This is a genomic window from Nocardia abscessus, assembly GCF_015477775.1.
GTDB lineage: Bacteria > Actinomycetota > Actinomycetes > Mycobacteriales > Mycobacteriaceae > Nocardia > Nocardia abscessus_A.
The window spans coordinates 57,672-113,770 of the sequence record NZ_JADLQO010000006.1 but is presented as its reverse complement, the minus strand read 5'-3'; the positions used below and the strand labels follow the sequence as shown (position 1 = coordinate 113,770).

The window sequence follows — 56,099 nt, the reverse complement described above, 5'->3', positions numbered from 1 at the left end:
GGTGACCGAACCCTCTGGGACGGCCTGGATCTCAGCGTCGCCCGGGGTGAATTCGTCGCGGTGCTCGGACCGAACGGATCGGGCAAGACCTCGCTGCTGAAGGTGTTGCTCGGCCAGCTCGCCTTGAGTTCCGGGACGGCTCGGATCGCGGGCTCGCCCGCGCGCACCGGCAATCACGACATCGGTTACGTGCCGCAGCAGAAGACGATCGACGCCGGGGTGCAGTTGCGCGGTGTCGACCTCGTCGGGCTCGGCGTCGACGGGCATCGCTGGGGGCTCGGCCTGCGCTCCCGGGCCGAACGCAAGCGCAAGGTGGCCGCGGCCGTCGCCGACGTCGGCGCGGAGCACTTCGCCTACGCGCCTTTGGAATCCATGTCCGGCGGCGAGCAGCAGCGCCTGCGGGTGGCGCAGGCGCTGGTCGGCGATCCGAAGGTGCTGCTGTGCGACGAGCCGCTGCTCAGCCTGGACCTGGCGAATCAGCGACTGGTCGCCGAGCTGATCGATCGCAGGCGGCGCACCCACGACACCGCGGTGCTCTTCGTGACGCACGAGATCAATCCGATTCTGCCCCTGGTCGATCGGGTGCTGTACCTGGTCGACGGCCAGTTCCGGATCGGGACGCCGCAGGAGGTGATGACCTCGGCGGTGCTCTCGGAGCTGTACCGCACCGAGGTGGACGTGCTGCGGGTCCGCGGGCGCCTGGTCGTCGTCGGCACCGGCGACACCATGGACGCGCTCGGCACTGCGGGCGGTCACTGCCACGGCCCGGCGGGCGACGAATTCGGCCAGGGTGTGTCCACTGCGGAGGGCGCCGGGACATCGGCCGAAGCCACGGCGGGCAGCGCGTCCTGCGCCCGCTCGGCAACGACCGATACTCCATCCGGCCACTCGCGGCCGGGCGACCCGGCGACCGATTCGGCATCGGCCGCCGCCCCGGCGGGCAACGGCGCCACCGCTGCCGAACGGGCGCCGGCAATCACCACACCGTCCCGGCACTCCGCTTCAGACCGGTCGCCGGATGCCGAGTTAACCAACAGCTACTCGAATTCGACCGGGCCAGCCAGCACCGACGACTCGGCTCGACAGGCATCAGGGGAGCCCGTCACCATCGCGGCGGCAGCCACCGATCCATCCTCGAGCGACCCGGACACAACCAGCGTGACAACCGGTCACTCCGCCTCGCCCGGAGTCGGAGAACCGACCCGGACCGACTCGACACCGGACGACGGCGGCCGCCCGGCCCCGCATGAGAGCGGAGTGCGCTCGTGACCGACAAGCTTTCCGGCGTCCTCGGCAAGATGCTGGACTTCGGCACCACGGCGAACCTGCTGTCCTACGGCTTCGTGCAGCAGGCGCTGCTCGCCGCGGCCCTGCTCGGACTGCTGTCCGGGGTGATCGGGCCGCTGATCATCAGCAGACAGATGTCCTTCGCCGTGCACGGCACCAGCGAACTGTCCCTGACCGGGGCCGCCGCCGCGCTGCTGGCCGGTGTCGGCGTCGGTCTCGGCGCCATCGCGGGGTCGGTGGTCGCGGCGGTGCTGTTCGGCCTGCTCGGTACCCGGGCGCGCGAGCGCGATTCGGTGATCGCGGTGGTGCTCTCGTTCGGGCTGGGTCTCTCGGTGCTGTTCCTGTGGCTGGGTCCCGACCGTGCGGGATCGAAGTTCTCCCTGCTGACCGGCCAGGTGGTGAGCGTCGGCAACAACGGCCTCGGCCTGCTCGCCGTCTGCACCGCCGGGGTGATCGCGGTGCTCGCGTTCGTCTACCGGCCGCTGCTGTTCGCCAGCTCCGATCCGGAGGTGGCGGTGGCGCGCGGGGTTCCGGTGCGCGCGCTGTCCATCGTGTTCGCCGTGCTGCTGGGCATCACGGCGGCGTTCGGGGTCCAGATCGTCGGGGCGCTGCTGGTCCTCGCCCTGCTGATCACCCCGGCGGCAGCGGCGGCGCAGCTCACCGCCGACCCGATCCGGGCGACCGTCCTCGCTGTGATGTTCGCCGAAGTCGCCGCGGTGGGTGGCATCCTGCTGTCGCTGGCGCCTGGCGTCCCCGTCTCGACCTTCGTCACCACCATCTCGTTCCTGATCTACCTCGCCTGCCGCCTGCTGGGCAGCCGGAACCGCAGGCTCGCGCGCGCCCGCTGAGGCCGCGCAGAGGCCCGCTGACACGGTCCTGCCGCAGCCCCTCCGGAAACAGCCGCGCGGCACTCCACAGCCCCCCTGCGGAGCCTCGAGGTGGTGATCCACCCGGCTCGCACCCCTCGGCCGCGATTCGCGACCTTCGCTGGGTCTCGTCGCCACCACGCCGAAACCCTCGATTGCGTCTCCGCGACGGCGGCTCCGCGTGCCGCATCAGGGAATGTCGCGGAAGGCCCGCGCGATCATGCGGGGATCTCCTCGTCCGGTTCGCCGGCCCCGAAGAACTCGCTCCCGATGATCGCAGCGATGCTCAGTGGCGATGACACCGCATCCGGCGATGATCGGTGCAGCTCAGAGCGCTACCATCGCATGAGCACCTCTCTGAGGGCAGCCGCCTTCAGTCTTTTCCGGCCGCTTTCGTATGCTCGACGCATCGCGCCCCCGAACGAATGGTGACCAACGATGATCGACTTCGCGATTCCCGCCGAACTCGTCGCCGAACGCGACCGAGTACGCCGTTTCGTCATCGACAAGATCGTCCCGTACGAGCGGGACCCGCGCCTGACCGCGCACGGCCCGACCGACGAGCTGCGGCAGGAACTCGTCGAACTCGCCCGCGCGGAGAAGCTGCTCACCGTGCAGGCGCCCGAATCGCTCGGCGGGCGCGGGCTGACCCACATCGAACAGGCCGTGATCTACGAGGCGGCGGGCTGGTCCACGCTCGGCCCGGTCGCGATGAACTGCGCGGCGCCCGACGAGGGCAACATGTTCCTGCTGTCCAAGGTGGCCGACCCCGACCAGGTGCGGCGCTACCTGGCCCCGGTGGTCGAGGGCGACCAGCGCTCGGTCTTCGCCATGACCGAGCCGGACGGAGCGGGTTCCGACCCGGCCCAGCTGTCCACCACGGCGAGCTTCGACGGTGAGCACTTCACCATCAACGGCCGTAAATGGCTGATCACCGGCGCCAACGGTGCGAAGACCTGGATCATCATGGCGCGCCTCGCCGCCAACCCGCACCTGCCCGAGGGCCCCACGCTGTTCCTCGCCGACGGCGACGAGCCCGGCATCGTCATCGAACGCACGATGAACACGATGGACCGCAACTACGTCGCCGGGCACGGCGTGGTCCGCTTCGACAACCTGGTCCTGCCCAGGGAGGCGCTGCTCGGCGAGGCGGGCCAAGCGCTGCGCTACGCCCAGCTCCGGCTCGCCCCGGCCCGCCTGACCCACTGCATGCGCTGGCTCGGCGCCGCCGAACGGGCCCAGAGCATCGCGATCGAGCACGCGCGCACCCGCACCGCGTTCGGCAAGCCGATCGGCGAACACGAGGGCGTTTCGTTCATGTTGGCGGACAACGAGATCGCGCTGCACCAGTGCAGGCTGACCATCTGGCACGCGTGCTGGCTGATGGACAACGGCGAAAAGGCGCGGCACGAGAGCTCGATCGCCAAGTCGTTCGTCTCCGAGGAGTTGTTCAAGGTCGCCGACCGGTGCGTGCAGGTGCTCGGCGGCATCGGCATCAGCGACGAGACGGTGGTCGAGATGATCTTCCGGGACATGCGCGCCTTCCGGCTCTACGACGGACCGACCGAGGTGCACAAGTACGCGATCGGGCGCAAGGTGCTGCGCGGATAGCAGAGGACTTTCGGCCCGAGGTCAGGTCCGCGTCCGTCGGCTAACATCCTGTGGCATGAGTTCGGAACTGCACGTCGACGTCTCCCGAGGCGTCGCCGTGCTCACGCTCAACCGGCCCGCGCAACAGAACGCCTTCACCCCCACGATGGCCGCCGAATTGGGCGCCGCGTTGCAGCGGTGCGATGCGGAAGACGCCATTCGTGCCGTGATCGTCACCGGCACCCCGCCCGCGTTCTGCGCGGGCGCGGACCTGTCCAATCGGGTAGGCGAGGTCAGCGCCACCATCGATCCGCCGCCGTGGCGGGTGCGCAAACCGGTGATCGCGGCGGTGAACGGCCACGCCGTCGGCATCGGCTTGGCGCTCGCTCTCCAGTGCGACCTGCGGTACATGGCGCGCGACGCGGTCTACGGGCTGAACCAGGTCCGCCGCGGCGTCCTGGCCGACGGCTACGCGCACTGGACGCTACCCAGGCTCGTCGGCATGGCCAACGCCGCCGACATCATGCTGACCGGGCGCACGTTCGACGGCGACGAGGCGAAGGCGATGGGCCTGGCCAACAGCTCGCTGCCCGGGAGCGAGGTGCTACCGACCGCGCTCGCCGTCGCGCACGACATCGCCAACGGCTCGGCTCCGCTACCGGTGGCGCTATCCAAGCGGCTGCTCTGGGAGGGGCTCGGAATGAGTCCCACGGTGGTCGGGCAGCTGGAAACCGAGCTGAACCAGCACGCGACCAAGAGCATCGATGGCGGCGAGGCCATGGCCGCGTTCCGGGACCGCAGGCAGCCCAGCTGGTCCGGCAGCGTCAGCACGGAATGGCCCGCCTGGGACGGCGCGGAGCGCGAACGGCCCAGTCTGGACTAGGGCGGCCGCCCAGGGCTCCGTGGACGGATCCCGCCCGAACTACGGCGCTACTGGGACTGCCCCGGACAGGGCCCGGCGCTGTGCACGAACCTCCGTCCCGCGGCGCCCGTCATCCAGCGGCCGAACGCTTTCGGGCCCACTCGGTCCGGCGGCGCTTCGCTTCTCAAGCGTTGCCGCCGAGCAGGATGAGCACGAACAGCACCGCGAAGATGATCATCAGGACGGTGCCGACGACGCCGAGGATGTAGCCGACCATCACCTGGGCGCGACCACTGTAAGCGCCGCCGGATTCCTCGATCTGGTCGAGCGCGCGCCGCCCCAGCGCCCACGCCACCGGCCCCAGCACCCCGCAGCAGAAGACGCTCACCGCGCCGAGGAACAACACCGCGGTCGCGTTCGGATGCTCGACCGTCTGACCGATGGGCTGATTGGGTATCACCACCAGCCGAATTCTACTGGGATGTGCCGCCTCTCCGGGTCTTTAGACCGTACGAGTCGGTGATGGCGAGATCCGCGGGCAGGTCATGCGATTGGTGATGCTCAGGTTTCGGGCGTATCCGCCGAGTACCGCATGACCTTACGAAATCTGTTGTCGCGCCGATTCCTTGGCCCTCGGAGGGTTCGCCGCACCGGCGAGACCTGCGTAGAGGCCGTCGGGCGACGATACCGACTGACGACGTTTCCTCAGGCGCGGCGTTGCCGGGCGATTTCGGAGAGCACGACACCGGCGGCCACCGACGCGTTCAACGATTCCACCGGGCCCGCCATCGGGATCGACAGGATCGCGTCACAGGACTCCCGGACCAGGCGGGAAAGCCCTTTGCCCTCCGAGCCGACCACGATCACGGTCGGCTCACGGCCGTCGAAGTCGTCCAGCGTGGTGTCGCCACCGGCGTCCAGACCGACGATCTGAACACCCTGAGACGCCCAATCCTTCAGCGTGCGAGTGAGATTCGTCGCGCGGGCGACCGGGAGCCGAGCGGCGGCGCCCGCGCTGGTGCGCCAGGCAACCGCTGTGACGCTCGCACTGCGCCGCTGCGGGATCAGCACGCCGTGACCGCCGAAGGCCGCCACGGAGCGGACCACCGCGCCGAGATTGCGCGGGTCGGAGATGTTGTCCAAGGCCACCAGCAGCGCGGGCTGCGCGGAACCGCGCGCCCGGTCGAGCAGGTCGTCCGGGTGGGCGTAGCGGTACGGCGGCACCTGCAGGGCGACGCCCTGGTGCAAGCCGTTGGCACTCATCCGGTCCAGGTCGGTGCGCGGAACCTCCAGGATGGAGATGCCCTTGTCGGCGGCGAGCCGCACGCTCTCGGTCAGCCGATCGTCGTTCTCGGTGCCCACCGCGACGTACAGCGCCGTCGCGGGCACACCCGCGCGCAGACACTCGACCACCGGATTGCGCCCGAGCACCAACTCCGGACCGTCGTCGGTCTTGCGCCCGGCGGGCCGGGACGCAGCGCCACGCCCGGTCGAACGGCCTTGCGCGGCCTTGGTTTTCGCGGACGCCCGCTTGGCCGCCGGATGCTTGGTCCGCATCTCGGCGGGCGGGGTCGCGCCACGGCCTTCCAGCCCGCGCCTGCGCTTGCCGCCGGAGCCGACCACGGCGCCCTTCTTGGTACCGCTCTTGCGGACCGCACCTCGGCGCTGCGAATTTCCTGCCATCAGTTGGCCTTTCCGGATTGCGGTTCGCCGAGCGCCCATTCGGGACCGTTGGCGGTGTCGGTGACCTCGATGCCCGCGGACTGCAGGCGGTCACGCACGCCGTCGGCGGTCGCCCAGTCCTTCGTGGCCCGTGCCTCCTGGCGGCGGTCGAGTTCCGCACGCACCAGCACGTCCAGAGCGCCGAGCGCGGCGGAGGAATCACTCGGGCTATACCAGTGCGGGTCGAGCGGATCGACGCCGAGGATGCCGAGCATGGCGCGCACCTGGCTCGCCAGATCGCGCGCGGAGTCGATCGCGCCGACCTCCAGCGCCTTGTTGCCCTCGTGCACCGCGCGGTGGATCTCCGCCAGCGCCTTCGGTACCGCCAGATCGTCGTCGAGGGCGGCGGCGAACGCGTCGGTCCACTTGCCCACCGGAATCTCACCGGCCCGGTCCACCACCCGATTCACGAACGCCTCGATGCGCTGGTAGGACTGCGCCGCGTCGTGCAACGCCTTCTCGGAGTACTCCAGCATCGAGCGGTAGTGCGCGCTGCCCAGGTAGAACCGCAGTTCGACGGCCCGCACCTGCTTCAGCACGTTCGGCACCGACAGCACGTTGCCCAGCGACTTGGACATCTTCTCCCCGCCCATGGTCACCCAGCCGTTGTGCAGCCAGTACCTGGCGAAGCCGTCACCGGCCGCCTTCGACTGGGCGATCTCGTTCTCGTGATGCGGGAACACCAGATCCATACCGCCGCAGTGGATGTCGAATTCCGCGCCGAGGTAGAACTCGGCCATCGCGGAGCACTCCAGGTGCCAGCCGGGGCGGCCGGGCCCCCACGGCGACGGCCAGGTCGGCTCGCCCGGCTTGGCCGCCTTCCACAGGGTGAAGTCGCGCGGGTCGCGTTTGCCCTCGCCCGCGCTCTCACCCTGGTGCACGTCATCGAGTTTGTGACCGGACAGCTTGCCGTAGTCGGGGTAGCTGACCACGTCGAAGTAGACGTTGCCCGCCGAGGCGTAGGCATGTCCGCGGTCGATCAGCCGCTGCATCATGTCGGCCATCTGGGTGATGTGCCCGGTGGCGCGGGGCTCCGCGGACGGCGGCAGCACACCGAGCTTCTCGTAGGCGCGGTCGAAGGCGCGCTCGTGCGTGGCGGCCCACTCCCACCACGGCCTGCCCGCCTCGGCGGCCTTGGTCAGGATCTTGTCCTCGATATCGGTGACGTTGCGGATGAACCAGACGTCGAAGTCGTGCGCCAGCAACCAGCGTCGCAGCACGTCGAACGCGACTCCGCTGCGCACATGGCCGATGTGCGGCTCGCCCTGCACGGTGGCGCCACAGAGGTACACCGAAGCACGGCCGGGGACCAAGGGCGCGAAATCGCGCACGGTCCGCGTGTCGGTGTCAAAGAGGCGCAGCGTCACGGCAGTCGATCCTAGCTGGTGTATAAGGTCGTTCACGGACCGGCTCGGGTCCGCCGGAGCAGGATCAACGACAGGCTTGCAGCAGGGCCGTCGCCACGGCGGCGACACCCTCGCCGCGACCGGTCAGCCCGAGGCCGTCGGTGGTGGTGCCGGACACCGACACGGGGGCGGCGAGCAGCTCCCCGAGCACCTGTTGCGCCTCGGCGCGCCGGGGCCCGATCTTGGGGCGATTGCCGATCACCTGCACTGCGGCGTTGACCACTTCGAAGCCCGCCTCGCCCAGCAGCCTGCGCACTTCCTTCAGCATGGCCGCGCCGGAGACACCCGCCCATTCCGGGCGTCCGGTGCCGAACACCGCGCCGACATCGCCGAGACCCGCCGCCGACAGCAGCGCGTCGCACAGCGCGTGCGCGGCGACGTCGCCGTCCGAGTGGCCTGCGCAGCCGTCGTCTCCGTCGAACAGGAGACCGGCCATCCAGCAGGGCCGGCCCGCTTCGATCGGATGGACGTCGCTGCCGATGCCGACGCGCATGGTCACCGCGTCACCGCCCGTGCGATGCCCGCGCCGTCCAGCACCGCGTCGGCGAGCCGGAGGTCGAGCGGAGTGGTGATCTTGAAGGCCAGCGGATCGCCGGGAATGGTGTGGACTCCGACGCCGAGCCGCTCGACCAGACCCGCGTCATCGGTCGCCTGGACGCCCTCGGTCGCGTAGGCGGAGCGCAGCAGCTCGGCCGCGAAACCCTGCGGCGTCTGAATGGCGCGCAACTGCGCACGGTCCGGGGTCCCGGTCACCACGCCCGCCGTGTCGACGGACTTGATCGTGTCGGCCACCGGAAGGCCGGGAACCACGGCGGGACGGCCCGCGCGCAGTTCCGCCGCGACCCGGGCGATGAGCTCGGGCGGCGTGAGGGCGCGGGCGGCGTCGTGCACCAGAAAATAGGCGGCGTCGGGCGCGGCGGCGATACCCGCTCGCACCGAGTCGATGCGTTCGGCGCCGCCGACGACCACCTGAACCGAATCCGAGGGCGGCAGCAGGGCAACGGCGCTGTCGACGAGTTCGGTGGGAACCATCACGATGATCCGGTCGACCGCGCCCGAGGCGATCAAGCCTTCGACGGCGAGCCGGAGCATGGGCGTGCCGCCGACCGTGACGAACGCCTTGGGTGTCGATTCACCCAGACGCACGCCACGGCCGGCGGCAGGCACCAGAGCAACGACGGGTCCGTCGGTGGAACGGACACCGTTGTCAGGTGTATTCACGGTCAGGAAGCCGCTGCGAGGACCTCATCGAGCAGGGTCTCAGCCTTGCCGTCATCGGTGCCTTCGGCCAGCGCGAGCTCACCGACAAGAATCTGCCGAGCCTTGGCGAGCATGCGCTTCTCGCCCGCGGACAGGCCGCGGTCCTGTTCCCGGCGCCACAGATCGCGGACGACCTCGGCCACCTTGTTCACATCGCCGGAAGCGAGCTTCTCGAGGTTGGCCTTGTAGCGGCGGGACCAGTTGGTCGGCTCCTCCGTATGCGGCGCGCGAAGCACCTGGAAGACCCGATCGAGACCCTCCTGACCCACGACGTCACGCACGCCGACGTATTCGGCGTTCTCCGCGGGAACCCGAACAGTGAGATCGCCTTGGGCGACCTTCAGGACCAGATACTCTTTTTGCTCACCCTTGATGGTGCGAGTCTCGATTGCTTCGATCAGCGCCGCTCCGTGGTGGGGGTAAACGACGGTGTCTCCGACCTTAAAAATCATGTGTCCCGTGCCCCTTTCGATGTTCACAGTTTAACATGCGACTCGATAACGGCGCGATCAACTGTGCAGGTCAGGGCCACAACGAGGCAACCCTGGGGCTTGACAGATGCCAGGCGGTGTGCATTACGTTGTGCCAGAACGAGTTATCTCCAGGCTCGGTCGGCGCCGTTCCCGTCCCGCGGCCCGGCACGCTCTCGGCAACCTTCGAAGCTCGACCGAACCGTTACCTACACGCGTGTGTCGGCACGGACGCACCGGTGCCCCCTCCCCCTCCGCCGCGCTCCGGAGCGCGGGCGCACGACGCCCCGGCAGCCCAGTTGGCACGGCCCCCGCGCCCGGCCTGCCGAGGGAACTACTACGCTGCCTAGTTACTACGCTCCCGCGCGGAGCAGAGCCCGGTCGACATGGAGGGACAACCCGTGACTGCCCTGAAAGCTGTGACCGCTCCGAAGGGGGCGCGACGTCGCATGGTGACGGTTGCCGCACTCGCCGCCGGAGCGGCGATTGTTCTGTCCGGCTGCGGCGCGGGCCAGATCTCGCAGACCGCGGACCAGGTCGCCGCCGTGAACGGCAATTACGCCGACGTCGGCCGCATCGCGCTGCGCAACGTGCACATCGTGTATCCGAACGAGGGCGCCGGGTACAACAATGCGAAGGGCGGCAAGGCGCTCATCGCGTTGTCCATCATCAACAACAGCGAGTCCGTCTCCGACGAGCTGACCAGCATCACCACCGACCTCGGCACCGTCAAGCTCACCCCGGCCTCCGGCAAGTCCGTCGTCGAACTCGCCCCGCAGCAGACCGTGGTCGCGGCGAGCCAGCCGGTCAAGCGCGAGGCCGCGCCGACCACCACCAGCGCGGCGCCGACCACGAGCGCGGGCGCGCCCACCACGGCCCCGCGTTCGGCCGCGCCCACCACCACGGCCGACTCGCACGGCGCGGGCGAGCACGGCGCCCAGCCCGCCGCCGACCCCGAGACCAAACCGATCCAGATCGAGATCACCGGCCTGACCAAGGACATCACCCCGGGCCTGACCTACAACATCTCGTTCAACTTCAAGCAGAACGGCACCGTCCAGGTCCAGGTCCCGGTCGACGCGGGCCTGCACACCGAGCGTCACGAGTCCGACAAGTCCGGCCCGGCCGAAGCCGAACACGGCAGCGGCCACGGCAGCGGCGGCCACTGAACCCCAGCCGACTCGCAGCGCCGTAACGCCGCGTACTCGAGGCCCGGATAGACCCTCACCCGGCAAGCCGACGGTGCAACGGCACAACTCCGGCCGCACGGTCACCGCCTTACGCGCCCCCACCGGCCCGACCACCGGTTCGAGCGAAGCGAGACCGAGCATGCGCCGTTCGCGGCCCGGCTCGATCCGAGCGGCCGTCGCCTCCGCGACGAAGTCGCAAGCGGCGGTCGCTCGGATGCGAGCCATAAGGGGGCCGCGAACACCCAGCGCCGCAGGCGCTGGCAAAACAAACCCTGTCGGGGTTGGTGCGTATGGTGCCCCTGTGGCAAAGACCAAGCCGACCTTCCGGTGCTCCGCCTGTTCGCACGAGGTCGCCAAATGGGTGGGCAAGTGCCCTGAGTGCGGGGCATGGGGAACGGTCGACGAGGTAGTCGTCGGGGCGGGTGCGGTCGGTTCCCCCGGGCGGAAGGCGATGTTGCCCAGCACCGCGGCCGCGCCGATTTCGCAGATCGACTCCAAGATCACCAAAGCGCGGCCGACCGGCGTCAGCGAGCTGGATCGGGTGCTCGGCGGCGGAGTGGTGCCCGGCTCGGTGGTGTTGCTGTCCGGCGAGCCGGGGGTGGGCAAGTCGACGCTGCTGCTCGAGGTCGCGCATCGCTGGGCCGCCCAGCGCGAGGAGAAGTCGCTGTACGTCACCGCGGAGGAGTCGGCGGGGCAGGTCCGGCTGCGCGCCGATCGCACCGGCGCGGTGCACGACCGGGTCTATCTGGCGGCGGAATCGGATCTGTCGATCGTGCTCGGGCATGTCGAGCAGGTACGGCCGACGCTTCTGGTGGTCGACTCGGTGCAGACCATGCACGCCCCGGAGGTGGACGGCGTGATCGGCGGCGTCACTCAGGTGCGCGAGGTCACCGCCGCGCTGACGTCGCTGGCCAAGGCGAGCGGGATCGCGGTGCTGCTGGTCGGGCACGTCACCAAGGACGGCAATGTCGCGGGCCCGCGCACGCTGGAGCATCTGGTCGACGTGGTGCTGCAGTTCGAGGGCGACAAGAATTCGACGCTGCGCATGGTGCGCGGCATCAAGAACCGCTTCGGCAGCGCCGACGAGGTGGGCTGCTTCGAGTTGCACGAGGACGGCATCGCCTGTGTGGACGACCCGTCCGGCCTGTTCCTGCATCACCGGACCGATTCGGTGCCCGGCACGGCGGTGACCGTCGCCATGGACGGCAAGCGACCGCTGGTCGGCGAGGTGCAGGGCCTGACCGTGAAGACGGAGATCCCGCAGCCGCGCCGCGCGGTGAGCGGTCTGGACTACAACCGGGTCGCCATGGTGCTGGCCGTCCTGCAGAGCCGCGGGCGGGTGTTCCTCGGCAAGAGCGACGTCTACGCCGCGACGGTCGGCGGCATGCGCCTGGTCGAGCCGTCCGCCGACCTGGCCATCGCGCTGGCCATCGCCAGCGCCGAGTCCGACGTGCCGATCCCGCCCGGCTGGGTGATCCTCGGCGAGGTCGGACTCGCGGGCGAGGTCCGCAAGGTGACCGGCCTCAACCGCCGACTGGCCGAAGCCGAACGCCTCGGCTTCACCACCGCCCTGGTGCCGCCCGGCCTCGCGCCGGTGCGCAGCACCATGAAGATCCACGAGGTCACCGACCTCCGCTCCGCCATCCGTATGGCGGGCCTGCGCAAACTACGCGCCGCGCCCGAAGAGGCCGTCGGCTGACCGCTGGATTCCCGGCCTACCTTTTCACCTCTCAGGCGAGATTGAACGGCTCGGCCATGCTCCGTACCGACCCGAGTTGCGCGATGACGCTGTAGGGCCCAGGCGGCACCTGGACGCGTTCGCCCGCGCAGTTGGGCTGGGACGTGGTGCCCGACCAGGTCACCGTGAAGGCCGCCTGCTCACCGCGACTCATCGTCCGGACGTCGGGTTGACCGTCGGGATAGCAGTCGGTGCTCGACCACAGCCGCCGCTGACCGTCGAGCGTATGCACCGAAACCTGTTGCAGGCCGGAGCCCATGTCGCGGGTGCAGGCCACCCCCGAGATGTTGGTGATGACGATCCCGAACACCGGCTGCTCGCCGGTCTTGTAGGTGGGCTGCTCCACGGTCACCTTGATCGCCAGCGACTGGTCCGGGCATGGGCCCGCCGCGGCGCTGGTGGCCGCCGCGGAGGACTTCGGCGCGCCGGACTCGCCCGAGGGCTTGGCCGCCGCGTCGACGGGCTTGGCAACGACCGAACTGGACCCGGTGGCTTCGGCGTCACCGGGCGAGTCGCCGCCGCGCGCGACCGCGAGCACGATCCAGATCACCAGCGCCAGCGCGACCACCAGGACTCCGATGGCGAACGCGCGGCGACGCCAATAGATCTCCGGTGGCAGCGGTCCATTCGGTTCCAGCACGACTCAACGGTAAGGGCACGCTCGTGCACATCGTCTCAGGGGCACGGCGTGTCGGCTGCCCGCACCCGTCGGCGACGAGTACATTCCGCCGACACGCTGGGCAAACCAGGGACGCGCCCCGGCTCAGGCCACCTCGCCGATATTGCCGACGACCCGGTGCAGCTGCACTTTGCCCTCGGCCAGTTTGTAGGTCACGCAGGCGATGGCGAGCTCACCGGTCGCGACCCGCTGCGAGATGATCATCGACCGCTGCATGAGCAGGCGGCTGGTCTCCACCACATGCCTGGCCTCCATCTCGTCGACAGTGGACAGGCCTTCGCGCCGTCCGATCAGAATGGACGGTGTGACCCGCTCGACCACACTGCGAATGAACCCGCCCGGGACCTCGCCGCCGTCCAGCGCGTCGATGGTGGCCTTCACGGCTCCGCAGCTGTCGTGCCCGAGCACTACGATGAGCGGCACGTTGAGCACCTGCACCCCGTATTCGATCGAGCCGAGGACCGAGCTGTCGACCACATGGCCCGCGGTACGCACCACGAACATGTCGCCGAGGCCCTGGTCGAAGATCAATTCGGCGGCGACCCTCGAGTCGCCGCATCCGAACAAGATCGCTTGCGGATGCTGGCCGCTGACGAGCTTCGCCCGGTCCGCGGCACCCTGGCTAGGATGCAGCAGCGCACCGCTGACGAAGCGCTCGTTGCCTTCACGCAAGGACTTCCAGGCACTGATCGGGTTGGAATCCGGCATACCGACCATTGTGCACAACGGATGCGTTACCAGCGAGTTCGGTTGGTTACAGGTGGGCAAATACCGCCTGGCGGCAGTAGGACGAGGATAGTGAGGGCAGTGCGGAACGGCGTGCCGATGGGCATCGACGCGGACACGTTGCTGAACTGGTACGGGGAGACCGCGCGCGATCTGCCCTGGCGGCGGCCCGGCGTCACCGCGTGGCAGATCCTGATGAGCGAGATCATGCTGCAGCAGACCCCGGTCGTGCGGGTGGAACCGATCTGGCGGGAGTGGGTGGCGCGCTGGCCGGTCCCCTCGGCGATGGCCGCCTCCTCGCAGGCCGAAGTGCTGCGTGCCTGGGGCAAGCTGGGCTATCCGCGCCGTGCGCTGCGGCTGCACGAGTGCGCCAGGGTGCTGGCGGCCGAGCACGGTGACGAAGTCCCGGCCGACGTGGAGGTGCTGCTCGGGCTGCCCGGCATCGGGGCCTACACCGCGCGCGCCGTCGCCTGTTTCGCGTACGGCCAACGAGTTCCGGTGGTGGACACCAACGTCCGCCGAGTGGTTGCCAGGGCCGTGCACGGCCGAGCGGAAGCGGGCAACCCTTCGTCGCGGGACCTCCCCGAAACCGAAGCGCTGCTCCCGCTCCAGGTCGACCGCGCCGCGGTGTTCTCCGCCGCCCTGATGGAACTCGGCGCGACCGTGTGCACCGCCCGCACCCCCGACTGTTCGCGCTGCCCGCTTCCGAGCTGCGCGTGGGTCACCGCGGGCCGGCCGGTGAGCGACGTGGTCCGGCGCACCCAGAAGTACGAGGGCACCGACCGCCAAGCGCGGGGCCGCCTGCTGGATGTCCTGCGCCACGCCACCGGGCCGGTGGAGCGGATGCGGCTGGATCTGGCCTGGACCCGCGACCCGGGCCAGCGCGACCGTGCCCTGGACTCGCTGCTGGTGGACGGCCTGATCGAACAGACGCCCGACGGCTTGTTCGCCCTGGCGGGCGAGGGCGGACATCCCGGGGAGAACGGCTGAGCCGGAACCGGCCCGCCGCCGGACGCGACGGCGGTTCGGTCGCGAGCCCGGCGGCCGAACTGCCTCGCCCCTACCTACCGAGCACGCGCCGCAGGAAGCGCTCGACCTCGGCTCGATAGCGCTCCGGTTGGTCGTCGTGCACGAGGTGGCCCGCGCCGGGCACCAGGACGTAGTCGGCGCCCGGATGCGCGGCGGCCATCTGCCGCATCTGACCCGGCGGGGTGATGCTGTGCTCGCCCTCCAGCAGCAGCGCGGGCACCCGCACCGCATGCCAGTGCCGCCAGAAGTCGCGCGTCCCCCACTCCTCGGAGATATCGCGGAAGGTGGCCACCGAGCCGTGCAGCCGGTATCCCTTCGGCCCGCGCTCGAAGGAGTTCAGGAAGTACCGCCCGGCGACCGGCCCGAAGAAGGAGAGCACGGCATCGTCGTCCGGAAACGGCTGCGGCCACGCCTCGATCATCGCCGCCCAGTGCGCGGCGGTGCGGCCGGTGAAGTCCGGCGCGATGTCCTCGATCACGAGCGCCCGGACCCGCTCGGGGTGGGTCGCGGCGAACACCCAGCCGTGCAGCCCGCCCATCGAATGTCCGATCACCACCATCGGCTCGCCGATCGCGGCGGTGGCCGTGGCGAGGTCGTCGACGAAGGCCTCGGTGGTCAATTCCGCGGGCGCCGGCCTGCCGTGGCCCGCGGCGTCGAAGGTGTAGACGTGGCCGTGCTCGCGCAGCCAGTCCAGCTGATCACGCCAGGTGCGCGCGCTGCCCATCAATCCGTGCAGCAGCAGGATCGGCGCGCCTGCTCCGCCTTCGTCGTGCAACATCGGTCCGACAATACGAGGCACCGAGCACCTGCTCGGCATCAGCCGCTAGCTTGGATGCATGGCTGTTGTGAAGATCAACGCGATCGAGGTTCCCGAGGGCGCGGGCCCCGAATTGGAGAAGCGGTTCGCCCACCGTGCGCACGCGGTCGAGGGCTCCCCCGGCTTCCTCGGCTTCCAGCTGCTCCGCCCGGTCGCCGGAGAGAACCGGTACTTCGTTGTCACCCAGTGGGATTCGGAAGAGTCCTTCGCGGCGTGGCGGGACGGGCCCGCGCGTGAGGCGCACGCGGGCGAGCGCCAGAAGCCGGTCTCGACGGGTGCGTCCCTGCTCGAGTTCGAGGTCGTACTCGACGTCGACGCGAAGCCCGCGAACTGAGTCGAGTACCCGCCGCCGGGTAGGTCCGCCTGCCCGGCGACTCGCCCGACGCCGTGGTACGCCCGTGCCGGACCTGGTTGACGCCGGAGGCGTGCGGGTGTCACAGTTCGAAGGACAAACGCGAGGGTGATGCGGTAATTCCGGTGAGATTCCGGAGCGGTCGCGCCACTGTGTTCCACGCACCGAGTCCGGTGCCGGAAAGCCAGACACCGGCACCGTCGCGCCACCACCCGACGGGACGCGCATCCCAAGGAGGACTCGAATGGCCATCGCGCATTCACCCAGCCGGGCGACCGATTCCCTGGCCACCGTGCTCGTCACGGTAGGTGTCGTTCTTCTCGCACTGCTCACGCTGTACCTGGTCGGCTTCGACCAGGGCGTCATCTCGCGCAGCGGGATGTACCTGCACGAGCTGATGCACGACGGACGCCATCTGCTGGGGCTTCCGTGCCACTGATCGGTTCGCTTCGCACACTGCTGCTGCGCGGCCTGCTGGCCGGCCTCGTCGCCGGGCTGCTGGCCGCCACAGTCGGTTACTTCGTCGGCGAACCCCAGGTGGACGCCGCCATCGCCATCGAGGAAGCGGGCTCCGCAGGCGAGCACACGCACGGCGAGCACGCCGCATCCCCGGGCGGGCATACCCACGGTGACGAGGAAGAACCGCTGGTGAGCCGCGGCGGCCAGAAGTTCGGGCAGTTCCTCGCGCTCGGGCTGGCCGGGCTCGCGCTCGGCGCCATCTACGCCTCGGTCGCGCATTTCGCGCGGCGCTACACCACGCTGCCCGGGCCACGCCTCGCGCTGACGCTGGGCGCGGCAGGATGGGCCGCGATCGTCGCGGTGCCGTTCTTCAAGTACCCGGCGAACCCACCCGCCGTGGGTGATCCGGACACCATCAACGAGCGCACCCTGCTGTGGCTGGCAGCCGTCGTGCTCGGTCTCGTGGCGGTCGGCGCGGCGGTGGCGGTGTTCACCGCGCTGCGCGCCCAACTTTCCACGTTCCGGCTGGCCGGTGGCGTCGCGGCGTTCGTTCTGGTCACCGCGCTCGGTTACATCCTGCTGCCCGGCGTGAACGAGGTGAGCGCGGACTTCCCGGCCACTCTGCTGTGGCAGTTCCGGGTGGCGTCCCTGGCCGAGACCGCGACACTGTGGGCCTGCCTGGCCCTCGGCTTCGCGGCGCTCACCGAGTTCGCCACGCGCACCGATACCCCGGTACGGGCGGCGGCTGCTACCGCCGGGTGATTCGCGTCGAGAAGAGCTGAGGCAGTGTCGGTCCCATGACCGGCACTGCCCTCTCCGTCTGGCCCGCACCGCTGCGTGTCCACCCCGCTGAACCACCTCGCGCCGTACGCGTCGCATTCATCGCTCTGGTCGTCGCTTTGCTCGCGGGGGCCGCCGAGGCGGTCGTGCGGGCCGCGCTCGCTTTCCCCGAAGCCGACCCGGCGAACCTCGCAGCCGGACTGGGTACGCGCGCGGCGATCTATCTTCTGGTGCTGGCCGTCGCGGTACGCCTGACCCACGGCGACCGCTGGGCTCGTCTGCTGATCACCGTCGGCATCGGCGTCGTCGGGCTGTTGTCACTGATCATCGAGCCACTGGCCACGGCTATGTCCGCCGAGGAACTGCGTGACCTATTCCGGGACGTGTCCGCGGCGTCCCTGCTGCTCGCCGCCCTCCGCGCAGTCCACGTCGTAGCCGTGCTGTTCGCCATCCCCGCTCTCTACACCCGCGCCGCCCGCCGTTACTTCCGCAAACGCCGAGGCCCAGCACCGCGCTTCGTGCCCCGCACCTATCGGGGTGCGGGGCACGAAGCGGGAAGGCGAATCAGGCGAGAGCCGCGTCGAGGCTGATGTGGTCGACGCCCGCGAGAGCCTTGCTGACCGGGCATCCCGCCTTGGCGGCCTCGGCGGCGGCCTGGAACGCCTCGGCGTCGATACCCGAGACGCGACCGCGGACGGTCAGTTCGATCCCGGTGATCCGGAAACCGCCCGCCGGATCGGGGCCGAGGGTCACGTCGGCGGTGACGTCGAGGCTCTCCGGGGTGCCGCCCGCGTTGCCGATCTGCGCCGAGAGCGCCATCGCGTAGCAGGAGGAGTGCGCGGCCGCGATCAGTTCCTCCGGGCTGGTGGTGCCGTCGGCCTCCGCGGCGGAACGCTTGGGGAACGACACGTCGTACTTACCGACCCCCGAACTGGCCAGTTCGACCTGACCCGACCCCTCCTGCAGGGTGCCGGTCCAAGCGGTACGCGCGGTACGTGTGGGCATCACGGTCCTTTCGCCGATGCTCGTTTGACGATTCAGCACGAACCTACCCCGGCCGACTCGCCCCGGCCCACCGGTTCGCCGATCACGTTCGCGGCGGCGCGCCGGCCACACGTACCGAGCGGCTCGGCGGTAAACCTCCCACGCGCCAGGCGAATCCGCGCCGTGGGAGGCGTCCGCTACTCCGGATTCGTGATCCTGGCCAGCACGATGCCGCCGAGGATCAACGCGAGCGCCAGCACCCGGCCCGCGCTGAGCGGATCCCGGTTGACGACGATCCCCAGGGTGATCGCGCCGAGCGCGCCGATGCCGGTGAACACCGCATAGGCGGTGCCGACCGGCAAGGTCTGCATGGCGCGGGACAGCAGGTACACGGCGGTGGCCCCCAGCACGAAGCAGACCAGAGTCGGGACCAGGCGGGTGAAGTTCTCGGTCGGCTTGATGCTCTGCGACCAGACGATCTCCACCAGACCGGCCACGACGAGGACTACCCAGCTCATCTCAGTACTCCCCGGCCAGAGCGCGAGCGGTGGCCAGAGCGTCGGCGTAGGAGGCGTCGTGCTCGGCACGCCGGTGCGCGAGCGCCGGGTCCTGGCGGGAATTGGCTAGTTCCGCGTGCACGAAAACGGTGTCGGACACGGCGAAATGGCCCGCGAAGAAGTCACGCAGGAAGCGCTCTTGGTAGTCGTAGGCCGCTTTGGGCGCGCCCGGCGAGTAAGCGCCGCCGCGGGCGCTCGTCACGACGAATCTCCGGTGCCCCAGCGTCATTCGCGGGAAGGTCACCTGGTCCAGCCAGGCCTTCAGCGCGGCCGGTACGGAGTAGTTGTACATCGGCGTGCCGATCAGGATCACGTCCGCCGCCAGCAGCTCCGTCAGCAGCGGCTCGACGATGCCCCACGCGGCGGCCTGCGCCGGGGTCCGGACCAGGCCGCCGAGCCGCTCCAGGTCCGTGCTCGGCAGGGTGAGCACGGCATCGCACAGCTCGGTCCACGCCTCTGCGATGAACGGCACCGGCTCGGCCGCGAGGTCACGGTAGCGGTATCCGCCTCCGGGATGCCGCGTGCGCCATGCGTCGGCGAAAGCGGCGCTCAATTCCCTGCTGATCGATCGGCGCCGAGCGCTGGCGTCGATGTGCAACAACGTGCTCATGATCAATCCTCCGACTAACTGGACATTGTGTCCGATTCATCCTCACTCGACGGTAGAGCACATGTGGACATGTTGTCCACTTATGCCGCGTTCGGTTACAGTCACGGCATGGAACCCCGATCCGACCTGCTCGCCGGTACCGGGCCGAGCCCGTCGGCGGCCCCGGCGGAACGCGCGGACGCGGCACGCAACCGGGCGAAGGTGCTCGCCGCCGCCGCGGAGCTGTTCGCCACCCGGGAACCCCGCACGGTGACGATGGACGACATCGCCAAGGCCGCGGGCGTCGGCCGCGGCACCCTGTATCGGCGTTATCCGGACACCACTTCGGTCGCGGTAGCCCTCTTGGACGAACACGAACGGGCGCTGCAGGAGAAACTGTTGTCCGGCCCGCCGCCCCTCGGCCCCGGCGCTGCGCCTGCACAGAGACTGGCGGCGTTCTACGCCGCGATGGTCGAATTGCTGGACGCGCACGCGCATCTGGTCCTCGGCGCCGAAACAGGCGGAGCGCGCTTCGCGACCGGTGCCTACGGGTTCTGGTACGCGCATGTGCGAGCGCTATTGGTGGCAGCCGGAATTCGTGAGCCGGACGCCATGGTCGATCCGCTGCTCGCACCGCTGGCGGCCGAGGTCTACCGGCAGCAACGCGAGCGCGGGCTGAGCTCCGAGCAAATCACCGGCGCACTCCGCTCGATCGCCGAAACCGTGCTCGGCGCCGGGTGAAACCGCGCCACGCCGGCGAAAACCGTCGATGAGCAGTGCTCACCAACGGTTTTCGATACCCCTGGTGATTCACACCAGATCGCGTCTGCGCATCAGCCAGATCGTGCCGCTCGCGAACACCACCAGGTAGGCCGCCAGCACGACCAGCGCTTCGGCTCGCGCGAGCACGTCCAGCACACCCGGCGTGGCGGGACCGTCCACCGTCCGCATCGCCCCCGCGAGCGACCCCGCCGCGGTCCCGGGCAGGCGATCGGTGATCGCCCGGATCGGCGCGTAGATTCCGGCGACGCCGCGCAGCAGGTTCTCCACCACCAGCACCCAGACCAGGCCGAGCCCCACAGCGAGCGCGGGGCCGCGCGCGATCGCGCCGAGCAGCGCGCCCGCCAGCGTCCACATGCCGAGAATCGCTGTGCCGGTCAGGATTCCGAGCAACGACCGGTCCGGTGCCGGTAGCGTGACCGCCTGCGACTGGGACGCCGCGATCAGCGCGGCGATCGAGACGTCCACGACGAATGCCGCGCACACCAGTCCCACCACCACGACCGCGAGGCCCACCACCACCGCGGCGACCGCCCGCACCCGGGATGGCCCCTGCGTGAACACCGTCTTCCAGGTCCCCCAGCCGTACCCGCTGCCGACGGTGAGTGCGCCGAGAATGAGCATCAGCGCGCCGCCGAACATGGCCATGCCCTGCGTGAAGACTTCGGGGACCGCGGCGGGCGACATCTGCCGCAGCAACGCCTCGCGCGGCAGTCCGTTGGACATTCGTCCCGATTCGCCGGAGGTGTAAGCCAGATAGTTGAACAAGTAGGCGAACGTGAGATTCAACAGAATCCACGTGCCGAGGATGATCCAGAACGCGGGCCACTTTCGCAACCGCAGCATTTCGGCTTTCGTGCTCGCGATCAGGTCGCGCAGTGCCATACCGTTCATCGCGCGGTCTCCCATTGCGTCATCTCGAAGAACACTTCCTCCAGGGACTTCTCGTCGACCCGCAGCTCCAGCAGGTCCGCGCCCGAGGCCACGACCGCACGCGCCACGGCGGGCGCGGTGACGGTGTCCGACTCGATCCGGATGCCGCTCCCGGTCAGCAGCGCCGAACGCGCACCGACCAGCCCGCGCACCGCGGGCAGGGCGACCTCGAGCGGCTCGGCCCGCACCACCAGCGACGAGCCCCCGCGCAACTGCGCGACCGTCGCTTCGGTGAGCAGCCTGCCCTGCGCGATCACGCCGACCCGATGGCAGATCTCCTGTACCTCGCCGAGCAGGTGGCTCGACAGCAGCACGGTGTGGCCCTCGGCGGCCAGAGCGGTGATCAGCTCCCGCATCTCGGCCATCCCGGCCGGGTCCAGGCCGTTGGTCGGCTCGTCCAGGACGAGCAGATCAGGACTGCCGAGCAGCGCTGCGCCCACGCCGAGCCGCTGTTTCATCCCCAGCGAGTACGTGCGGAACTTGTCGTCGGCACGGCCGACGAGCCCGACCCGCACGAGCGCCTCCTCGACCTCCGGCCGTCCGAGCCCCCGATACCGCGCGAGCACGCGCAGGTTGTCCCGGCCGGAGAGGTAGGGGTAGAAGCCAGGACCCTCGATGAGCACGCCGATCCGGCGAACCACCACGGGATCGCCCGGCCGACGCCCCGCGACTGTGGCGGTGCCTTCGCTCGGACGGATCAGCCCGGCCAGCATGCGCAGGGTGGTGGTCTTGCCCGCGCCGTTCGGACCGAGGAACCCGTAGATCTCGCCGGCCGCGACGCTCATGCTCACGCCGTCGACAACGGTGTGCTCCCCGTAGCGTTTGGTCAACCCTCGGGTGACCACGATCGAATCTGTCATGCACCGAGAATCCGCCGGCAATTCGATGCGGACATCCGCCGCCGAGCGACATTCGGCATACGTAGTGAGGCCGACGGCTCAGCAGTTCGGTGCCGACGCTTCAGCGACTCCAGGGCCCACATGCCGCCGGTCACGAACTCACGCCATGACCGGCCACGCCGGGTCCACCGCCAGGCCACGCCCTCCGGCCCACACCTTCGCCGATCGCTCACCAACTTCACCCCGACGAAGCTCCAGATCACAGCCCCTGGACCACAGCTCAGCCCACGGCTTACAGTCCGCGGCGCACAGCCCATAGCTCGCGGACCCCGGAGCACCAACCACACCTCGGGAACCTTCGACCGCTCACAGGCCGAAAGCCACAGCTCGGCCCATTCCGACGGCTCACACTCACGAGCCACGGCTCGGCTCGGCTCACCGGCCATAGCTCCGACCCCGCAGCTCACGGGCCAGGGTCGCGGGCGCAGCGGATCAGGGGAAGCCGCCACGGCGGAGCGGTGGGAGCGGGCGCGGTGGGCCGCTCAGCCCCAGGGGCGGCGTTTGGCAAATGGCCGAATCGGTGCGAATCCCGCGAAATACGTTCCCAGGCGGACGTCGAATCACGACCGAGCCGCATAGGCTACGTGGGTGCGGGTGGCAGGGATGACGGATCGAAGTTCGGTCGGCTGGGACTGGGGGGTCGCGCTCGTCGTGGCCGCGGTGCAGTTGGTCGGTGGCACCTTCGCGAATATGCGGCAGACGGGGGTGCACTCCCTCGACGTCCTCGGTTATCTGCTGCTGCTTGCCGGGCCGGTGGCGCTGATCTGGCGGCGTGCACAGCCGGTGCCCGTGCTGATCGTGGTGCTCGCCGTGTGCCTGGCGTATTTCGTGCGCGGCTACGGATACGGGCCGATCTTCGTCGCACTGGTCGTCGCCTTCCTTACCGCCGCGAGCGCCGGATCACGCTGGTGGACCTACCCTCTGGTCCCGCTCGGGTACCTGGCGCTGGTCTGGCCGCTGCCCGCGCTGCTCGGCCGCCCCGCCAACCTGTGGCAGATCTGCGCGTTGATGGCGTGGCTGGCCGTGCTGCTGCTGGCGGCCGAAGGAATCCGGCAGCGCAAGGCCGTGCTCGTCGCCCGCAAGCAGCGCGCCGAAGCCGCGCGGCGGGACGAGGAAGCACAGCGCGAGCGGCGGGCCAGCGAAGAGCGCCTCGCCATCGCGCGTGAACTGCACGACGTGCTGGCACACAGTCTCTCGATGATCAACGTGCAGTCCTCGGTCGCGCTGGAACTGCTCGACAAGCGCCCGGAGCAGGCCGAGACGGCACTCACCGCGATCAAGAACGCCAGCCGCGACGCGCTCGCCGAGGTGCATTCGCTGCTGCACACGATCCGCTCCGGCACGGCCCCCGACGCGGTTGACGAGGAACCGGCCACGGACGACGCCGACGCGGAGGAGCCCGGACCGCGCCGGACCCGCCGTTCCGCACGCAACCGCAATTCGGCTGCGGCCGAGCGACCTTCGAGCGACGGCGACCGCCCCGAGGAGGCGGCCGAGGCCGAGCCGCCGCCCGCCCCACGCGCCCCCGCGCCGAGCATCGGCGACTTGGACGACCTTTTGCAGCGCCCCCGCGCCACCGGATTGACGGTCAACACCCGAATACTCGGCACTCCGCAGCAGCTGCCCAGCGTCATAGACGTGGCGGCGGCGCGGATCGTCCAGGAGTCGCTGACCAACGTGCTGCGGCACGCACCCGGCGCGGATGCCACGGTGACCGTGCGCTACACCGCGGACTCGGTCGACATCACTGTCGACAACACCCGGCCGACCAGTGCCACCTCGCGCTCCGGCGCCAGCGGCGGCAACGGCATCATCGGCATGCGCGAGCGCACCCACGCACTCGGCGGCGCACTCACCGCGGGTCCGCGCCCCAGCGGCGGATTCCGCGTCGCCGCCCGGCTGCCCACGCGGACGCCCGAACCAGGAGCAACCACACCGACTTCGGAGAACACGACGGCATCGCCGACGACCCTGCACGGTGCGGCGAGCACGCTGACAAATGGCCCCGCCGCGTCAGTAACGCCGATACGAAACCCTGAGGCAGCACAGGACGCCTCGGCACCCGGAACACCGGCATCCTCCGCTGCGGCGGCGGGCATGACATCAGCGGCCGGCAACGCGCCGCGTACGACATCCTCGGACAAGGCGGAGACCAACCCCGACGAGCCGCGTACGGCGGCCGGGCCGCAGCGCCGCCCGACCGACGTGGACGAGCGGACGAGCAGGGCCGGTCGCGCGCGACGATGACGGCACCGCGCAATCCGGCCTACGGCAAAGGAGACCCGATGCACGACGACTCCGCCGGGACGGGTGCGGCGTCAGGGCCGCCCGGTGACATCCGGGTTCTCGTGGCCGACGATCAGGCGTTGGTGCGCGGCGGCTTCGTCGCGTTGCTGGATGCCCAGGACGGCATCGAGGTGGTCGGCGAGGCGGACAACGGCGAGCAGGCCGTGCGCATGACCCGCGGGCTCCGCCCCGACGTGGTGCTTATGGACATCCGCATGCCGATCCTGGACGGCTTGGCCGCCACCCGCATGATCGCCGAGGACCCGCAGCTGGCCTGCGTCCGCGTGGTCGTGCTGACCACGTTCGAACTCGACGAGTACGTCTTCGAGGCTCTGCGCTCCGGCGCGACCGGATTCCTGGTCAAGCACACCGAACCGGCCGATCTGGTGCGTGCCGTCCGCGTGGTCGCCGCAGGTGATGCCCTGCTTTCTCCCGGCGTGACCCGGAAATTGATCGCGGAATTCTCCGCGCGCGCGAAAACACCGCCTCCGGCCACCCTCACCGAGCTCACCGACCGCGAGCGCGAAGTGATGACCTCGGTCGCCGAGGGCCTCACCAACGCCGAGATCGGCGAACGCCTCTATATGAGCCCGGCCACCGCCCGCACGCACGTCAGCCGCATTCTCACCAAACTGAACGCCAGGGACCGCACCCAATTGGTGGTCATGGCCTACGAATCCGGGCTCGTCCGCCCGGGCTGGCAGTAACCAGGTTGGCGCCACTACTCGCGACAGCATGGCGAGACGTCGTTCGCCCGGCTCGATATCGCGGCAATAGCAATTTTTCAGCAATCATTCGTTTGCCTACCTGGCAGCGCTCGGCAATTATCGGGTAAATCCCTGAGCGGCAGCTTCGCGCGTACAGGTTCCAGGGATATTCCGAGTGACGACGCGGAACCGATGCCTCCGCTATGCCCCGCAGCGCAGTCTTTCGGCATGAAAATTTTCACTCGACCCGAGGCCGTGAGTTTCCTGGCCGATCATCGCGACGGCGGTCGGCACCCCTGGCCGTTCTTCTGGAGACCTCGACCTTTCGGAATCGCCCTCACCCCGCGCCGCAGGAGCACAAAAGCCCGTGCCCACCGGGATCCGGTGGGCACGGGCTCTCGCGTCGCGACTTACTCGCCCGAGGCGGCCTCGGTGGAGCTTTCCGTCGCGCCGGTGAGCACGACTTCCGGCTTCTCTTCGGTCTGCGCCTTGGTCAGCTTCGCCTTGCCGGTGAAGGTGAACTTGGCGTCCTCGCCGGAGCCCTCGCCGTCCCAGCCCTCGACGTCGACCGAGATGGTCTGACCGGGGCCGATCTCGCCGAAGAGGATCTTCTCCGACAGCTGGTCCTCGATCTCGCGCTGGATGGTGCGGCGCAGCGGCCGGGCACCGAGCACGGGGTCGAAGCCACGCTTGGCCAGCAGGTTCTTGGCGTTCTCGGTGAGCTCGATCGCCATGTCCTTGTTCTTCAGCTGCTTGGCGACGCGGTTGATCATCAGATCCACCATCTGGACGATCTGGTCCGTGGTGAGCTGGTGGAAGACGATCACGTCGTCGATGCGGTTGAGGAACTCCGGCCGGAAGTGCTTCTTCAGCTCGTCGTTGACCTTGAGCTTCATCCGCTCGTAGTTCGAGCCCTCGGCATTGCTCTGCGTGAAGCCCAGGCCGACGGCCTTCGAGATGTCCGAGGTACCCAGGTTCGAGGTGAAGATCAGCACCGTGTTCTTGAAGTCCACGGTCCGGCCCTGGCCGTCGGTGAGACGGCCGTCCTCGAGCACCTGCAACAGGGTGTTGTAGATCTCCTGGTGGGCCTTCTCGATCTCGTCGAACAGCACGACCGAGAACGGCTTGCGGCGCACCTTCTCGGTGAGCTGGCCGCCCTCCTCGTAGCCGACGTAGCCCGGAGGGGCACCGAAGAGCCGCGAGGCGGTGAAGCGGTCGTGGAACTCGCCCATGTCGATCTGGATGAGCGCGTCGTCGTCGCCGAACAGGAAGTTCGCCAGCGCCTTGGACAGCTCGGTCTTACCGACGCCGGACGGACCGGCGAAGATGAACGAGCCGGACGGGCGCTTCGGGTCCTTCAGGCCGGCACGGGTGCGGCGGATGGCCTTGGAGACGGCCTTGACCGCGTCCTCCTGGCCGATGATCCGCTTGTGCAGCTCGTCCTCCATGCGGAGCAGACGGGTGGTCTCCTCCTCGGTGAGCTTGAACACGGGGATCCCGGTCCAGTTCGCCAGCACCTCGGCGATCTGCTCGTCGTCGACCTCGGCCACGACGTCCAGGTCGCCCGAGCGCCACTGCTTCTCCCGCTCGGCCCGCTTGGCGACGAGCTGCTTCTCCTTGTCACGCAGCCGCGCGGCCTTCTCGAAGTCCTGCGCGTCGATCGCGGACTCCTTCTCCCGGCGCGCCTCGGCGATCTTGTCGTCGAACTCACGCAGGTCCGGCGGAGCGGTCATGCGACGGATGCGCATCCTGGCGCCCGCCTCGTCGATCAGGTCGATGGCCTTGTCCGGCAGGAACCGGTCGTTGATGTAGCGGTCGGCCAGAGTGGCGGCGGCCACCAGCGCGCCATCGGTGATGGAGACCCGGTGGTGCGCCTCGTAGCGGTCACGCAGACCCTTGAGGATGTTGATGGTGTGCTCGACGGTGGGCTCGCCCACCTGCACCGGCTGGAACCGGCGCTCGAGCGCTGCGTCCTTCTCGATGTACTTGCGGTACTCGTCGAGGGTGGTCGCGCCGATGGTCTGCAGCTCGCCGCGGGCCAGCTTCGGCTTCAGGATCGAGGCCGCGTCGATGGCGCCCTCGGCCGCGCCCGCACCGACCAGCGTGTGCAGCTCGTCGATGAACAGGATGATGTCGCCGCGGGTGTTGATCTCCTTGAGCACCTTCTTCAGGCGCTCTTCGAAGTCACCGCGGTAGCGGCTGCCCGCGACCAGGGAACCCAGATCGAGGGTGTAGAGCTGCTTGTCCTTCAGCGTCTCCGGGACCTCGCCGTTGACGATGGCCTGCGCGAGACCCTCGACGACGGCGGTCTTGCCGACGCCGGGCTCGCCGATCAGCACCGGGTTGTTCTTGGTGCGGCGGCTGAGCACCTGCATGACGCGCTCGATTTCCTTCGAGCGGCCGATGACCGGGTCGAGCTTGCCCTCCAGCGCGGCCTGGGTCAGGTTGCGACCGAACTGGTCGAGCACCAGCGAGGTGGACGGAGTGCCCGCCTCACCGCGCGAACCGGATTCGACCGGCTCCTTGCCCTGGTACCCGGACAGCAGCTGGATGACCTGCTGGCGCACTCGGTTGAGATCGGCGCCCAGCTTCACCAGCACCTGCGCCGCCACGCCCTCGCCCTCACGGATGAGGCCGAGCAGGATGTGCTCGGTGCCGATGTAGTTGTGCCCGAGCTGCAGCGCCTCGCGAAGGCTCAGCTCCAGTACCTTCTTGGCGCGCGGGGTGAACGGGATGTGACCGGACGGGGCCTGCTGGCCCTGGCCGATGATCTCCTCCACCTGGCTGCGCACGCCTTCCAGCGAAATGCCGAGCGACTCCAGCGACTTGGCCGCGACGCCCTCACCCTCGTGAATCAGCCCCAGCAGGATGTGCTCGGTGCCGATGTAGTTGTGGTTGAGCATCCGGGCTTCTTCCTGGGCCAGGACGACGACACGCCTCGCGCGGTCGGTGAACCTCTCGAACATCGCTCCTTCACTCTCCTGCTCCGACATTCTGGCAACAGACGCCGCAGTGTGCTGTGTACAACAACCGTGGGCGTCAGCCTGCCATGAAGCCCGGGGGTTGCGGCCCCCGCCTCCACTCTAGTTGGCGGGAGATGCCGCCGCCGCCAGTCCACCCTATTGCCGACCGGCGACAGCACGGTCATTCACTCATAACGTGGGCGGCACGGGATTCGTTTCCGGCCAGGTTTTGCCCTCAGCGAACAGACCGCTCGCCGACCGGATCACTGCCGCACACGTACGACCTGGGCTGCCTACCCGGTGTACGGGTCGACCTAACCGCAGGGCACGGGGCGTTGATGCGCGGGATCGAGCGCGTTGAGCACGTAGGTCGCGGCCCTCCGACTGCCCGCTATGCCCGTATGCCCAGAGTAGTCCGTCGCGCAGCCGTCCTGAACCACGATATTCGTCACTCGCGGGCCGGTGACCAGTCCGGCGGTGTAGGGCACCACGAGCTCGTCCAGCACGGTCACGATGTTGGTGTAGGTCACGTCCGGGTGGTAGACGCCGTCCGAGTTGAGGGCGCGCACGAACTCCGACCCGTGCAGCACCTGGCGGCACGCCCGGCACGGCACCCCGGCCACGGCGTCGAAGAACGGGCCGAGGCCCAGGCGCGTGCCGAACTCGTTCAGGTCGGCCATGCCGCCGGCGTTCGAGCCGAGCCAGGGCGGAGCCAGCCCGACCATCTTGTCCACCTTGCTCGCGCCCGCGAGCCGCTTGACGAAGTAGTTGCCGATGAAATTGCCCTGGGAATGGCCGATGAGGTCGACCTCGGCCGCGCCGGTCGCGGCGCGTACCCGGTCCACGAAAGCGGCGAGCTGTGCCGCGCTCTGCTCGATCGGGAGCATGCCGCCGACGGCCGAGGCGGGCCACGGCAGGTCGTAGGCGCCGAACGTGCCCGAGTACACGCAGTAACCCTCGTTGGCCAGCAGCGGCGCATACACGCCCCAATTCGTCTGTGCGCCACCACCCGTGCCGTGCACGAGAACCACCGGGTTCGGGTGCTCGGAGCTGGGCCGGCAGGACCAGTCGTTGGTGCCGGGCAGCGAACCGCCGGGATTCGCCAGCTCGGCGGGAATCCCGGCGAAGAAGTTGTAGTCGACCGGATATCGCTCCTGCGGCGGCCGCGCGTGCGCCGAGCCCGCGGTGGCGCACACCGCGGCGAGCAGAACGATCAGCAACGAAAAGCCTGGGACACGCCGCACGATAGCCTCCCGGTCCGGTCTCGTCTTCCCGGGAAGCTACCGCACGGAGTGGCCCAGACGGAGTAGATTCCGGCGGGTCGTTGCGGAAACTAGCTCTGACCGAAGGCGGGCGCGCCGGTCCGGTCCGCCGCCGCGTACTGACCCGCGACCGGATGGCCCGGCGTGCTCGCGGCGGCGCCGGCCTTCCCCTGCTGGATGCCTGCTACGAACAGCGCGCCGCACAGCGCCAGGAAGGCCAGCGTGTGGACGACGCCGCGCACGATGTTCCAACGGACCCAGGCGGATTCGAAATCGGCGCGCACCGCGGCGAGGTCGGTGATCGAGGACGGGTCGCCCGCCGCGGCCAGCTGGTCGTTGAGCGGAACGTTCAGGCCCGAGGTCACGGCGAACGCGATGACGTTGAGCACCAGCGCGAGCACGATCCAGACCAGGGTGCCGCGGTGCTCCCGGCCCAGATGCAGCGCGGCCGCCAGGATGGTGAAGCCGACGGTGCCGAGGAACGCGATCATGAACCACGGATTGATGATCACCACGTTGATCTTCTGCATCACGTCGATCATCGCCCGGTCGTCGGTGCGGGCGAGCGCGGGCATCACCGAATTGGCGTACGCGTAGAAAAGGCCCGCGATCAGGCCCGTCGCCAGCGTGGCGAGCACCAGTGCGGCGAGACGTGTGGCGGTCATGACTTCCTCCTGCTGGGAAACTCGGCCGGAGTCGTTCTCGATCCGGCTGCTGAGTCCAAGTCAAGCCGCTGCCGTCATGACTCTCCATGGCCGAGAAGCTCGACCGCCTAAGCGAGCGTCTACCGTGAAGGTCTCACAGGTCCCGATCGGAAATGAGCCCACTCTGCATGGCCAACCCAGCCAGCCGAACGCGCTTCTGGTTCTGCGGCAGATCCTCCACGCCGAACTTGGCGAACAGCGCGCGCAGGTGGGTCTTGATCGCGTCGACGCTGAGGAACAGTTCCTCGGCGATCTGCTGATTGGAGGCCGGAGTGGCGAAGCCGGCGCCGTGCTTGTACGGGCGGCACAGTGCGATCAGCACCGAGCGCTGCGTCTCGGTGAGCGAGCGCGCGGTGGGTACCGAGCCGGTGGAGGTGCGGGTGATGTCGTCGGACACGCCGCCGAAGTCGTGAAAGGACACCCGCGAGGTGCCGACCCGGATGACGTCGCCCGCCATCAGCCTGCGGCGGCCGACCAGCCGGTCCCCGTTGACGAATGTGCCGTTGCGGGAGAGACCGTCGTCCACGATGGTCCAGTGTGCACCCAGGTATTCGACCGCCGCGTGCAGGCGGGAGACCTCCGCGTCCCAGCTCAGCGCGAGATCGGCATGCGGGGAACGGCCGATCGTGACGCGCCCGCGGTCGGGAGTGAGCGTGAGCTCCTGCTGCCGACCGGCGTCATCGGTGAACCGCAAGAATGATCCGACGAATCCTGTCACTGCGCCGATACCTCGCCTCTCCATACCGCCAGTGACCGTCGCACGTTTCCATGGTGCCGCGTTCGGGTACCACGAGCAAGATCGATTCATCCGCCCGTCACGGGCCACCGTGGGATCCGGTCTCGCTGCTATATCGAAGGTCTATCACAAACAAGACCGCCGCCCCGACGTCGCACGATTCGCCGGGACGGCGGCCGAAAAATAGAACTATCCCTTCGCGGCCTTGTTGTACGCGTCGGTGATGTCGGCGGAGATGCGGCCCCTGGCGGACACCTTGTGCCCATTCCGACGCGCCCACTCACGAATTGCGGCGCTTTGTTCCCGGTCGATCGAGACCCGGCTCTTGGGCGTGCCCGCGGCGGCCGCGGCGGCCTTGACCCGGCGCCGGCCACTGACCCGGCGCGCATTCGAAACCCACTCTTCCAAACCGTCGCGCAGCTTCGCCGCATTTGCCGACGACAGGTCGATCTCGTACGACACACCGTCGATCGCAAACTCGATGGTCTCGTCCGCGATGGACTCACCGTCGACATCGTCGATCAGGCTAACGGTGACCTTCTTTGCCATGAGATGAACGTCCTCTCGAAATCGTGCGACCCGCATACTAGGCCGATTACCCGAGGCAAGAATACCCCGAATTCCGGAAATTCCAAGACGGAGTCGCTGCTTTGCAATCCAGTGGTCACCTGGTGACCGGACGCACAATTGGGAACAGTATCGTTTCTCGGATTCCCAATCCCGTGAGCGCCATCAACAACCGATCGATTCCCATACCGGTTCCGGTGGTCGGCGGCATGCCGTGCTCCATCGCCGCGAGGAAGTCCTCGTCGAGCACCATCGCCTCGTCGTCGCCCTGTGCGGCCAGCCGAGCCTGGTCGACGAACCGCTCGCGCTGGATCACCGGGTCGACCAACTCCGAATAGCCCGTGGCCAACTCGAAGCCGCGCACATAGAGGTCCCACTTCTCGGTGACGCCTGCCGTACTCCGATGCTGCCTGGTCAGCGGGGATGTCTCCACCGGGAAGTCGCGAACGAAAGTCGGCGCGTAGAGCTTGTCGCCATACTGGTGTTCCCAGAGTTCCTCGACGAGTTTCCCGTGGCCGTAGCCCTTGCCCTCCGGAATTTCCAGACCGACCCGATCCGCTAGTGCCCGCAATTCGGCGACCGACGTTTCCGGGGTGACCCGCACTCCCAGCGCGTCCGACAGCGAGGGGTACATCTCCACGGTCGCCCACTCGCCGCGTAGATCGTATTCGGTGCCGTCGGCCAGGGTCACCACCTGGGTGCCGAACGCCTCCTGGGCCACTTCCTGGACCAATTCCCGGATCATCACCGCCGAGTCGTCATAGGTGCCGTATGCCTGGTATGTCTCGAGCATCGCGAACTCGGGGGAATGCGTGGAGTCCGCCCCCTCGTTCCGGAAGTTCCGGTTGATCTCGAAGACCCGCTCCATGCCGCCGACCACGCAGCGCTTCAGGAACAGCTCCGGCGCGATGCGCAGGTAGAGGTCCATATCGAGAGCATTGGAACGGGTGACGAACGGCCGGGCCGCCGCGCCGCCGTGCAGCGTTTGCAGCATCGGCGTCTCCACCTCGAGGAATCCCCTGCGCTCGAGCGCGTTGCGCAGCGCACGCACCACGGCAATGCGGGTGCGGGCCATTTCCCTGGCTTCGGGACGCACGATCAGATCGACATAGCGCTGCCGGACCCGCGACTCCTCGTTCATCTCCTTGTGCGCCACCGGCAGCGGCCGCAGGGACTTCGCCGCCATGGACCAGGAATCGGCCATGACGCTCAGTTCCCCGGTGCGGGAGGAGATGACCTCACCGTGCACGAAAACGAAGTCACCGAGATCGACATCGGCCTTCCAGGCGGCGAGGGCGTCCGCGCCGACCCCGTTCAGGCTGATCATCGCCTGCAGCTTGGTGCCGTCGCCCTCCTGCAGTGTCGCGAAACACAGCTTGCCGGTATTACGCAGGAATATGACGCGTCCGGCGACGCCCACCTGTTGTCCGGTGGCGGTGTCGGCGGCCAGCTCCGGATATGCGGCCCGTATTTCCGCGAGGGTATGCGTGCGCGGCACGACTACGGGATAGGCCTCGCCACCGGCCGCGAGCAGCCGCTCCCGCTTCTCCCGCCGAATCCGTATCTGCTCCGGGGCATCGTCGGCGTCGGGCGCCACGGCAGGCCGCGATTCCGATGTCGATGCGCTGGAGGATGCAGAGTTCGGGGTGCTCACATCGAACAACCCTAGCGTGCACCGGAAATCGTTTTGCGCGCCGCCCGGACTCTGACCCGGAGTAACGAAACGGTATCGATGCTCTGCCCCACTCCGGACCGCCGCGCCGCGGCTCCGGATACGCGAAATAGCCGGTGCACATCGAGCGGTGTCCGGAAACACCTGTGCGACCGGCTATTTCGAGATGGAAGTGTTCGCGGGTGATTTTACAGGGATGCGAGCGCTTCGAGCTCACGCGCGAAGTGCGGCGCCCCCATGGCGACGTTCAGCAGGCCGGCCGCCTTCAATGCCTGGTAGCCGCCCACGAGGTCGGTGGCCCGGTGCAGCCCGAGTTGTTGGAGAGCGGCGGCCGCCAGGCTGGAGGTATAGCCCTCGGAGCAGACGACGATCCATTCCACGTCGTGATCGGCGGCCAGCGCCAAGCGGGCGGAGCTGGTGGGGTCCAGCCGCCATTCCAGGACATTGCGCTCGATCACCAGCGCGCCGGGCAAGGTGCCCTCGCGTCCGCGCTGCGCTTGGGGCCGGATATCCACCAGAATGGCGCCGCGCTCGACAGCTTGCGGCAATTCGAAGGCGTAGATCCGCTCGAGTCGGTCCCGTGCGTTCTCGAGCATCTGATCGATGGTCAAACGGGTCATCACATATCACCTTCGGGCTGGTCGGTGAGAACGGTTCGAGTGCGCCGGAGGGTGCCGTGACCGGTCACCTCGTAATAGGACATGGCGGTGAGCGGCGGGGAATAGGCGTGCACGCTCAGCGTCGGGTCGAGCGGACCCGCGGACTCGGCAGCGCCGGGCACGGCGGCGGGCGCGCGCATGACGTCGTGCACCCAGCCGATCGGGAACGAAGCCTGGTCACCCGCCGCGAGTGTGCGGCAGCGCAGTTCCGTTCCGTTCCAACGGTATTCCGACAGCGCGCCGCTGAGCACGGTGAGTGCGCCGAGCGACCCGGCGTGGTCGTGCAGTTCGGTCGATTTATCCGGAGTCCAGCTGATCAGCCAGACGTCGACCTCGTCGTCGGTGAGCAATCTGGTCGCCCAGCGCTCGTCCACCGGCCACGTCCCGTCCGCGGGAAGCAGGTGGTCGTACCGCCCGGCCAGCACATCCTCGGCGCCTTCGTCGGTCAGCCGGAGCAGATCGGCCGGACGCAACCGGGTAGGAAGCGCGGGCGACACCGAGCGCTCCACCGGAGGGGTGGCCGACAACGTGGTGCGCGCGGAAGAAAGGGAAAGGACAGAAGAACGCATGAGCGAATCTCCAGGAGGAAGGTATCGGTCGAGGGCGAGAAGTCAGCCTCGATCGGTCGAGGCAAGTCAGCCTCGACAACACTCCTGGGTGCTCACGCGGGAAGTCACGAGAAGGAGTTTAACAGCATCCGGCGCGGTATCGACAAGTGCCGGGCCTGCGACGAAGCCAACACCGCGCAATTCAGACACTTCCCTTGCGCCGCTGGTTGCGTTCGTATACGAGCCGGAGCCCGGTCAGCGTGAGGTGCGGATCGTGATCGTCGATCGTTTCGGATTCCGGAACGATCAGCGGTGCGGTCGCACCGGTCGCCACGATCGCGACATCGTCGCCCGCGAAGGCGTCGAACTCGTCGCGAATCCGATCGATCAGACCGTCCACCAGTCCGGCGAAACCGAAAACCGCTCCGGACTGCATGCACTCCATGCTGTTCTTCCCCAGCACCGACCGCGGCCTGGTCAGCTCCGCCCGCCGCAGCGCGCTGCGTTCCACCAGCGCCTCGGTCGAGATCTCCACACCGGGCGCGATGATCCCGCCCAGGAACTCGCCCTTCCTCGACACCAGATCGACACAGATCGCCGTACCGAAATCGACGACGATCGCGGGTGCGGAATACCGCTGATAGGCGGCCAGACAATTGACGATGCGGTCCGCTCCGACTTCTTTCGGATTGTCCACCAGCAACGGAATCCCGGTGCGCACACCGGGTTCCACCAATACGTGCGGAACGTGCGCCCAGTACTGACCGAGCATGGCGCGCAGTTCGCGCAGCACGGGCGGCACCGTCGAAAGCGCGGAGACGCCGATCACCTCGTCCAGCTGCGCGCCGACCAACCCGCGCACCTGCATGGCGAATTCATCGGCGGTCAGCAACGGATTGGTGTGCATTCGCCAGTGCCGCACCAGTTTCGAATGCGCCCCCGAACCGGAGAACAGACCGAGTTCGATACTGGTATTGCGGACATCGATGGTCAGCAGCATGTCCCGGTCGCCGGTCCTCAGACGAACGACAGGGAGCGCGGCGAGGTCAGGCCCGAGCCCTCCGGAGCGTGCGCCGGGTCCGAGCCGAGCTCCACCGGCCGGTTGCGCTCGTCGACGAACACGACCTTGGGGTCGTATTCCGCGATCTCCTGCTCGTTCAGCTGGCCGTAGGCGATCAGGATGACGAGGTCACCCGGATGCACCAGGTGCGCCGCGGCGCCGTTGATCCCGATCACACCGGAACCGCGCTCACCGGCGATGACGTAGGTCTCCAGTCGGGCGCCGTTGTCGATGTCCACGATGCAGACCTGTTCGCCTTCCAGCAGGTCGGCGGCGTCGAGCAGGTCTTGGTCCACGGTGACCGAGCCGACGTAGTGCAGGTCGGCGTGCGTCACGGTGGCACGGTGGATCTTCGACTTCATCATGGTGCGCAGCATTGCGTCGCCCTTTCTAGTTCGCGGGAGAGATCGGGGCGGGATCGGACACCGCCGGGGAGGAGTCCACGGCTGGCCGCGAACCTGAGACGTTGGGATGGCCGTCGATCGGAGCGCCGAGCGTGACGGCGACGTTGTCGATCAGCCGGGTCGCGCCGACCCTGGCCGCGATCAGCAGTCTGGCGTTGCCGGTCGCCGGGGCGGGCCCCAGGGCGGCCGAGCGCAGCTCCAGGTAGTCGACGTCCACGCCGCTCGCGGCGTCGAGCACCTGGCGGGCGGCCGCGAGTACCGCGTCACCGCCGAGGCCGCCCGCGTGCTTGCCCGCCGACAGGGCCGCAGACAGGGCGAGCGCCGCTTCGCGCTGCACCGGGTCGAGATAGCGGTTGCGCGAGGACAGCGCCAAGCCGTCGGCCTCGCGCACAGTGACCACCGGGGTGATCTCGACGTCGAAATTCAGGTCGCGGACCAGCTGCCGGATCAACGTGAGCTGCTGATAGTCCTTCTCGCCGAAGAACGCCTCCGTCGGCCGCGCGATCTGCAGCAGTTTGGCGACGACGGTGAGCATGCCCGCGAAATGGGTCGGGCGGCTGGCGCCCTCCAGTTCGGCGCCGAGCGGACCGGGGTGCACCGTGGTGCGCGGACCGTCCGGGTACATGTCGGCCACGCTCGGCGCGAAGACCAGCTCGACGCCCTCCGCGCGCAGCAGCTCGACATCGGCGTCCAGCGTGCGGGGATATTTGTCCAGATCCTCGTTCGCCCCGAACTGCAAGGGATTGACGAAGATCGAGACGATGACGACCTGGTTGGTGCGTTTGGCCAGCCGCACGATCTCCAGATGGCCTTCGTGCAGCGCGCCCATGGTCGGCACCAGCGCGACGGTGCGGCCGACGCCGCGCAGAGCGGCGGACACCGCACCGAGTATCGCGGGATCGTGGTGCACGGTCAGCTCACCGGGCCGGTAGGCACCGCGCAATTTCGGGTCGAACATCAGTGTCCTTCCAGCAGCTCGATGACGGCCGGGGCGGTGCCGGCCCGTTCCGCGGTGCGCAGCGACAGCGCGCGGTACGCCTCGGCCAACCGGGGATCGACCGACTCCAGCGCGTCCAGATGCGCGGCCACCGCGTCCGCGTCGCCGCGGGCCACCGGTCCGGTCAGCGCGGACTGGCCGCGGCGCAGCGCGTTGTCCAGCGCCGCCGATGCCAGCGGGGCGAGCAGGCGCTCGGCCAAACCGTTGGGCTGGTCGTCGACCAACTGCTGGCCGATCAGGCCCGGGCCGTCCAGGGCCGCCCGCAGTGCGGCGACCGCGTCGACGATCACCGTGACCAGGTGATTGCTGCCGTGGGCGAGAGCAGCGTGGTAGAGCGGCCGCCTGGCCTCCGGCACCCGGACCGGCTCACCGCCCATTTCGATCACCAGCGACTGCGCGATGGCGTAGCCGACCTCGTCGGCCGCGGTGATGCCGAAGCAGGCGTTGCCCAGCCGGGGCACGTCTTCGTCGTGTCCGGTGAAGGTCATGGCGGGGTGGATGGCCAGCGGAAGGGCGCCGATCTCGGCGAGGGGCGCGAGCACGCCGACGCCGTTCGCGCCGGAGGTGTGCGCGACGATGGTGCCCGGCCGGACGACTCCCGCACCGGCCAGGCCGCGAACCAGGCCGGGGAGTTCGGTGTCGGGTACGGCGAGCAGCAGCAGCTCGCTGCGGGCGGCCACCTGCTCGACCGGCAGGATCTCCGAGTCGGGCAGCCGGGTCCTGGCACGGCGCACCGAGGCGTCGGAGATCGCGCAGACGCCGAACACGATGTGTCCGGCCCGCTCGAGTGCGGCGCCCAATGCCGAGCCCACACGTCCCGCCGAGACGATTCCCACCGTCAGGCGTGCGGGCGCGGGGTCGAAGCCCGAAGCAGCGTTGTCGGAATTCACGCTTCTCGAGGTCAACGTTGTCCTCTCGATGTCGTTCCAGTCCCGCCATGCGGGTACCGGACGGTACGCCAAGAGAATATCGGCAGGCGGTTCTCCGCCGCCACGGGGTGCCCGCGTGATCTGTGCCGCAGTGCCGGGCAGCGCCCGGCCGCGGGTCACCGGCGTTCGCGCTCCTCGGACTGCAGGTTGGCCATGATCTCCGCGACCGAGAGACGACGCGACGGCGTCTCGTCGTCGCTCTCGGCCCTGCGCCGCCTGCGCGCGCTAGGCGTGCCCATGGTCGGCGCGGACGTCGGCCGGGGGGCAGGCTCCTTGGTCGGCCACGGCCGCGCGGCGGGCTGGGTCGGCGGCTCGTCGAGCGGCTCGTCGAGCGGCTCGTCCACCGCCTCGGTGAAGGCGTCGGCCCAGCCACGCGGCTCGGCGTAGCGCGCCTGCTCGGCGTCGGCCTGCTCCGGGTCGGCCTGCTCGGCGTCGTCGTCGATGGAGACCACCGCGGTCTCGGCGGTGACCGGGTCGTCGAAGGGGCTGGCGAAGGCGGGCGGCTCGGGATGATCCGGCTCGAAGATCGGCGTCATACTGCTATGCGGTTGCTGGTCGGCGAACACCGACCACATTCCGGCATTCGCGGAGCTATTGTTCCCGGATTCCGCGCCCGAGCTGGTCAGCTCCTGAATCCGGGTCGCGTCGGCCCGCAACGCCGGGCGATCCATCGGCAGATCCCCGTCGAACAGCCGCTGCAGGCTCTGGCGCAGCACGGTGAGTTCCGCGCGCAAGGCCGCGAGTTCGGCCGCGTCGGCGCCCACTTCCTCACGCACCCGCGCCTCTACGCCGAGCTCGTACTCGCGTCGCGCGGTGACCTCCCGCTCCAACTGCAACTCGTAGACGGTCTGTAGATCACGGACCTTCGCCTTGTCGATATCCGCTTCCTTGCGGTACTTCGTCGCAGCCAGAGCGCCGATCGCCGCCGCCCACAGCGCCGCAATCAGACCTACCCGTACGAACTGCACGCTGTTACTGAAGATCAGGAAAACGCTGGCAACCAGGCCGAGCAAGATCAAGACGCCGACGAACAATTTTCCCGCGTCGTCCCGCCGTCGACGGGAAGTGCTGCTACGGGAGGGTGAAACCATGCCAGCCAGGGTAGCCAATAGGTGGAGCCGCGCCCACACAACGTTTGGTGATTCCGTTCGTAAAGCTAGCTAGGTAGTTGCCGCATCGTCGGTCGGATCGTCCGGCGCCCGGCAGCAATACTCCAACCAGAGGGCCGCAGCAACCAAAGCCACCCCCGCCAGCATCCCGACGATCGCACCCGGGCTGTCGGCGGCCGCCGCGCGCAGCGTGCCGCGCTGAGGGAGAACCCAGCACAGAAAGCCGAGCCAGATACCGGCGGCGATCGAACCCACCTGCACCGACGCCTTGGCCAGCGCGACGGCGCGTGCCGCGGTGATCGGATGCAGCTGGTGGCGGCCGTCGCCGATCTCGTCGTCGTTGACCCTGGCCCGGATCACGAAAGCGAGCACCGCCTCGATGGCGGCCACCGGGTACAGCGAGGCTCCCGCGAAGGTCGAGATCGGCGGGAAGCTGTCGTAGGCCACCCTGGTGGCGATCCACGCGACGATCGCGGCGATCAGCACGGTCGCCACGAGGTCGAGGACGCGAGTCGGCTTCAGTTTCACGACGGCGTGCCCGTCAACGAGAATTCGGTGCGGCGCACCCCGGCGCGCTCGGCCGGATCGAGCCGCCCCAGCAGATCCGCCACGGCGTGCGGTACCCCGTCGACCTCGAGCACCGCGTCCGGCATCACGTCCAGCCACGGCACCAGCACGAAAGCGCGCCGGTGCGCTTGGGGGTGCGGCAGAATCAGATCCGGGTCGGCACTGCGGCACGCGACCGGCTCTCCGTCGCGCAGTTCGGCGCACCACACCACGTCCACGTCGAGTGTGCGCGCGCCCCAGCGCACTTCGCGCACGCGTCCCGCGGCCTGCTCCAGGTCTTGGCCGCTGCGCAGCCAGTCCGCGCAGCCGAAGACCGGATCCTCCACCAGCACAGCGGCATTGAGGTAATCCTCCTGCGGCACGCCGCCCCACGGCGCGGTCGAATACACGGCGGAGGCGGCCAGCACGCGATGCCCGAACCCGTCCAGCACGCTGCGCAGATGGGCGAGCCGGTCCCCCTGGTTCGAACCGATGGACAGCACGGCACGGGTCATCGGCGCGCCTCCGCGGCACTCGGCGCGGTCCGGAAAATGGCCGCGCCGCCGTTGCGCTCGCTCATTCGGCGGGCTCCCCCCGGTGACGGGAGGTGATCACCCGCACGTCGGCGAACGTGTGCGGGATCGGCGCGGAGGGCTTGTGCAGCACCACCTCGACCGACTCGATCCGCGGATCGGTCATCACGTCGTCGGCGATCTCCGACACCACCGTCTCGATGAGATTGCGCGCTTGGCCCTGGACGATGCGCACCGCACGCTCGGCCAACGCGCCGTAGTCCACGGTGGCGGCCAGATCGTCGGACGCCGCGGCCAAGGCGAAATCCACCCACACCGTCAGGTCGACCAGGAACTCCTGGCCGTCACGACGCTCGTGCTCGAAGACACCGTGATGCCCGAAGGCGCGCAGGCCGCGCAACTCGATCCGGTCTGCGCCGCGCCTGGGCGCCGAATCACGCGGCGGCGCATCGTCTTCGGCGTGGACCGGGGACCGGCTCATCATCGAGCTCCTTGCGCACTGGATCGGACGGTGTCGCGCTGTGCGGCGCGCTGCCGTGCGGCATTCTGCCACGCATCGGTGACCGCGATGGCGTCCAGCGAGGCGCGCACGTCGTGCACCCGCACACCCCACGCGCCGTGCAGTGCGGCCAGTGCCGAGATGGTGGCGGTAGCCGTCTCGCGGCCGTCCGGTGGGCGCGGCCCCGCCTCGTCGGCGAGGAGCGAACCCAGGAAACGCTTGCGCGACGCGCCGATCAGGACCGGCAGCCCGTGCGCGACCAGTTCGGGCAGCGCGCCGAGCAGAGCCCAGTTGTGCTCGGCGTTCTTCGCGAAGCCCAACCCTGGGTCGAGGATCAGCCGGGACGGGTCTACGCCGGCGGCGACGGCCAGGTCCACCTGCGCGGTCAGCTCGGCGAGCACCTCGGCGACCACGTCGTCGTAGTGGTCCGCCGGTCCGGTGTGCCGGTAGTCGGCGCCCGCCCGCCAGTGCATGAGAATCCACGGGACCCGCGCGGCGGCGATCACTCGCACCATGTCGGCGTCGGCGCGACCGCCGGAGACGTCGTTCACCACCGACACCCCCGCCTCGATCGCCGCGGCGGCCACCGCGGCGCGCATGGTGTCCACGCTGGTCGGCACGCCCGCCGCGACCAGGCCGCGGATGACCGGTGTCACCCGGGCTGCCTCGGTCGCCGCATCGATGCGCACCGCGCCCGGTCTGGTCGACTCGCCGCCCACGTCGACGATGTCCGCGCCTGCGGCGTGCAGCCGCACGCCGTGCGCGATGGCCAGCTCGGGATCGAGGTATCGCCCACCGTCGGAAAACGAATCGCTGGTGACGTTGACCACGCCCATCACCACGCAGGAGCGCCCGTCGCGGGCGCCGACGCTCTCGAAACCACTCGCCCGCGCTTCGGTCGCCGAGCGCCCGTCCGGCCGTGCGGTGGCGGTGTCGTCCCCGGTGGCTCCGCGCCTTCCGCTGCTCGGTTCGGACACCGCGGGCCCACTCACTTCCGGAGTATCAGATCGAGCGCCTCGGCCCGCGAGGCGGCGTTGGACTGCAGCAGCCCGCGCACGGCGGAGGTGGTGGTACTCGCGCCCGGCTTGCGGATACCGCGCATCGCCATGCACAGGTGCTCGGCCTCGATCACCACGATGGCGCCGCGCGGATCCAGCTTGCGCATCACCGCGTCGGCGATCTGGCTGGTCAGACGCTCCTGCACCTGCGGGCGCTTGGCGTACAGGTCGACCAGCCTGGCGAGCTTGGAAAGACCGGTGACCCGCCCGTGCGGGCCGGGGATGTAACCGACGTGGGCGACGCCGTGGAACGACACGAGGTGATGCTCACAGGTGGAGTACATCGGGATGTCCCGCACCAGCACGAGTTCCTGGTGGCCCTCGTCGAACGTGGTGTTCAGCACCGAATCCGGTTCGACGTAGAGCCCCGCGAAGGTTTCCCGATAGGCGCGCGCGACCCGGGCGGGCGTCTCCCGCAGCCCCGGCCGATCCGGGTCCTCGCCGACGGCGAGCAGCAACTCCCGCACCGCCGCTTCGGCCCGTGCCTGGTCGAACGATCTCCCGCTCTCCAGGGCGACGGGTCCGGGCTCCGTCAGGCCGATGTCGACACCGTTGTGTTCAGCACTATCCGCTTCGGCGAGGGTGTAGCCACCGCCGTGATCGTTGGCCGACAATCGAGGACACCTCCAAACTCCCAGGGCGCCGGCAATTCCTCGGCACCCCACGATGGTCGAGCCTAATCGTCACCGCTCAGTGACGACCGTTCGGTCCATCCCAATCACCGTTGTCGCCCTCGCCGTTCGGGTTGGCCCGGCGCGGCTCGTCGTAGCCGCCTCGATCGCCGTAACCGTCCCGGTCGTAGCCGCCTTCCGGCGAGCCTTGCGGACCCCACTGCTGGTAGCCGTGCCGCGGCTGCTGCGAGTCACCCCAGCCGGACTGCCCCTGCTGCTGCGGCTCGTCCCGGGGCGGCCAGCCGGGAGCCGACCATCCCGCGGGAGCGCCGTAATCCGGCCGCGAACCGTGCGTGCCCTGGCGCGGATAAGCCGGAGCGGCGGGCGCCTGAGGCAGCGGGTAGCCGGGCGCGGCCGGGCGTGCGTACTGCGGCGAAGCTCCGTAACCGCTTTCGTGCGGGGGGTAGCCGTTGGAGGCCTGCGGGTCACGCTGCGCGGACGCGGCCACCGCCGGTTCCGGCGGCCACGACTCGCCGCGCTCGGCGGCCAGCTCGCCCGGGGTCTTCACCGGCGGCTTGTCCGAGGGGACGCGGTCGCCGAAATCGTTGAACGCGGTGATCCGCGGGCGCTTCTGCACCGACGCGAGAATCTGCTCGAGATCCTTGCGGTGCAGGGTCTCCCGCTCCAGCAGCGCGGTGGCCAGGTCGTCGAGCACGTCGCGGTAATCGTTGAGGATGGCCCACGCCTCGGTGTGCGCGGCCTCGATCAGGTTGCGCACCTCCACGTCGATCGCGCCCGCCACCTCGTGGGAGTACTCCGAACCCATGCCCATCGAGCGGCCGAGGAACGGGTCGCCCTGCTCCTGGCCGTAGCGGACCGCGCCGAGCCGAGAGCTCATGCCGTACTCGGTGACCATCGCACGGGCGATCTTGGTGGCCTGGTCGATATCGGAGGACGCGCCGGTGGTCGGCTCGTGGAACACCAGTTCCTCGGCCGCGCGGCCGCCCATCGCCATGACCAGGCGGGCGATCATCTCCGAGCGGGTCATCAGGCCCTTGTCGTCCTCGGGCACCGTCATGGCGTGACCGCCGGTGCGGCCGCGCGCCAGGATGGTGACCTTGTACACCGGCTCGATGTCCGGCATCGCCCAGGCAGCCAGGGTGTGGCCGCCCTCGTGGTAGGCGGTGATCTTCTTCTCGTGCTCGCTGATGATCCGGCTCTTGCGGCGCGGGCCGCCGATCACGCGGTCCACCGACTCCTCCAGCGATTCGCCGGTGATCACCGCGCCGTTCTCGCGGGCGGTGAGCAGCGCGGCCTCGTTGATCACGTTGGCCAGGTCGGCGCCGGACATGCCGACGGTGCGCTTGGCCAGGCCGTCCAGGTCGGCGTCCGGAGAGATCGGCTTGCCCTGCGAGTGCACCCGCAGGATCGCGCGGCGACCGGCGAGGTCCGGGTTGCCCACCGGGATCTGCCGGTCGAACCGGCCCGGACGCAGCAGCGCAGGATCGAGGATGTCGGGGCGGTTGGTCGCCGCGATCAGGATGATGCCGGTGCGGTCGCCGAAGCCGTCCATCTCGACCAGCAACTGGTTGAGGGTCTGCTCGCGCTCGTCGTGACCGCCGCCGAGGCCTGCGCCGCGCTGGCGGCCGACCGCGTCGATCTCGTCGACGAAGATGATGCAGGGACTGTTCTGCTTGGCCTGCTCGAACAGGTCGCGCACCCGGGAGGCGCCGACACCGACGAACATCTCCACGAAGTCCGAGCCGGAAATGGTGAAGAACGGCACACCCGCCTCGCCTGCGACGGCACGGGCCAGCAGGGTCTTACCGGTGCCGGGCGGGCCGTAGAGCAGGACGCCCTTGGGGATCTTGGCGCCGAGCGCCTGGTACCGAACCGGGTTCTGCAGGAAGTCCTTGATCTCGTAGAGTTCCTCGACCGCTTCGTCGGCTCCGGCCACGTCGGCGAACGTGGTCTTGGGCATGTCCTTGGACAGCTGCTTGGCCTTCGATTTGCCGAAGCCCATCATGCCGCCGCGGCCGCCGCCCTGCATGCGGGCCATCACGAAGATGAACAACCCGAGCAGGATGACCATGGGCAGCACGAACAGCAGGATCTGGGTGAACCAGCTCTCCTGTTTGACCACGGTGTTGTAGGGCGCGCCGGAGGTCTTCACGGCGTCGAAGATCTGGGCGGAGGTCTCGCTTCCGCCCGGATACTTCGCGATGATCTTGTTCTGCCCGCCGGTGGCGTCGTTGCCGTCCTTCAGTTCGATGCGCAGCTGCTGCTCGCGATCATCGATCTGAATGTTCTGAACGTTGCTCTTGTTCTCGAGCTGGCTCAGGGCAACCGATGTATCGACGCTCTTCCAGCCCCGCGTGTCGTTGCCGAAATAGCTGAACGCATAGATCACGAGCAAAATGCCCGAGACTATGGCCAGGGTGCGAAACACTGTCTTGCGGTTCATAGAGCGTCGGCCGGGGCGGCCAGTCCTTTCCGGTGTCTCCGGTTCTTGCCTAGCGATGCGTCTGGCGCGTCCGGTTCCGCGGGGGTTCGGATGCGGACATGCCACGTTACCGCGTACGGTCTAGTCGATACATCGCACAGTTCGACTGCAGGTGCAGCTAATGAGGTAAACGGCCGGGGATCGACGGTGGTTCCCGATGTCTCCGGTCCGGCTTCCTCCAAGTGGCAACAATCATGGCATGTTCGGCCTATCGTGAGCGACGACACAACCTCGCGGCGCGAACGACGGGCACGTAAGCGGTAGCTCGCAAACCACGAAAGCCCCGGGAGCGCCGCAGACCAGACACGAGCGCAGGGGGTATGGACATAGTCGAGCTACGGACACCCACAGCGATACTGCGTCACGGCCGCGGCAGGCTGATCATCTTGCGGCCCGGGTCCGACGGCGAGCGCGTCCTCGATGTCCCGGTGTCGGACCTGCTCAAGGTCCGGCTGAACCGGCGCGCGGACGACGCGGTCGTCATCGAGATCTATCTGCGTTACCCCACGCCCGTGCTCACCGGCGTGCCCGCGGACCGCACCCCGCTGCCGGTCCTGATCGCCGAGCACGACGTGCCAGCGGCCACCGAGATCGTCGACCGGCTCAACGCGCACATCCTGGCCACCCAGCGCATCGACGTGGCGGCGCCGGATCTGCGCCCGCCCGCGCCCACCTGGGGCCGCGGCGGCCCCGTTCGCGCGGACGTGGAGCGGGCCACCCGGAGGATGTCGCCGCGCCGCGACACGAAGCAGGCGATAGCGGCTCTGCATCGTTACGTGACGCCGGACGAGTATGTCCTGGAGACCGCCGTCGCGGTCGCGCAACCTCCCGCGGGCAACGGCTCCGGCCTACTCGCCGCGACGACGGCGCGCCTGCTGTTCGTCTCCATCGGCGACGGCCGGTACGCGCACGAACTCCCGATCCCCGTGGTCTTGTGGGCGCGCGTCACCGACACCCCCACCGTGGGCCGCGGCGAGATCGGTCCCGGACGGGGCGCCACCGGCATCGAGGTGCACGACGGCAGCCGGACGCTGCATTTCACCGGCGCCGACCGCGCCGACACCGAGCGGGTCACCTGCGCGGTGAACTTCGCGGTGCGCAGGGAATCCGCCGACGGGGCCGCGGGCTCCGCGGATCCCGGTGTGGCCCAGCTGTATTCGGAATGGGAGCTGCTGGTCGAGCGGCACTCCCTCGGCATGGTCGACGACGCGCAGTTCCAGCGTTACGGCCGCGGCATCCTGCGCTCACTCCCCGACGGGAACTGAGTTCAGCGCGACCCGCCGCCACGGGCTGGTCGGGCGCAGCCACAGCCGCAGCAGCTCCTTGCGGCGATCGACGCCGCCGTTCTTCAGCTCGGCCAGGTCCTCGCAGGCCTGCCAATAGGTCCAGCCGGTGAGGTAGGCGTCGCCGAACTGACGCCAGTTGCGGTACTTGCTCTGGGCCAGCGGCAGGGCACGCGCCAGATAGCCCCAGGCCACGTCGGCGTCGAGGTAGCCGGCCGTGTAGGCCATCCTGGCCACCGCGACCACCCTGGCCAGATCCCAGGCGTGGATGTCGCTGGGCAGCGGCCGGGCCAGATGGTCGGTGAATCCGATCTTGATCGCCTGCGACCAGATGTCGTAGTCGCGGACCAGCGCCTCCGGGTTGTCCATGCCCCGGAACGCGCCGACCTGCCGCAGGAATGCCCGGTGCCGGTCGGCCCGCTCGCCGAACCGATCGCGCTCGCTGGCGTTGATCGAGGCCGTCACCAGCGGGTGCACCAGCGCGTAGAGCGGGGCGTGCATGCCGTCGAGCAACTGCTCCATCGAGGCCTGCGCCTCGGTGCCGTCGGTGATGCCCCACGCTCCGGTGAGCGTGTCGATGGCCAGCTCGCGCCGGTCACCGAGGGGATGCGCGCGTTCGGGACCGAGCAGCAGCGCGTCGTGGAAGGCGTCCCAGCGCGCCGAGTAGAAGGCGCCGAGGGCCAGCGCCCGCAGTTCGTCGTCGGATACCGCGGCGCCGGACCAATGGTCTTCCTCGCGTTCGTCCAGCTCCGCGTACGGAAACGTCGTCAAGGTCGGTACACCGCGCGCAGACATGCCCCCGATTGTTCCCCATCCGTCCCGGCGGACGCTCGGTATTCGCGGATGGCCGCGCATGTTCGTCCCCGCGGCGGGGCGAGCGCGCGTCCGCTGGGCAAATCTATTTCCACCTCGGTGACTTCTTGCCCTGACGCATGTCGTGATCTGGGGCTAGTGTGCTCGCATGTGTAGAAACATCACCGTCCTGCGTGGTCTGGAACCTGCCGCAACCGAGCAGGAGATCTATGCCGCCGCACTGCAGTACGTGCGCAAGGTCGGTGGCGTGTCCGGCCTGAGCTCGACCACCAAATCGGCCGTCGACAAGGCCGTCGCGGCCATCGCAGAGGCGACCACCACTTTGCTCGCCGAGTTACCCGACCGCAGGGTGGCGCCGCCCACCGAGCCGCCACTGCGCCGCATCGCGGCGCGCGAGGCGGCGGCGGGAGAGTAGCCGCGGTTCAGGGCAGGGCGTCCGCGCCGTAGACGTCGACGCACACCAGCGCGATCTCCAGCGGCAAGCCCCGCTCTTCGATCGGATATCCCAGCAGCTGTTCGATCCGCTGCACGCGGTAGCGAACCGTGTTCTTGTGCACGCCCAGCGTTTTCGCCGTGGCCTCCGGGCTGCGGTGGCCGCGCAGATACGCGTGCAGCGTCTCGCGCAGCCGCGCTGCGTTCGCATCCCGCCCCGCCAGCGCGCCCAGCTCACGCGCGACCAGCCCGCGCATGGCCGCTTCGTCCGCGCCGGCCAGGTAGGCGATCTCCACCGTTCGATACCCGGTGACCCGGGAGCCGCCCGCGGGTGCGCGCTCGGCGACCTGCCGCGCGGCGACCGCCTCGCGATGACTGCGGCGGAAGCCGGCGATTCCCGCGGCGGGCACCCCGAACGCGACCCGCACCGGCGCCTCGATCTGCGCCCCGGCCAGCCGCTCCAGCTGTCCCGGCGCCGCGAGTTCGGCGGCGCGTTCCACGTCGTCCGACCCGGCCCACGCCCACATGGCGCTGGCGCCGGACGGAACGGTGAGCACCCGCGCGCTGCCGAACGACGCGGCCAGGCGGGCCGCGACCCGGTCCAGCAATCCGGTCGCCTCCGCGTCCGCGCCCGCGGGCTCGCCGGTCGGCTCGTCGGTCCACAGCACGAAGGCCAGGTGTTGCTGGGAGAGCCGGTAGCCCAGCCGCAGCGACGCCTGCTCGACGTCGACGTCGTCGCCGTCCAGCAGGGCGCGGACGGTCTCGGCCCGCCGGTTGATGGCGGCGCGCAGGACCTGTTCGCGCTCCTCCATGTAGGTGTCGGTGAGCAATTCGACCGAGGTGCTCATCCATTTGGTGGCCCGCTCGAACAACCGCAGCAGCACCACGCGCTCGAGTTCCGGCGTGGCCCGCCGCTGCTCGACGACCTCGGTCATGTAGTCCAGCACCGCCTCCATGCCCACGTGATAGACCCGCAGCAGCAACCGCAGCTCGAAGCCGCGCCTGGCCACGCTGCGCGCGAACGCGTGCGCCTCCTCCGGCAGCGAGAACTCGAAGGCGTCGCTGGGCAGGCGGCTGAGCACGATCCTGGCGTGCGCCCGGGTGCTGGCCGCGAGGTCGCGGCGCATATCGCGATCGGCGAGTTCGGGGATTCGCGCGATGATGACGTCGTCGAGCCGGGTGACGATCCGCTCCAGCGTCTCCGCGCGCATCGTCTCGTAGACGTACTCGGCCAGCCAGTCGCGCACCTCGTCGGGTGCCGGGCTCGGCCGGTCCGCGGCGCGCGGCGTGGGCCCCACGGTCATCGCCATCTCCTCAGGCCGACAGATATTCGCCAGTATTTGTTACCCGGAGACAAATTCGCCCATTTTCCTTGACAATCTGGGCCAAGAAAGTCTCTTCGGATTGTGTCACGATCATAGTTCAGTGGCATGACTCACAGCAGTCAGCAGACCGCGGTTCAACACAACGTCAGTGGGAGAACAGCAGTGACCAACACGGAACCAGCGCCCGCGACCGAGAAGGCGCAGGCACGCGAGACGACCGCGAAGAAGGACGGTCCCGCCGTCATCCAGGTGCGCAATCCCGGCACCGGCGAGGTCGTCGGCACGGTGCCGGACGAGACCGCCGAGGCCGTCGCGGCGAAGGTGCGCGAACTGCGGCTGTACCAGCCGGAGTGGGAGGCGATCGGGCCCGAGGGCCGCAAAGCCTGGCTGCTGAAGTTCCAGGACTGGCTGATCGACAACACCGACCGCCTGGCCACCGTGCTGCAGTCCGAAACCGCCAAGCCCCGGGTGGACGCGCTGATCGACCCGGGTTTCGCCACCGACCTGATCGGCTACTACGCGCGCCGCGCGGCTAAATTCCTGGCCGACGATCACCCCTCGCCGCACAGTCCGCTGGCTCGGGTCAAGCGGTTGACCACGGTCTACCGGCCCTATCCGGTGGTCGGCGTCATCACGCCGTGGAACTTCCCGCTGGCCATGCCGGTGATGGACGTGTTCCCCGCGCTCGCCGCCGGTGCGGCCGTCATCCTCAAGCCGTCCGAGGTGACGCCGCTCTCGGCGCTCGAACTGGCGAAGGGCTGGGCCGAGATCGGCGCGCCGCCGGTCCTCGCCGTGGTCACCGGAGCGGGCGCGACCGGAGCGGCCGTGGTCGGCAATGCCGACTACATCCAGTTCACCGGCTCCACCGCGACCGGCCGCAAGATCGCCGCCGCGTGCGTGGAGCGGATGGTGCCCTACAGCCTCGAACTCGGCGGCAAGGACCCGGCCATCGTGCTCGCCGACGCCGACCTCGATCGCGCCGCGCACGGCATCGCCTTCGGCGGCATGTTCAACTCCGGCCAGGTCTGCATCTCCGTGGAGCGGGTGTACGTCGAGGCGGCGGTGTACGACGAATTCGTCGCGAAGCTGACCGCCAACGTCAAGGCGCTGCGCCAAGGGCTGGACGGGCGCGACTCGAAGTACGACGTGGGCGCGCTGGCCAACGAGAACCAGGTGGCCATCGTGCAGCGCCACGTCGACGAGGCCGTCGCGGCCGGCGCGAAGGTGCTGACCGGCGGCAAGCGGGCCGGGTTCGGCACCGCCTTCGAGCCGACCGTGCTGGTCGATGTCGACCACACCATGTCCTGCGTCAGCGAGGAGACCTTCGGGCCCACCCTGCCGGTGATGAAGGTGGCCGACGAGTCCGAGGCGATCCGGCTGGCCAACGACTCCATCTACGGGCTCTCGGCCTCGGTGTGGACCGGCGACAAGGAGCGCGGCGAGCGGATCGCCCGGCAGTTGAACGCGGGCGCGGTCAACATCAACGACGTCTTCGCGAACCTGTTCAGCTACGCGCTGCCGATGGGCGGATGGGGTCTGTCCGGCGTCGGCGCCCGCTGGGGCGGCGCCAACGGCGTGCGCAAATACTGCCGTCAGCAGGCGATCACCACGCCGATCCTGCCGACCCAGCAGAAAGAACTGTTCTGGTACCCGTATTCGATGCCGAAGCTGCTGGTCGCGCTCGGCGCGATGCGCGCGGCGGGCGCGCGCGGCCTGCGCCGCCTCGACCTTCCGGCCCTGTTGAAGCTCAAGGGAGACGACAAGTGACCGAAACGAAGCAGATCCGCGGCAAGGTCGTCGTCATCACCGGCGGCGCCCGCGGCATCGGGCTCGCCACGGCGACCGCGCTGCAAGCCCTCGGCGCGCAGATCGCGATCGGCGACATCGACGAGACCACCGTCAAGGAGTCGGGCACCGCGCGGAATTTCGAGCACTACGGCAAGCTCGACGTCACCGATCAGGAGTCCTTCGACGGGTTCCTGGACGAGGTGGAGCGCACCCTCGGCCCGATCGACGTGCTGATCAACAACGCGGGCATCATGCCGACCGGCAAGGTGGTGGACGAGTCGGACGAGCTGACCCGGCGCATCCTGGACATCAATGTCTACGGCGTGATCCTCGGCTCGAAGCTGGCGTTGCGCCGGATGCTGCCGCGCCGCAGCGGGCACATCATCAACATCGCCTCGCTGGCCGGTGAGACCCACATCCCCGGCTTGGCCACCTACAACGCCAGCAAGCACGCGGTGCTCGGTTTCACCGACACGCTGCGGGAGGAGTACCGCGGCACCGGCGTGCACTTCTCCTCGGTGCTGCCGACACTCACCAACACCGAACTCGGTTCCGGCGTCACCCCGCCCAAACTGCTGCGCCCCGCCGAGCCGGAAGAGATCGCCGACGCCGTCGCCGAGCTGATCGTCGCGCCGAAGTCGAAGGTCCGGGTGACCGCGGTGGCCGGGTTCATCTCGCAGTTCGTCGGCCTGCTGCCGGAGGCGCTCGGGGACGGCATCGGCCGAGCGCTCGGGTCCGGCCGCGCGTTCCTCGACGACGTCGACGCCGACAAGCGCAAGGCATACGAGGAGCGCGCCCGCGGCGCGTGAGCGCGGGCGCCGAGCCGGGGCGCCACGGCCGGGATTCGTCCCGGCCGTGGCGCCCCGCTGCGTTCCGGAGCACACCGCGGGCGGCCGCCGAGACGTCCGGAAACTTTTTTGTGAGGAAAATCACCTGAGTTCTCGGCAACCCTGAGCGGCCGGTCAGCGGCAAATTCCCAGCCGATGATCGGCAACCGCAGCGGTGTCCACAATCCGCTATCACCCCTCCGGCTATGCTGCCATTACTGCTGGTCAAGCGCCCAGGTAGGGAAAGTCGACGATAACCCGTCGACGGGTGCCCAGAATTCGCCAACTGCCTAGTGCGGAGCACCACCACAGGCAATATGCTGTCTCTAACAAACCTGCCGACTGTTTCGGCACCCGTATCCGAACTTTTCGGCCTGATAAGGCTGGAAATTCCGGACTGATTCTGATAGCAAGGGGCTATGGACCCGCACTTGCGCGACCTGCGGTATTTCGTCGCCGTCGCTGAGGAACTGCACTTCACCAACGCCGCTCAGCGGCTGCACATCGCACAACCCACCCTGTCGCGTCAGATCCGTCAGCTGGAACGTCAGCTCGACGTGGTCCTGTTCGACCGCAACCAGCGCAGTGTGGCGCTGACCGTCGCGGGCAAGGAGTTGCTCGAAGGCGCCCGCAAGATCCTGGAGCTGTGGGAGGTCACCAACGTCTCGCTGCAGGAGGCGGGCGAGGTGCTGCGCGTCGGTATCCAGTCCGCGCTCGGTCGCGGCCTGCTCAGCGATCTGGAGAGCGCGAGCGGACATCGCCTCGCGCTGCACGCGGCCTCGTGGACCGATCCCTCCAGCGGGCTCGCGGGCCGTCAGGCCGACCTGGCGCTCGTCTGGCTCCCGCTGCCGGACCAGAGCCGCTACCGCTGGCAGGTACTGCGTACCGAACCGCGCTGGGTGCTGCTTCCGGAGAACCACCCGCTGGCCGTCTCGGAGACCATCGAGTTCGCCGATCTGCTCGACGAGCCGTTCGTGGCGCTGCCCACCGAAGCCGGTGCGGTACGCGACTTCTGGCTCGGCAACGACGGCCGCGGCGGCCGCGCGCCGAAGATCGGCGCCGAGGCCGCGACCGCCGAGGACAAGCTGGAAGCCGTGAGTCTCGGTCTCGGCGTGCTCCTGCTCGCCGAGAACAACGTGCCGATGTACCGCTGGCCCGGTCTGACCGCGCGTCCCGTGTCGGGCCTCGCGCCGTGCGAACTAGCCGTGGCGTGGCGAGCCGACGACAACCGGCCGACCATCCTCGAGTTCGCCGGTCGGGCCGTGGACGGCGGTTTCGCGGCGCAGCAGTCGCCGGTCAGCGTCTGACTCAGCGGGTTCAGGGCGCGGTGCGCTGCCACGGGCAGCGGGTCTCCATCTGCGCGGATAGCCGCAGCAGGGTGGATTCGCTGCCGGGTGGTCCCGCGAACTGTGCGGCCACCGGCGTGCCCGACCGAGGATGCGTGCCCATCGGGACGGAGGCGGCGGGCCAGCCCACCAGGTTCCACAGCGGGGTGAAAGGTGCCAATCGCGCGCCGGCGAGCAGAGTGGCCGGTCGATCGCGGAAGTGCCAGGCCCGCGCCATGGGCGGCGGGGCGGCGAGCGTGGGAGTGATCACCACGTCGTAGCGCTCGAAGAACTCCAGTAGTCGTGCTTCCACCCGGTCGATCTGGGCGGGGCGGGCGAGCCGGAACCGATGCACCGTCCGGCCGAGGGCCAGACGACGGCGGGCTCTGCGGGATAGCTGGTCCGGCTCGGGTAGTGCGGGGACATCGCGTGCGCTGAGAGCCAGCCAGCGTAGAAACGCCGCGAACACGGCGTTTCCGTACGGTAGCGCGGTCGGTTCCACCAAGTGGCCCGCCGCCGCGGCCACCGAGGCCGCTCTGCGAGCCGCTGCCGTCCAGTGCCGGTCGACGCGCAGTAGCGGAGAAGGCGGATCCACGGCCAGGCCGATGCGTAGTCGGCCGGGTGGGTCGACGTCGGCCAGGTCCGGCCGCGCCGCCAGGACCGACAGCGCCAGCGCGGCGTCGTCCACGCTCGTGGCCAGCACACCGTTTTCCACCGCACCTTCCCACGCGCCCACGTCGGGGACCGTGTGCTGCCCAGGTTTGATGCCGAAGACCCCACAGCACGCGGCGGCGACCCGCACCGCGCCCAAACCGTCGCAGCCGTGTGCCACCGGGACCAGCCCGGCCGCGACCGCGGCGGCGGCCGCGCTGCCCGCGTTGCGTGCCGGGTTCCACGGATTGCGGATGACGCGCTCGGTGCCCGCGCTGGTCGACCATCGGCTGAGTTCGGGGGCCGCGACGTGCCCGAGGATCACCGCGCCCGCCGCGCGCAGCCTGGCCACCACCGGATGATCCGTGGGGGCCGCCGGACCCCACGGCGCGGGCTCGCCCGCGATCGCGGTTCCGTGTTCGACCGCGACCGGCACACCGGCCATCGGCAGCACGTCGAGGTCGGCGCGCTCCATCAGGCCGACCGACTCGGCCATGGCCTGCTCGGCGCGAAGGACGCTGAACGCGTTGTCCTTCCGGTCCGCCGCCGCGATCCGCGTGCCTGCGTCCGCCGCCACTTGGCCGGGATGCAGCAGGCCGTCGCGCACGCAGGCCGCGATCGTCGCGGCCGGGCCGCGCTCCGAGCCGCATTCGGCCTCCCGGAGACGCTCCGGCCGCCCGTCGGCCGCGGCCACCCGTAATCCGGTGAGCGTCGGTTCGGTGGTCGTCGGTTCGGTGGTCGTCGGTTCGGTGGTCGTCGGTTCGGTGGTCATCGCATTCGGAACGGTTGTTCGCGGCGCGGCCTTCGCCGCCGACATCGAGCCGTTCGCCACTACCGCGGCCTCGTCAGACATGTGCTGGTCATCCCCCGTCGCGTCGTTGTCGAAATCGGGTGATCCACTGTCGAGCCGCAAGTTATCATTTCGAATACCGCGCGGGGGATGATGGAGTCGGGTGTGGCGGGAAATTTTCGGCCCATCCGACCAAAGACCGATGCGGATTCCGCGGCGTCCGCCGAGCCACTAGGTCCGAGCATGAGTGCGAACTCTGAAAGAAGTTTCGATACCGACGCAGGTGTTTCCACCCGTCCGAGGAGTGGCGAGCTGTCACGTGCCGAATCCGACGCGGTGGTGGCGTTCGCCGCGGCGTGGGAATCCACCCGGCGCCCACCGACGATCGCCGAATTCCTGCCCGATGCCACGACCTTGCGGCGCGAAGCCCTGTTGGGGCTGATCCGCGTCGACTTACGTCACCGCTGGCTGCACCGCCCGGGGGCCGCGCCGGAACGCGCCGCTCGCATGCGCTTGGCCGATTACTGCGCCGAATTTCCCGAACTCGTGTCCGACGATATTCCGGCCGGTCTGGTGTACGAGGAGTTCGTCATCCGCCGCCAGAGTGGCGAGCGGGTAGATCCACGCGAATGTCTGCGCGAATATCCGCGGCAAGCGGAGGAACTGCGCGAGTTGTTGAACGCCGACGAGCTCGACCAGAGCACGCGTCGCGCGACGCTGGAGGATTCCACCCGGACCGCCCTCGCGCACCCCGGCTCCGACCTCGACGACACCGCATTGAACCAAACCGCCGAGTCCGCTCGTGATTCTGAGATGACCAGAACGACCGCCGCCGATCCGATGGGTACGGCCACCGCCGTGCCCACGACGATCGGCACCGGACCGGGCCGGTACACCGCGCTCGACCGCATCGAGATCGGTCAGCGGATCGATGATTTCGATCTGCTGACCGGTCTGGGCAGCGGCGCGTTCGCCAGGGTCTTCCTCGCGCGGCAACGCTCACTGCAACGGTTGGTCGCGGTGAAGATCTCCGCCGATCACGGCACCGAGCCGCAGACGCTGGCCCAACTCGACCACGACTACATCGTGCGGGTCTTCGACCAGCGGCTGCTCGATGACGCCGAGGGCGCCGCGCGTCGGCTGCGACTGCTCTACATGCAATTCCTCCCCGGTGGCACGCTGCTGGGCGTGTTGCGCTGGGTGCGCGCCACCCCGCCCGCCGAACGCAGCGGCCAACTGCTGCTGGACGCCGTGGACGTGGCGATGGAGGAGAAGGGCGAGATCCGGCCGACCGATTCCAGCGTGCGCGCCGAACTCGCGAGGCTGAGCTGGCCGGAGACGGTGGCCTGGCTGGGCCGCAGACTGGCCGAGGCGCTGGACTACGCCTCCTCGCACGGCGTGCTGCACCGCGACGTGAAACCGGCCAACGTCCTGCTCACCGCCGAGGGTGTGCCGAAACTGGCCGACTTCAACATCAGCTTCAGCCGCAACGTGGAAGGCACCAGCCCGGTGGCCTACTTCGGCGGCTCACTGGCATACATGTCGCCGGAACAGCTGGAAGCCTGTCATCCCAGCTTCGGTCGCAGCGCGGCCGACCTGGACACCCGCGCGGACATCTATTCGCTCGGGGTGGTGCTGTGGGAGCTGCTCACCGGCGCGAAGCCGTTCGACGACAGCACGGCGGGGGCGGGCGAGCACGGCGACGACACCACCCTGGAGGCCATGCTGGAGCGGCGCAGCAATGGCGTGGACGCGGCCGCGCTGGAGCGAGTTCCGCCCGACTGCCCCGCCGCGTTGCGCCGCGTGCTGCTGACCTGTCTCGCACCGGAGCGGGCCGACCGCTGGTCCAGCGGCGCGCTGCTGGCCAGGCAGCTGGAGATGTGCCTGGACGGGCGCGCGCGGGAGTTGGTCGATCCCGCGCCGAACAGCTGGCGGCGGCGGCTGCGCCCGTACATCGTGCCGGTCGCGCTGGTGGCGGTGGCACTGCCGAACGTGCTCGCCTCGCTGTACAACATCCAGCACAACCAGCACCTGATCATCAGCCGGATGACCGAGAATGCCCAGCAGACCTTCCTCATCATCACCGGCACCGTGAACGCGATCTTCTTCCCGGCCGGTATCGCGCTGGTGCTGTACATGGCCAGATACGTGCTCACCGTGCCACGCGGTCTGCGCAAAGGACGACGGTACGACCCGCAGACCTTACAGCGCGCCAGACGGGACGCGCTGCTGATGGGCGATCGCGCCGTGGCCGTGGCATTCTCACTGTGGGTACTGGCCGGGCTGATCTTCCCGCTCGCGCTTCAGGTGTCGACCGGAGACATATCGGCGCGCGCCATGGTGCACTTCTTCTCCTCGCTGGTGGTGTGCGGCGCGATCGCGGTCGCCTATCCCTTCTTCCTGCTGACCTTCTACATGGTGCGGTGCATCTATCCGCTGTTCCTGCGGCACGGGGACATCAGCCCCGAGGACGGTGTGTGGCTACGCGGCCTGGACCGGCGCTGCAACGGGTACCTCGCGGTGGCCGCCTCGGTGCC

The 56,099-nt window shown here is 69.2% G+C and carries 55 protein-coding genes, 1 pseudogene and 1 riboswitch (2 of these 57 cut by a window edge); of the genes and pseudogenes, 20 read left to right on the top strand and 36 right to left on the bottom strand.

Going from position 1 to position 56,099, the window contains the following annotated elements; genetic code table 11:
* The 4 genes and pseudogenes from IU450_RS17640 to IU450_RS17625 all read left to right on the top strand — a co-directional run.
* Nucleotides 1-753: pseudogene (locus IU450_RS17640) on the top strand (metal ABC transporter ATP-binding protein); its annotated part reaches 111 nt to the left of the window's first position; the annotation flags it as partial.
* Nucleotides 754-1,265: 512 nt separating this feature from the next.
* Complete coding sequence (locus IU450_RS17635) at nt 1,266-2,135, top strand: metal ABC transporter permease (protein ID WP_195150850.1); 870 nt, start codon at nt 1,266-1,268, stop codon at nt 2,133-2,135.
* Nucleotides 2,136-2,591: 456 nt separating this feature from the next.
* Nucleotides 2,592-3,764 (top strand): acyl-CoA dehydrogenase family protein, encoded by a 1,173-nt coding sequence (locus IU450_RS17630; protein ID WP_195150849.1) that lies wholly within the window; start codon nt 2,592-2,594, stop codon nt 3,762-3,764.
* A gap of 55 nt (nt 3,765-3,819) precedes the next feature.
* Entirely contained in the window at nt 3,820-4,626 is an 807-nt protein-coding gene (locus tag IU450_RS17625) for an enoyl-CoA hydratase/isomerase family protein (protein ID WP_195150848.1), read from the top strand.
* A 163-nt stretch (nt 4,627-4,789) separates the two neighbouring features.
* Here IU450_RS17625 and IU450_RS17620 read toward each other — a convergent pair whose 3' ends face one another.
* From IU450_RS17620 to carD, 6 genes are all read right to left on the bottom strand, one after another.
* A complete protein-coding gene (locus IU450_RS17620) occupies nt 4,790-5,068 on the bottom strand; it encodes a DUF4190 domain-containing protein (protein WP_181719042.1) in 279 nt (92 codons plus the stop codon).
* 242 nt (nt 5,069-5,310) lie between these two features.
* Nucleotides 5,311-6,288: a 23S rRNA (guanosine(2251)-2'-O)-methyltransferase RlmB gene (rlmB, locus tag IU450_RS17615; RefSeq protein ID WP_195150847.1), complete on the bottom strand. Its 978-nt coding sequence runs from the start codon at nt 6,286-6,288 to the stop codon at nt 5,311-5,313.
* Nucleotides 6,288-7,694, bottom strand: a complete 1,407-nt coding sequence (cysS, locus tag IU450_RS17610; protein WP_195150846.1) for a cysteine--tRNA ligase — start codon at nt 7,692-7,694, stop codon at nt 6,288-6,290. The genes rlmB and cysS overlap by 1 nt, the downstream gene beginning before the upstream one ends.
* Before the next feature lie 64 nt (nt 7,695-7,758).
* Complete coding sequence (gene ispF, locus IU450_RS17605; protein ID WP_043686080.1) at nt 7,759-8,226, bottom strand: 2-C-methyl-D-erythritol 2,4-cyclodiphosphate synthase; 468 nt, start codon at nt 8,224-8,226, stop codon at nt 7,759-7,761.
* A 2-nt stretch (nt 8,227-8,228) separates the two neighbouring features.
* Complete coding sequence (gene ispD / locus IU450_RS17600; RefSeq protein ID WP_195150845.1) at nt 8,229-8,954, bottom strand: 2-C-methyl-D-erythritol 4-phosphate cytidylyltransferase; 726 nt, start codon at nt 8,952-8,954, stop codon at nt 8,229-8,231.
* 2 nt (nt 8,955-8,956) lie between these two features.
* Entirely contained in the window at nt 8,957-9,445 is a 489-nt protein-coding gene (carD, locus tag IU450_RS17595) for an RNA polymerase-binding transcription factor CarD (RefSeq protein ID WP_011206964.1), read from the bottom strand.
* A gap of 437 nt (nt 9,446-9,882) precedes the next feature.
* On the opposite strand from carD, the gene IU450_RS17590 reads away from it, so the two are divergent.
* Both IU450_RS17590 and radA read left to right on the top strand, forming a co-directional pair.
* Complete coding sequence (locus tag IU450_RS17590; RefSeq protein WP_324197712.1) at nt 9,883-10,632, top strand: hypothetical protein; 750 nt, start codon at nt 9,883-9,885, stop codon at nt 10,630-10,632.
* Nucleotides 10,633-10,954: 322 nt separating this feature from the next.
* The gene (radA, locus tag IU450_RS17585) at nt 10,955-12,352 is read left to right on the top strand and encodes a DNA repair protein RadA (RefSeq protein ID WP_195150844.1); all 1,398 of its coding nucleotides are present in this window, start codon (nt 10,955-10,957) and stop codon (nt 12,350-12,352) included.
* 31 nt (nt 12,353-12,383) lie between these two features.
* On the opposite strand, the gene IU450_RS17580 is transcribed toward radA, so the two are convergent.
* Both IU450_RS17580 and IU450_RS17575 read right to left on the bottom strand, forming a co-directional pair.
* Nucleotides 12,384-13,031, bottom strand: a complete 648-nt coding sequence (locus IU450_RS17580; protein ID WP_195150843.1) for a hypothetical protein — start codon at nt 13,029-13,031, stop codon at nt 12,384-12,386.
* Between the two features lie 123 nt (nt 13,032-13,154).
* Complete coding sequence (locus IU450_RS17575; RefSeq protein WP_195150842.1) at nt 13,155-13,778, bottom strand: carbonic anhydrase; 624 nt, start codon at nt 13,776-13,778, stop codon at nt 13,155-13,157.
* A 117-nt stretch (nt 13,779-13,895) separates the two neighbouring features.
* Between IU450_RS17575 and IU450_RS17570 the strand changes: the two genes are divergently transcribed.
* Nucleotides 13,896-14,786, top strand: coding sequence for an A/G-specific adenine glycosylase (locus tag IU450_RS17570; protein WP_195151071.1), 891 nt, complete (start codon nt 13,896-13,898; stop codon nt 14,784-14,786).
* Nucleotides 14,787-14,856: 70 nt separating this feature from the next.
* Here the strand turns inward: IU450_RS17570 and IU450_RS17565 are convergent, their stop codons facing one another.
* Complete coding sequence (locus IU450_RS17565; protein ID WP_195150841.1) at nt 14,857-15,603, bottom strand: alpha/beta fold hydrolase; 747 nt, start codon at nt 15,601-15,603, stop codon at nt 14,857-14,859.
* Between the two features lie 58 nt (nt 15,604-15,661).
* On the opposite strand from IU450_RS17565, the gene mhuD reads away from it, so the two are divergent.
* The 4 genes from mhuD to IU450_RS17545 all read left to right on the top strand — a co-directional run bounded on the left by mhuD (nt 15,662) and on the right by IU450_RS17545 (nt 17,823).
* A complete protein-coding gene (mhuD, locus tag IU450_RS17560; protein WP_181719050.1) occupies nt 15,662-15,976 on the top strand; it encodes a mycobilin-forming heme oxygenase MhuD in 315 nt (104 codons plus the stop codon).
* 80 nt (nt 15,977-16,056) lie between these two features.
* Nucleotides 16,057-16,209, top strand: a riboswitch (cobalamin riboswitch).
* A 29-nt stretch (nt 16,210-16,238) separates the two neighbouring features.
* The gene (locus tag IU450_RS17555) at nt 16,239-16,433 is read left to right on the top strand and encodes a CbtB domain-containing protein (protein WP_039794710.1); all 195 of its coding nucleotides are present in this window, start codon (nt 16,239-16,241) and stop codon (nt 16,431-16,433) included.
* Nucleotides 16,424-17,215, top strand: a complete 792-nt coding sequence (locus IU450_RS17550; protein ID WP_195150840.1) for a CbtA family protein — start codon at nt 16,424-16,426, stop codon at nt 17,213-17,215. The genes IU450_RS17555 and IU450_RS17550 overlap by 10 nt, the downstream gene beginning before the upstream one ends.
* Before the next feature lie 35 nt (nt 17,216-17,250).
* On the top strand, nt 17,251-17,823 hold the full coding sequence (locus IU450_RS17545; protein WP_195150839.1) for a hypothetical protein: 573 nt from the start codon (nt 17,251-17,253) through the stop codon (nt 17,821-17,823).
* On the opposite strand, the gene IU450_RS17540 is transcribed toward IU450_RS17545, so the two are convergent.
* The 3 genes from IU450_RS17540 to IU450_RS17530 all read right to left on the bottom strand — a co-directional run bounded on the left by IU450_RS17540 (nt 17,798) and on the right by IU450_RS17530 (nt 19,384).
* A complete protein-coding gene (locus tag IU450_RS17540) occupies nt 17,798-18,238 on the bottom strand; it encodes an OsmC family peroxiredoxin (RefSeq protein WP_195150838.1) in 441 nt (146 codons plus the stop codon). The genes IU450_RS17545 and IU450_RS17540 overlap by 26 nt on opposite strands.
* 176 nt (nt 18,239-18,414) lie before the next feature.
* Entirely contained in the window at nt 18,415-18,735 is a 321-nt protein-coding gene (locus IU450_RS17535) for a DMT family transporter (RefSeq protein WP_181719054.1), read from the bottom strand.
* 1 nt (nt 18,736) lies between these two features.
* A complete protein-coding gene (locus tag IU450_RS17530; protein ID WP_195150837.1) occupies nt 18,737-19,384 on the bottom strand; it encodes an FMN-dependent NADH-azoreductase in 648 nt (215 codons plus the stop codon).
* 108 nt (nt 19,385-19,492) lie between these two features.
* On the opposite strand from IU450_RS17530, the gene IU450_RS17525 reads away from it, so the two are divergent.
* On the top strand, nt 19,493-20,104 hold the full coding sequence (locus tag IU450_RS17525; RefSeq protein WP_043686068.1) for a TetR/AcrR family transcriptional regulator: 612 nt from the start codon (nt 19,493-19,495) through the stop codon (nt 20,102-20,104).
* A 69-nt stretch (nt 20,105-20,173) separates the two neighbouring features.
* On the opposite strand, the gene IU450_RS17520 is transcribed toward IU450_RS17525, so the two are convergent.
* Nucleotides 20,174-21,037 (bottom strand): ABC transporter permease, encoded by an 864-nt coding sequence (locus tag IU450_RS17520; protein WP_324197711.1) that lies wholly within the window; start codon nt 21,035-21,037, stop codon nt 20,174-20,176.
* Nucleotides 21,034-21,936 carry an ABC transporter ATP-binding protein gene (locus IU450_RS17515; RefSeq protein ID WP_195150836.1) on the bottom strand — a complete coding sequence of 301 codons (903 nt, stop codon included), beginning with the start codon at nt 21,934-21,936 and terminating at the stop codon, nt 21,034-21,036. Before IU450_RS17515 ends, IU450_RS17520 begins: the two co-directional genes overlap by 4 nt.
* Before the next feature lie 642 nt (nt 21,937-22,578).
* On the opposite strand from IU450_RS17515, the gene IU450_RS17510 reads away from it, so the two are divergent.
* Nucleotides 22,579-24,222 (top strand): sensor histidine kinase, encoded by a 1,644-nt coding sequence (locus IU450_RS17510; protein WP_195150835.1) that lies wholly within the window; start codon nt 22,579-22,581, stop codon nt 24,220-24,222.
* A 38-nt stretch (nt 24,223-24,260) separates the two neighbouring features.
* Nucleotides 24,261-24,968, top strand: a complete 708-nt coding sequence (locus IU450_RS17505; protein ID WP_195150834.1) for a response regulator transcription factor — start codon at nt 24,261-24,263, stop codon at nt 24,966-24,968.
* A 410-nt stretch (nt 24,969-25,378) separates the two neighbouring features.
* Here IU450_RS17505 and IU450_RS17500 read toward each other — a convergent pair whose 3' ends face one another.
* The 19 genes from IU450_RS17500 to ftsH form a co-directional block, all read right to left on the bottom strand.
* A complete protein-coding gene (locus IU450_RS17500; RefSeq protein ID WP_195150833.1) occupies nt 25,379-27,934 on the bottom strand; it encodes an ATP-dependent Clp protease ATP-binding subunit in 2,556 nt (851 codons plus the stop codon).
* A 311-nt stretch (nt 27,935-28,245) separates the two neighbouring features.
* The gene (locus IU450_RS17495; RefSeq protein WP_195150832.1) at nt 28,246-29,175 is read right to left on the bottom strand and encodes an esterase/lipase family protein; all 930 of its coding nucleotides are present in this window, start codon (nt 29,173-29,175) and stop codon (nt 28,246-28,248) included.
* Between the two features lie 89 nt (nt 29,176-29,264).
* A complete protein-coding gene (locus IU450_RS17490; RefSeq protein ID WP_195150831.1) occupies nt 29,265-29,858 on the bottom strand; it encodes a DUF1772 domain-containing protein in 594 nt (197 codons plus the stop codon).
* Nucleotides 29,859-29,991: 133 nt separating this feature from the next.
* Nucleotides 29,992-30,639, bottom strand: coding sequence for an FHA domain-containing protein (locus IU450_RS17485; protein WP_195150830.1), 648 nt, complete (start codon nt 30,637-30,639; stop codon nt 29,992-29,994).
* A 183-nt stretch (nt 30,640-30,822) separates the two neighbouring features.
* Nucleotides 30,823-31,182, bottom strand: a complete 360-nt coding sequence (locus IU450_RS17480) for a histone-like nucleoid-structuring protein Lsr2 (RefSeq protein WP_040864538.1) — start codon at nt 31,180-31,182, stop codon at nt 30,823-30,825.
* A gap of 115 nt (nt 31,183-31,297) precedes the next feature.
* Entirely contained in the window at nt 31,298-32,797 is a 1,500-nt protein-coding gene (gene lysS, locus IU450_RS17475) for a lysine--tRNA ligase (RefSeq protein ID WP_195151069.1), read from the bottom strand.
* Between the two features lie 263 nt (nt 32,798-33,060).
* The gene (locus IU450_RS17470) at nt 33,061-33,483 is read right to left on the bottom strand and encodes a rhodanese-like domain-containing protein (RefSeq protein WP_195151068.1); all 423 of its coding nucleotides are present in this window, start codon (nt 33,481-33,483) and stop codon (nt 33,061-33,063) included.
* 8 nt (nt 33,484-33,491) lie between these two features.
* A complete protein-coding gene (locus IU450_RS17465) occupies nt 33,492-34,100 on the bottom strand; it encodes a cysteine dioxygenase (RefSeq protein ID WP_195150829.1) in 609 nt (202 codons plus the stop codon).
* 181 nt (nt 34,101-34,281) lie between these two features.
* Complete coding sequence (locus IU450_RS17460; RefSeq protein WP_195150828.1) at nt 34,282-35,079, bottom strand: type III pantothenate kinase; 798 nt, start codon at nt 35,077-35,079, stop codon at nt 34,282-34,284.
* A gap of 17 nt (nt 35,080-35,096) precedes the next feature.
* Nucleotides 35,097-35,516: an aspartate 1-decarboxylase gene (panD, locus tag IU450_RS17455; protein ID WP_040773236.1), complete on the bottom strand. Its 420-nt coding sequence runs from the start codon at nt 35,514-35,516 to the stop codon at nt 35,097-35,099.
* Nucleotides 35,517-35,529: 13 nt separating this feature from the next.
* Complete coding sequence (gene panC, locus IU450_RS17450; RefSeq protein ID WP_195150827.1) at nt 35,530-36,501, bottom strand: pantoate--beta-alanine ligase; 972 nt, start codon at nt 36,499-36,501, stop codon at nt 35,530-35,532.
* The gene (locus IU450_RS17445) at nt 36,501-37,430 is read right to left on the bottom strand and encodes a Rossmann-like and DUF2520 domain-containing protein (protein WP_195150826.1); all 930 of its coding nucleotides are present in this window, start codon (nt 37,428-37,430) and stop codon (nt 36,501-36,503) included. The genes panC and IU450_RS17445 overlap by 1 nt, the downstream gene beginning before the upstream one ends.
* A 155-nt stretch (nt 37,431-37,585) precedes the next feature.
* Nucleotides 37,586-38,560, bottom strand: a complete 975-nt coding sequence (locus tag IU450_RS17440; RefSeq protein WP_195150825.1) for a DUF6779 domain-containing protein — start codon at nt 38,558-38,560, stop codon at nt 37,586-37,588.
* Nucleotides 38,561-38,629: 69 nt separating this feature from the next.
* A complete protein-coding gene (locus IU450_RS17435) occupies nt 38,630-39,100 on the bottom strand; it encodes a DUF3180 domain-containing protein (protein ID WP_195151067.1) in 471 nt (156 codons plus the stop codon).
* A gap of 2 nt (nt 39,101-39,102) precedes the next feature.
* Nucleotides 39,103-39,639 carry a 2-amino-4-hydroxy-6-hydroxymethyldihydropteridine diphosphokinase gene (folK, locus tag IU450_RS17430; protein ID WP_195150824.1) on the bottom strand — a complete coding sequence of 179 codons (537 nt, stop codon included), beginning with the start codon at nt 39,637-39,639 and terminating at the stop codon, nt 39,103-39,105.
* 61 nt (nt 39,640-39,700) lie between these two features.
* Nucleotides 39,701-40,138, bottom strand: a complete 438-nt coding sequence (folB, locus tag IU450_RS17425) for a dihydroneopterin aldolase (RefSeq protein ID WP_195150823.1) — start codon at nt 40,136-40,138, stop codon at nt 39,701-39,703.
* Nucleotides 40,138-40,992 (bottom strand): dihydropteroate synthase, encoded by an 855-nt coding sequence (folP, locus tag IU450_RS17420; RefSeq protein ID WP_195151066.1) that lies wholly within the window; start codon nt 40,990-40,992, stop codon nt 40,138-40,140. The genes folB and folP overlap by 1 nt, the downstream gene beginning before the upstream one ends.
* Before the next feature lie 152 nt (nt 40,993-41,144).
* On the bottom strand, nt 41,145-41,756 hold the full coding sequence (gene folE, locus IU450_RS17415; protein WP_195151065.1) for a GTP cyclohydrolase I FolE: 612 nt from the start codon (nt 41,754-41,756) through the stop codon (nt 41,145-41,147).
* A gap of 148 nt (nt 41,757-41,904) precedes the next feature.
* Nucleotides 41,905-44,289 (bottom strand): ATP-dependent zinc metalloprotease FtsH, encoded by a 2,385-nt coding sequence (gene ftsH / locus IU450_RS17410; RefSeq protein WP_195150822.1) that lies wholly within the window; start codon nt 44,287-44,289, stop codon nt 41,905-41,907.
* A 359-nt stretch (nt 44,290-44,648) separates the two neighbouring features.
* Between ftsH and IU450_RS17405 the strand changes: the two genes are divergently transcribed.
* Nucleotides 44,649-45,593: a hypothetical protein gene (locus IU450_RS17405; protein ID WP_195150821.1), complete on the top strand. Its 945-nt coding sequence runs from the start codon at nt 44,649-44,651 to the stop codon at nt 45,591-45,593.
* Here IU450_RS17405 and IU450_RS17400 read toward each other — a convergent pair.
* Nucleotides 45,573-46,406: a DUF1266 domain-containing protein gene (locus IU450_RS17400; protein ID WP_181719071.1), complete on the bottom strand. Its 834-nt coding sequence runs from the start codon at nt 46,404-46,406 to the stop codon at nt 45,573-45,575. The genes IU450_RS17405 and IU450_RS17400 overlap by 21 nt on opposite strands.
* Nucleotides 46,407-46,572: 166 nt before the next feature.
* On the opposite strand from IU450_RS17400, the gene IU450_RS17395 reads away from it, so the two are divergent.
* Entirely contained in the window at nt 46,573-46,839 is a 267-nt protein-coding gene (locus IU450_RS17395; protein ID WP_174188519.1) for a DUF2277 domain-containing protein, read from the top strand.
* Between the two features lie 7 nt (nt 46,840-46,846).
* On the opposite strand, the gene IU450_RS17390 is transcribed toward IU450_RS17395, so the two are convergent.
* A complete protein-coding gene (locus IU450_RS17390; protein ID WP_195150820.1) occupies nt 46,847-48,160 on the bottom strand; it encodes a PucR family transcriptional regulator in 1,314 nt (437 codons plus the stop codon).
* Nucleotides 48,161-48,343: 183 nt separating this feature from the next.
* Here IU450_RS17390 and IU450_RS17385 point away from each other — a divergent pair, with 183 nt between their 5' ends.
* The 3 genes from IU450_RS17385 to IU450_RS17375 all read left to right on the top strand — a co-directional run bounded on the left by IU450_RS17385 (nt 48,344) and on the right by IU450_RS17375 (nt 52,103).
* A complete protein-coding gene (locus tag IU450_RS17385) occupies nt 48,344-49,948 on the top strand; it encodes an aldehyde dehydrogenase family protein (protein WP_324197710.1) in 1,605 nt (534 codons plus the stop codon).
* Complete coding sequence (locus tag IU450_RS17380) at nt 49,945-50,778, top strand: SDR family oxidoreductase (protein WP_195150818.1); 834 nt, start codon at nt 49,945-49,947, stop codon at nt 50,776-50,778. Before IU450_RS17385 ends, IU450_RS17380 begins: the two co-directional genes overlap by 4 nt.
* Nucleotides 50,779-51,215: 437 nt before the next feature.
* The gene (locus tag IU450_RS17375; protein ID WP_195150817.1) at nt 51,216-52,103 is read left to right on the top strand and encodes a LysR family transcriptional regulator; all 888 of its coding nucleotides are present in this window, start codon (nt 51,216-51,218) and stop codon (nt 52,101-52,103) included.
* Nucleotides 52,104-52,113: 10 nt separating this feature from the next.
* Here the strand turns inward: IU450_RS17375 and IU450_RS17370 are convergent, their stop codons facing one another.
* Nucleotides 52,114-53,625: an amidase family protein gene (locus tag IU450_RS17370; RefSeq protein WP_228834729.1), complete on the bottom strand. Its 1,512-nt coding sequence runs from the start codon at nt 53,623-53,625 to the stop codon at nt 52,114-52,116.
* Nucleotides 53,626-53,805: 180 nt separating this feature from the next.
* Between IU450_RS17370 and IU450_RS17365 the strand changes: the two genes are divergently transcribed.
* Nucleotides 53,806-56,099: the 5' portion of a serine/threonine-protein kinase gene (locus IU450_RS17365; RefSeq protein WP_195150816.1), read on the top strand. It continues 244 nt past the right edge of the window; 2,294 of the gene's 2,538 nt are visible here — the first part of the coding sequence; the start codon lies at nt 53,806-53,808; its stop codon lies beyond the right edge, outside the window.

What these genes read in the sequence shown, in the direction of transcription:
- IU450_RS17400 (WP_181719071.1), bottom strand. Translation starts at nt 46,406, where the DNA reads ATGTCTGCGCGCGGTGTACCGACCTTGACGACGTTTCCGTACGCGGAG.
- IU450_RS17545 (WP_195150839.1), top strand. Translation starts at nt 17,251, where the DNA reads ATGACCGGCACTGCCCTCTCCGTCTGGCCCGCACCGCTGCGTGTCCAC.
- carD (WP_011206964.1), bottom strand. Translation starts at nt 9,445, where the DNA reads ATGATTTTTAAGGTCGGAGACACCGTCGTTTACCCCCACCACGGAGCG.
- IU450_RS17540 (WP_195150838.1), bottom strand. Translation starts at nt 18,238, where the DNA reads ATGCCCACACGTACCGCGCGTACCGCTTGGACCGGCACCCTGCAGGAG.
- folB (WP_195150823.1), bottom strand. Translation starts at nt 40,138, where the DNA reads ATGAGCCGGTCCCCGGTCCACGCCGAAGACGATGCGCCGCCGCGTGAT.
- IU450_RS17535 (WP_181719054.1), bottom strand. Translation starts at nt 18,735, where the DNA reads ATGAGCTGGGTAGTCCTCGTCGTGGCCGGTCTGGTGGAGATCGTCTGG.
- IU450_RS17515 (WP_195150836.1), bottom strand. Translation starts at nt 21,936, where the DNA reads ATGACAGATTCGATCGTGGTCACCCGAGGGTTGACCAAACGCTACGGG.
- IU450_RS17500 (WP_195150833.1), bottom strand. Translation starts at nt 27,934, where the DNA reads ATGTTCGAGAGGTTCACCGACCGCGCGAGGCGTGTCGTCGTCCTGGCC.
- IU450_RS17525 (WP_043686068.1), top strand. Translation starts at nt 19,493, where the DNA reads ATGGAACCCCGATCCGACCTGCTCGCCGGTACCGGGCCGAGCCCGTCG.
- mhuD (WP_181719050.1), top strand. Translation starts at nt 15,662, where the DNA reads ATGGCTGTTGTGAAGATCAACGCGATCGAGGTTCCCGAGGGCGCGGGC.
- IU450_RS17625 (WP_195150848.1), top strand. Translation starts at nt 3,820, where the DNA reads ATGAGTTCGGAACTGCACGTCGACGTCTCCCGAGGCGTCGCCGTGCTC.
- IU450_RS17575 (WP_195150842.1), bottom strand. Translation starts at nt 13,778, where the DNA reads ATGCCGGATTCCAACCCGATCAGTGCCTGGAAGTCCTTGCGTGAAGGC.
- IU450_RS17370 (WP_228834729.1), bottom strand. Translation starts at nt 53,625, where the DNA reads ATGTCTGACGAGGCCGCGGTAGTGGCGAACGGCTCGATGTCGGCGGCG.
- IU450_RS17565 (WP_195150841.1), bottom strand. Translation starts at nt 15,603, where the DNA reads ATGTTGCACGACGAAGGCGGAGCAGGCGCGCCGATCCTGCTGCTGCAC.
- IU450_RS17465 (WP_195150829.1), bottom strand. Translation starts at nt 34,100, where the DNA reads ATGCGTTCTTCTGTCCTTTCCCTTTCTTCCGCGCGCACCACGTTGTCG.
- IU450_RS17405 (WP_195150821.1), top strand. Translation starts at nt 44,649, where the DNA reads ATGGACATAGTCGAGCTACGGACACCCACAGCGATACTGCGTCACGGC.
- IU450_RS17520 (WP_324197711.1), bottom strand. Translation starts at nt 21,037, where the DNA reads ATGAACGGTATGGCACTGCGCGACCTGATCGCGAGCACGAAAGCCGAA.
- IU450_RS17480 (WP_040864538.1), bottom strand. Translation starts at nt 31,182, where the DNA reads ATGGCAAAGAAGGTCACCGTTAGCCTGATCGACGATGTCGACGGTGAG.
- folK (WP_195150824.1), bottom strand. Translation starts at nt 39,639, where the DNA reads ATGACCCGTGCCGTGCTGTCCATCGGTTCGAACCAGGGGGACCGGCTC.
- IU450_RS17510 (WP_195150835.1), top strand. Translation starts at nt 22,579, where the DNA reads ATGACGGATCGAAGTTCGGTCGGCTGGGACTGGGGGGTCGCGCTCGTC.
- IU450_RS17630 (WP_195150849.1), top strand. Translation starts at nt 2,592, where the DNA reads ATGATCGACTTCGCGATTCCCGCCGAACTCGTCGCCGAACGCGACCGA.
- IU450_RS17395 (WP_174188519.1), top strand. Translation starts at nt 46,573, where the DNA reads ATGTGTAGAAACATCACCGTCCTGCGTGGTCTGGAACCTGCCGCAACC.
- IU450_RS17570 (WP_195151071.1), top strand. Translation starts at nt 13,896, where the DNA reads ATGGGCATCGACGCGGACACGTTGCTGAACTGGTACGGGGAGACCGCG.
- ftsH (WP_195150822.1), bottom strand. Translation starts at nt 44,289, where the DNA reads ATGAACCGCAAGACAGTGTTTCGCACCCTGGCCATAGTCTCGGGCATT.
- ispF (WP_043686080.1), bottom strand. Translation starts at nt 8,226, where the DNA reads ATGCGCGTCGGCATCGGCAGCGACGTCCATCCGATCGAAGCGGGCCGG.
- folP (WP_195151066.1), bottom strand. Translation starts at nt 40,992, where the DNA reads ATGGGCGTGGTCAACGTCACCAGCGATTCGTTTTCCGACGGTGGGCGA.
- IU450_RS17490 (WP_195150831.1), bottom strand. Translation starts at nt 29,858, where the DNA reads ATGACCGCCACACGTCTCGCCGCACTGGTGCTCGCCACGCTGGCGACG.
- IU450_RS17555 (WP_039794710.1), top strand. Translation starts at nt 16,239, where the DNA reads ATGGCCATCGCGCATTCACCCAGCCGGGCGACCGATTCCCTGGCCACC.
- IU450_RS17390 (WP_195150820.1), bottom strand. Translation starts at nt 48,160, where the DNA reads ATGACCGTGGGGCCCACGCCGCGCGCCGCGGACCGGCCGAGCCCGGCA.
- panD (WP_040773236.1), bottom strand. Translation starts at nt 35,516, where the DNA reads ATGCTGCGCACCATGATGAAGTCGAAGATCCACCGTGCCACCGTGACG.
- IU450_RS17485 (WP_195150830.1), bottom strand. Translation starts at nt 30,639, where the DNA reads ATGGAGAGGCGAGGTATCGGCGCAGTGACAGGATTCGTCGGATCATTC.
- IU450_RS17460 (WP_195150828.1), bottom strand. Translation starts at nt 35,079, where the DNA reads ATGCTGCTGACCATCGATGTCCGCAATACCAGTATCGAACTCGGTCTG.
- IU450_RS17440 (WP_195150825.1), bottom strand. Translation starts at nt 38,560, where the DNA reads ATGGTTTCACCCTCCCGTAGCAGCACTTCCCGTCGACGGCGGGACGAC.
- IU450_RS17530 (WP_195150837.1), bottom strand. Translation starts at nt 19,384, where the DNA reads ATGAGCACGTTGTTGCACATCGACGCCAGCGCTCGGCGCCGATCGATC.
- IU450_RS17505 (WP_195150834.1), top strand. Translation starts at nt 24,261, where the DNA reads ATGCACGACGACTCCGCCGGGACGGGTGCGGCGTCAGGGCCGCCCGGT.
- IU450_RS17375 (WP_195150817.1), top strand. Translation starts at nt 51,216, where the DNA reads ATGGACCCGCACTTGCGCGACCTGCGGTATTTCGTCGCCGTCGCTGAG.
- rlmB (WP_195150847.1), bottom strand. Translation starts at nt 6,288, where the DNA reads ATGGCAGGAAATTCGCAGCGCCGAGGTGCGGTCCGCAAGAGCGGTACC.
- panC (WP_195150827.1), bottom strand. Translation starts at nt 36,501, where the DNA reads ATGTTCGACCCGAAATTGCGCGGTGCCTACCGGCCCGGTGAGCTGACC.